Below are 57264 nucleotides of genomic sequence, written 5' to 3'. Positions count from 1 at the left end.
TCGGCCAGGATCGCCTCGAACAGGTCGGCGCGCTGGACCAGCCCGGCGCTGATCTCAGCCCATTCCTTCTCGTCGATCAGCAGCGGAACGTAGGCGAGCGGCCATTCCCGCTCATTCGCACCTGCCTTGTCGTAGACGCGGTAATAGACACCGGCATCGCGCAGATACTGGTCGGCGCGGGCAAAACGCTGCCCAAGCCGCTCCGCTCCCAAACCGTCGAGCGCGTCGATGAAGGAGCGCCAGGCCGGACGCGGGCTGCCCGACGCGTCGACCATCTCGTCGACGACGCCATCGATCGGCCGGTAGCGTTCCAGCAGGCTCTGCGCCCGCGGCCTGCCGCCCGCCCGTTTCTGATTCCCCTTGGCCATTGTCGATCAGAGTCTCGCCGGCCGCCTGAGGTCAAGGGTCATCGGGAACTCTTCAGAGGCTTCTTCGTCACGCAGCACATAGCCGCCGGGCGTATGGCCGCGCGGCTCGAAGCGGGCAAGGCGCCGCGCCTCGGCCTCGTTGCCGTTGACCGGGAAGGTGTCGTAGTTGCGGCCGCCCGGGTGCGCGACATGGTAGACGCAGCCGCCGACCGAGCGGCCCGACCAGCGGTCATAGATGTCGAAGACCAGCGGCGTGTTGACCGGCAGCGCCGGATGCAGGCCGGAGGCCGGCTGCCATGCCTTGAAGCGCACGCCGGCCACCGCGACCTCGCGGTTGTCGGTGACCTTCATCGGCACGATGCGGCCGTTGCAGACAATGGCGTGACGCTCGGGATTGAGCCCCTCGGTCCGCACCTGCAGCCGCTCGACGGAAGAATCGACGAAGCGGACCGTGCCGCCGATCGCGCCCTGCTCGCCCATCACATGCCAGGGCTCCAGCGCCTGCCTCAATTCCAGCTTGACGCCGGCATGCTGAACCTCGCCGCAGAAGGGGAAGCGGAATTCGAGCTGAGCCGCGAACCATTCGGGGCGGAAATCGAAGCCGTTGAGCTTCAAATCCTCCAGCACGTCGAGGAAATCCGCCCAGACATAATGCGGCAGCATGAAGCGGTCATGCAGCGACGTGCCCCAGCGCACGAAGCGTCCGTCGAGCGGGTTCTTCCAGGCCCGGGCGATGATTGCGCGGACCAGCAACTGCTGGGCGAGCGACATGCGCGCATTGGGCGGCATCTCGAAGCCGCGGAACTCGACCAGTCCCAGCCGGCCGGTCGGGCCGTCCGGGGAGAACAATTTGTCGATGCAGATTTCCGAACGGTGCGTGTTGCCGGTCACGTCGGTAAGGAGGTTGCGGAACAACCGGTCTACCAGCCATGGCAAGGGTGCATTGCCCTTTTCCGGATGAGGCACCTGCGCCAGGGCGATCTCCAGCTCGTAAAGTGAATCGTGCCGCGCCTCGTCGAAGCGCGGCGCCTGGCTGGTCGGACCGATGAACAGGCCGGAAAACAGGTAGGACAGCGACGTATGCCGCTGCCATTGCAGCACCAGGCTCTTCAACAGGTCGGGGCGGCGCAGGAACGGGCTGTCATTGGGCGTCGCGCCGCCGACCACGACATGGTTGCCGCCGCCGGTGCCGGTATGGCGGCCGTCGATCATGAACTTGTCGGTGCCGAGCCGCGACTGCCGTGCTTCCTCGTAGATCGCCGTGGTGGTGGCGACGCATTCCTGCCAGTTGGCGGCCGGGTGGATGTTCACCTCGATCACGCCAGGATCGGGCGCCACGCGGATGACGTTGAGGCGCGGATCGTGCGGCGGAGCATAACCCTCGATATGCACCGGCAGGCCGATGGCCTTTGCCGCGTTCTCGGCCGCGGCCACCAGTTCGAGATAGTCTTCCAGCGCCTCGACCGGCGGCATGAACACGCAGAGCCGCCCATCGCGCGGCTCGACGGTGAGCGCGGTGCGCACCGCGCCGCCGATCTCCGTGATCTCCTGCTCGACACGGTCTTGCTGGCCGGTCGCGGCCGTGAAAGACACGGCCTGCTGGCGGCGTGCCATTTCGTCCGCGCCTTCCAGTTCAGCTGGCGACGGTTGGGGCAAGATGGCCTCGCGCGTCGGCAGCGCGCCGCGCGGCACGGAGGGATCGACCGGCACGATATAGGGGAATTGCGCCGGCGGCACATAAGGCAGTGTGCCGAGCGGCAGACGATAGCCGACCGGGGAGTCGCCCGGCACCAGGAACAGGCGGCCCCGCCTTGTCTTCCATTTCTCCGAGCGCCAGCGCTGCCCGGCGGCCTGGCTGTTCCAGCGCTGCACCGGCAGCACATAGCCGGACGGCTTGGTCAAACCGCGCTCGAAGACACGCGCCATGCGGCTGCGCTCCTCCGGGTCTTCCAGCTTCGAATTCGACGGATCGACATTGTCCGGCAGCTTGCCTTCCTTGAGCAGCCATTCGGCCGGATCCTCATAGGCCTCGCTGACCATTGCTTTATCGATGCCGAGCTCGCCGGCGATTGCCGTGAGCAGGCTTTCGGCCTGTTCGGGTCCGACCGCGGCATTGCCCTTCTCCCGAGCGATCAATGACGGGTCGCGCCAGACCGGCTCGCCGTCGGTGCGCCAGTAGAGCGAGAAGGTCCAGCGCGGCAGGCTTTCGCCCGGATACCACTTGCCCTGGCCATAATGGAGAAAACCACCCGGCGCGAAGCGTTCGCGCAGCCGGCGGATGAGCTGGTCCGCCTTGTCGCGCTTGGTCGGACCGACGGCTGCGGTGTTCCATTCCGCGGATTCGAAATCGTCGATCGACACGAAGGTCGGCTCGCCGCCCATGGTGAGCCGCACGTCCTGCTCCCGCAAAACGGCATCGACCTTGTTGCCGAGAGCATCGAGCGCTTCCCAGCTCTCATCCGAGAACGGCTTGGTGATGCGCGGATGCTCGGCGATTCGGTCGACCCGCATATCGAAGCCGAAATCGACATTGGCGAAGCTCGCCATGCCGGAGATGGGCGCGGCATTGCGATAATGTGGCGTCGCCGCCAGCGGCACATGGCTTTCGCCGGTCAGCAGGCCGGAGGTCGGGTCGAAGCCGATCCAACCGGCGCCTGGAATATAGACCTCGCACCAGGCGTGCAGATCGGTGAAATCGACCGACGTTCCGGGCGGCCCGTCGAGTGCGACGAGGTCAGGTTTCAACTGGATCAAATAGCCGGATACAAAGCGCGCGGCGATGCCGAGATTGCGCAGGATCTGCACCAGCAGCCAGCTCGAATCCCGGCACGAGCCTTTTTTCGCGGCCAGCGTCTCCTCCGGCGAGAAGACGCCGGTCTCCATGCGCACGATATACGCGATCTCGCGCTGCAGCCTGGCATTGAGATCGACGAGGAAATTGACGGTGTTTGTCGGGCTGCGGTCGATGCTTTCCAGGAACTTCGACAGCAGCGGTCCGGCCGGCTCCGGCGTGCGGTAGATGGCGAGGTCTTCCCTGATCTCCTCGGGATAATCGAACGGGAAGGTTTCGGCGCTTTCCTCGACGAAGAAATCGAACGGATTGTAGACCGTCATATCGGCGACGAGGTCGACCTCGATCTTAAGTTCGGTCACCGGCTCGGGGAAGACGAAGCGGGCGAGGAAATTGCCGTAGGGGTCCTGCTGCAGATTGACGAAGTGGTTCTTCGGCTCGACCTTCAGCGAATGGCTGAGCACCTTGGTGCGCGAATGCGGCGCGGGCTGCAGCCTGATCACCTGGGGACCAAGCACCACCGGCCGGTCGTATTTGTAATGGGTCAGGTGATGGACGGCTGCCAGAATTGCCATGGTGCCCCGGAGTTCGGCGTTTCAATCCGCCGAACCCTGACATAGATGCTGGCCGTTTTCCAAGCAGAGATGTTGCGCTGCACCTAATTTAAGCAGCGTTGCCGGCTTAGAAAAACGCCTGGATGCCGGTTTGCGCCCTTCCGAGGATCAGCGCATGCACGTCATGCGTGCCCTCATAGGTGTTCACCGTCTCCAGGTTCTGCGCGTGGCGCATGACGTGGTAGCCGATCTGGATGCCGTTGCCGCCATGCATGTCGCGGGCCTGGCGGGCGATGTCGAGCGCCTTGCCGCAATTGTTGCGCTTGACGATGGAGATCATCTCCGGCGCCATCTTGCCTTCGTCCATCAGCCGGCCGACGCGCAATGAGCCCTGCAGGCCGAGCGCGATCTCCGTCTGCATGTCGGCGAGCTTCTTCTGGAAGAGCTGAGTGCCGGCAAGCGGCTTGCCGAATTGTTTGCGGTCGAGGCCATATTGCCGCGCCCGGTGCCAGCAATCTTCCGCCGCGCCCATGGCGCCCCAGGAGATGCCGTAGCGCGCGCGGTTGAGACAGCCGAACGGACCTTTCAGGCCCGAGACATTGGGCAACAGCGCTTCCTCGCCGACCTCGACGCCTTCCATCACCACCTCGCCTGTGATCGAGGCGCGCAGCGAGAGCTTGCCGCCGATCTTCGGCGCCGAAAGCCCTTTCATGCCCTTCTCCAGAATGAAACCGCGGATCTGGTTGTCATGCGCGGCCGACTTCGCCCATACGACGAAAACGTCGGCGATCGGCGCGTTGGAGATCCACATCTTGGAACCGGAGAGCTTGTAGCCGTTGACGGTCTTCTCGGCGCGCGTCTTCATGCCGCCCGGATCGGAGCCGGCATCCGGCTCGGTCAGGCCGAAGCAGCCGATCCATTCCCCCGACGCCAGCTTCGGCAGGTATTTCTTGCGCTGCGTTTCCGAGCCATAGGCATGGATAGGGTACATGACCAGCGACGACTGCACGCTCATCATCGACCTATAGCCGGAATCGATACGCTCGACTTCGCGCGCCACCAGCCCGTAGGTCACGTATCCAGCGCCAAGCCCGCCATATTCCTCCGGAATGGTGATGCCGAGCAGACCCGCCTCGCCCATCTCGCGGAAGATCGAGGGATCGGTCTTCTCCTCGGCGTAGGCTTCCTCGATGCGCGGCGCCAGCCTGTCGGCAGCGAAGGCGGCCGCGCCGTCACGCACCATGCGCTCGTCCTCGGAAAGCTGGTCCTCGATCAGGAAAGGGTCGTTCCAGACGAAAGCGTTCTTCTCGGCGGCCATGGCCTCGGGCTCCCAGTATTGTGATGTGCCCGGCTTATCCGCCTGCGCAGGTGAAAAATCAAACGAAATTGCATCACGGATCAATGAGCGATAGTAATGGATCATGAGTGTTCAGCGCCGCCTTTTGCCCAACACCGCCGCGCTTGCCGCCTTCGAGGCGGTGGCGCGGCTTGGTTCCTTCACCGCCGCCGCGCGTGAGCTCGACCTAACCCAAGGCGCCGTCAGCCGCCAGATCAACCTGTTGGAAGAACAGTTCGGCCGCCGGCTGTTCGAGCGTGACAGCCGCAATGTCCGGTTGTCGGCGGCCGGCGAGACCTACGCCGAAGCGGTGCGCTTGGCGCTTGGCCAGTTGCGCGATGCCGCGCTCGGATTGATGAGCAATCGGCATAGCGGCGCCTTGAACCTTGCCATCCTGCCGACCTTCGGCACGCGCTGGCTGATGCCGCTGATCCCGGATTTCGTCGCCCGCCATCCCGACATTACCATCAACTTCGCCACCCGCATCGGACGGTTCGACTTCGCCCGCGAGCGGCTGGACGCCGCCATCCATCACGGCATGCCCGACTGGCCGGAGGCCGAGAGCACGCTTTTGATGCGCGAAACCGTGATGCCGGTGGTTTCGCCGGAATTCCTGGCCAGCCGCGACATCGCCGAGCCGGCCGATATCAGCCGCCTGCCGCTGCTGCATATGGCGACCCGCCCCGGCGCTTGGAGCGAGTGGTTCGAAGCGCAAGGGCTCGAGGCGCCGACCGGTCCCGGCATGCAGTTCGAGCAGTTCGGCACGGTCGCCCAAGCCTGCATGGCTGGCCTCGGCGTGGCACTGCTGCCGGAAATCCTGATTGCCGGAGAATTGCAGCGCGGCCAGTTGGTGCCCGCCCCCGGCCAGCCGATGCAAAGCCGCAGCGCCTATTATCTGGTCGTGCCGCACGACAAGCGCGGCCACCCGCCGGTCGCCAGTTTTCGCGACTGGCTGTTGGGTCAGATCGGCAAGGAGCCGGCAGTGCTGGCCTGGTAGCTACTTGCGCTTCATCGCCTCGGCTTCTGACTGAAGGCGTAGCGTCATTGTGACTTGCATTTCGGCAACTTTCGCATCGAGCTTGTTTTTGATCCGGGCGAAGGCCTGGTTTCCATCGACCGAACTGCCACTCGCCATGCCCTCGTCCCAAAGACGCCCCAACTCGCGGACACCTACTTCCTCGAAACTTGCCATATCGCGCGTCTCTCCACACACGAATGGTAGATAACGCTCTATCGATTGCAAGGGACCATTCAAGGCTACTTGCGCTTCATCGCCTCGGCGAGCGCCGCGCCGAACGCGCCCTGCGATGGCCGTTCCGGCTGGCGCTGCGGCGCCGCCGAGCGCGGCGCCGGCTTGCCGCCGCCGTGATCGCGCTGGCCACCGCGAGGCGCACCATCGCCGCCGTCCTTGCGCATCGACAAGCCGATACGCTTGCGCTTGATGTCGACATCGACGACGCGCACCTTCACCACGTCGCCCGCCTTCACCACCTCATGCGCATCCTTGATGAAGCGGTCGGCAAGCTGCGAGACATGCACCAGCCCGTCCTGGTGCACGCCGATGTCGACGAAGGCGCCGAAGGCCGCGACATTGGTGACGGTGCCTTCGAGCAGCATGCCGGGTTTCAGATCCTTGATGTCGTCGACGCCCTCGGCAAAAGTCGCGGTCTTGAAACCGGGTCGCGGGTCGCGTCCGGGCTTTTCCAGCTCGGCGATGATGTCGCGCACCGTCGGCAGGCCGAAACGCTCGTCGACGAAGACGCGCGGGTCGAGCGCCTTGAGCGCGGCACTGTCGCCCATCAGCGCGCGCACGTCGCGGCCGCAAGCGGCAACGATCTTCTTCGCCACGCCATAGGCTTCCGGATGCACCGAGGACGCATCGAGCGGCTCCACGCCATTCGGAATGCGCAGAAAACCCGCGCTTTGCTCGAAAGCGCGCGGCCCGAGCCGCGCCACCTTGAGCAGGTCCTTGCGGCTGGCAAACGGCCCGGCCGCGTCGCGATGCGCGACAATCGCTTCGGCGAGCGACGGCCCCAGTCCAGAGACGCGCGCCAAAAGCGGCGCCGACGCCGTGTTGAGGTCGACGCCGACCGCGTTCACCGCGTCCTCCACCACCGCTTCCAGCGAACGGCCGAGCCGGTACTGGTCGACATCGTGCTGGTATTGGCCGACGCCGATCGATTTCGGCTCGATCTTGACCAGTTCGGCCAGCGGATCCTGCAGGCGCCGGGCGATCGACACCGCACCGCGCAGCGAGACATCGAGGCCCGGGAACTCCGCCGCTGCCGTGGCCGACGCGGAATAGACCGAAGCACCCGCTTCGCTGACGATCACCTTGAGCGGCTTCGGCCCGGCACCGGCCGGCAGGTCCGACAGCATGTCGGCAACCAGCTTTTCGGTCTCGCGGCTGCCGGTGCCGTTGCCGATCGAGATCAGCTCCACCTTATGCTGGCGGATAAGCGCTGCAAGCTCGGCCTGCGTGCCGCGCACATCGTTCTTCGGCGGGAACGGATAGACGGTCGTGGTCGCCACCAGCTTGCCGGTGCCGTCGACCACCGCCACCTTGACGCCGGTGCGGATGCCCGGGTCGAGCCCCATGGTCGGCCGCGAGCCGGCAGGGGCCGCCAGCAGTAGATCCTTCAGATTGCGGGCAAAGACATGGATCGCTTCTTCCTCCGCCCGCTCACGCAAATCGCGCATCAGGTCAAGCGTCAGATGCAGCGACAGTTTTATCCGCCAGGTCCAGCCGGCGACCTCCATCAGCCATTTGTCACCCGGCAGCGTCCCGCCGATGGCATAGGCATTGGCGATCATACGCTCGACTGGTTTCACCGGCGATTGATCGTCGGCATCAACCTCGATGTCGAGCGACAGCACCTCTTCGTTGCGGCCGCGCAGCATGGCCAGGGCGCGGTGGCTGGGCACGCCCGACCAGCGCTCGACATGATCGAAATAGTCGGAGAATTTCGCGCCGGCCTCCTGCTTGCCGTCGACGACTTTCGCACGCAGGAAGGCGCGTTCCTTCATATAGGCGCGAAGCTTGCCGACCAGGTCGGCATTCTCGGCAAACTGCTCCGACAGGATGTCGCGCGCGCCTTCCAGCGCCGCCTTGGTATCCGCCACCTCTTCCGTGACATAGGCGAGCGCCAGCTCGGCCGGAATTTTGGAGCGGTCGGCGAGGATCGCCTCGGCGAGCGGCCCGAGCCCGCGCTCCTTGGCGATCTCGGCCTTGGTGCGCCGCTTCGGCTTGTAGGGAAGATAGATATCCTCCAGTTCCGCTTTTGTGGCGGCCGCGGCGATCTTGGCTTCCAGTTCCTCGGTCAGCTTGCCCTGCTCGCGGATGGAGCTGACAATTGTCTCGCGCCGCGCATCAAGCTCGCGCAGATAGGCGAGCCGCTCGGAAAGGTCGCGCAACTGCGTATCGTCCAAACCGCCGGTGACTTCCTTGCGGTAGCGGGCCACGAAAGGCACCGTCGCCCCTTCGTCCAGCAGCCCGATCGCAGCTGCCGCCTGCTCCGGTCGCGCGCCGATTTCAGTCGCGATGATTGCTGCGATGCGCTTGATGTCCGATGCCATGCCGATCCCTGCCGAAAAGAGCGGCGACCATAGGCCGCGAGAGCCGCTACGCCAACCGCAACGGTTTCATCAGGGGCCGAAGGTCCACAGAAAACAGCCTTTGGAACCAGCTCTGGTCGACTCAAACCATCCGGCTCAACGCCTCGAAGAACGCCACAACGCTCCCATCCAGCTTGTCGTCTACCGGCTCCGGCTGCGACGACATCTTGGCGATGACCACTTCCGTCTTAGGATTGACGTAGAGCCACTGGCCGTGGATGCCGATGCCGCAGAAGGCGCCGCTGTCGTGGCCGGTCTGGTACCATTTGTTGCGGTAGCGTCCCTTCGGGAACAAAAACACCATCGTGCCGCGCTGCCAGGCTTCATGGCTGCCGCCGGCCGCGACCGTGTCGCGCACCCAGGCTTCCGGGACGATGCGGCGGTTGCTCGCCATGCCGCCCTGCCGCATCATCTCGCCGATACGGGCGAGATCGCGCGGCGTCATCGACATGCCGCCGGCCGTGCGCGCCGTGCCTTCCATGTCGACCGTCACCGACATGTCGCTTGCGGCACCCAGCGGCAGCCACAGCTTTTCGCCGAGCAATTGGCTGACGCGCCTGCCCGATGCCCGCTCCACCAGGATGCCAAGCATGTCCGAATTGGGCGATCGGTAGCGATAGGTCTGTCCGTGCGGCTCGGCGAGACGCTGCAGCGTCAGCAGGAATGCCGCGAGGCTTTCCGACCCGCCGCCCGGATTCCACAGGGTCGAACGGCGATAACGGGCAAACGCGCTTTCCGGATCGAGATAGGCTTCCTCGAAATCGAGGCTCACCGTCATGTCGAGCACATTGCGCACACTCGCATCGCCATAGGCCGAGCCCTTGGCCTCGGGGATGTAGTGCGTCACCGGCGCGTTGGGATCGAACAGCCCCTCGCCTTCCAATATGCCGGCAAGAATGGCGGTCACCGACTTGCTGATCGAAAAGATGATGTGGCGGGAGCCGAACGGCATATGCGGCGCCGACCAGTCGCCGACCAGCTTGCCGCCCTTCAGGATTGTCAGCCCGTCCGTATCGGAGCGCTTCAAGAAGCTCTGGACAGTTTCCCTGCCGCCGGCGAACGAGATGTTCTCCTCGAGCAGCGCCCCCAGGGATTTTGCCTGATCCTCGCCGCCAGGCGCCGCCGCGACATGCACGCTCGGCACCAGTTCGCCGACATTCTGGAACGACCATCGGTTGAACGGCGCCAGCCGCCAGGTCTCAAGCCTCACATCCTTGCGGGCAAAGCCATACTGGGTCTCGAACGCGGTCTTGCCGGTCATGATGCTCTCGCGGTTGCCATCTTGGAGGTGTTCAAGCCAACGCGGCGGCGATGGCGTGCACCGCCTTCTGCGTCGCCACCGAATAGGCGGCGTTGAGGAAATCCGGATAGGTCGAAAGCTTCACCACGACCATCCGGTGTTCCCAGCTCATATGGATCAATTGGCCGAACACGCCGCGGCACATCAGCGAGCGCGAGCGAGAATCCTCGATCCAGAACTGGTTGCGATAGCTGCCGTCCGGAAGGCTCGGGCTGAAATTCCGCCCATGCCTGCCGCTGCGCGTCGCCTCGATCCATTCGGCCGGGATGACGTCGCCGCCATTGTCGAGGATCAATTGTCCGAAGCGGCCATAATCGCGCAGCGTCGCGTTGAAGCCGCCCTCGGCCAGCGCATAGCCGGCGCTGTCGACGGTGAAGCAGGCGCTCTCGTCGGCGCCGAGCTTTTGCCACAGCTCCTCCGAGACGAGCTGCGCCAGGCGCTTGCCGGTCACCCGCTCCATGATGAAGGCGAGCACGTCGGTTTCGATCGAGCGGTATTCGAAAGCCTCGCCATGCGGCCTGACCTTGTCCTTCAGCCGCAGGATCAGTTCGAACATATGCGAAGGCCATTGGAAGTCGGGATCGCTGCCGGGCGGCACCGGTTTCCAGCCGCTGGCGACATCGACCTGGCCGATCTCGGAATAGCGATCGGTGTATTCCTCGGAAAAGCGGACGCCCGTCGTCATGTCGAGCACCTGTTGCACGGTGGCGCCGGCCCAGGCGGTCTGGTCAAGCTCCGGCAGATAATCGGTCACCAGCCTGGCCGGGTCGATCAGGCCGCGTCCGACCAGGATGCCGAACACCGATCCCGTCACCGACTTCGCCATCGACTGCGACAGATGTAGCGAGCGCTCGTCCATGCCGTTGAAGTAGCACTCATAGGCTATTCTGCCGTCCTTGAGCACCAGGAAGCCATCCGTGTAGGTCTCGTCGAGCAGACTTGCGAGCGTTGTCGGCGCACCCGTGCTGTCCACCACCGGCAGATCGTCGAGGTCGACCTCGGCACGCTCGAGACGGCGGCGATGACCGTGGCCGCGCCAGACCTCGACGGTCGGCAGCACCTCACGGATGTTTTGGAATGCCCAGCGGTTCCAGGGACCCCTGTCCCAATCGAGTTTCGGAGGGATCAGTTGCGGCGGCGAGCCCTGCATGATCGGTGGCCGCGGATCGGAATTGCGATAGGACGAGGTCATGGTCCCTCCCTGATGCAGGTCGCCCAAAGCGCGCCGCGGTTTGGGGGAATGACATGCACGGAAACAGTCACAAAAAAGGGAGGCCGGAGCCTCCCCTCCTTTCATGCGTTGCGCTGATTTATTTGCGCAGGTTGGTCCAGATCTTGTTGTAGATCTCCACCACGTCCGGCGGGCACGGCGGCACGAATTCGGGCGTGGGCGAGCCGGCCGGAGGGCTGATCTCGGGCGAGTTGGCGAACTCCGGCGACAGGAATTTGTGGCTGCCGGCGATGCCATTGTCGTAACCGGCGAAGTCCGAGATCAGCGCCGCGTTCTCAGGCGCCATGACGAAGTCCTGAAACAGCTTGGCGTTGTCGAGGTTCTTGGCGCCCTTCAGCACCGCGACATTGTCCATCCAGCCTTCGATGCCTTCCTTCGGGTAGGCATATTTGATCGCCGGGATCTTCTGGCGCGAGCGGTAGCTGGCGCCGTTCCACTGCTCCGAGACGATGACGTCGCCGGAGGTGATCTTGGTGATGGTGTCATAGCTGAAGGTCTTCCACGACGGCTTGGCGGCCATCAGTATATCGTTGACCTTCTTCAAATTGGCCTTGTCGGCGCCGCAGCGCGGCACGCCGGCATAGCGCTCGGCCGCGTGCATGACGGAGTTGACATCGTCGAGCACGTTGATCTGGCCCTTCAGCTCATCCGGCGGGTTGAACAGGATCGCCAGCGTGTTGATGTCGCCCTTGAACTTGTCCATGTTGACGGAGAATGCGGTCGTGCCGAACTGCCACGGCGCGGTGTAGTGCCGGCCCTTGTCCCAATAGACGTCGACGAAGCGCGGATCGATGTTCTTGCCGTTCGGCATCGCGTTGGGCTCGGTCTTTTCGAGCAGGCCCTCTTCGACCATGATCTTCACGGTGTAGTCGGACGGCACCACGATGTCGTAGCCGGAATTGCCGGCGCGCACCTTGGACAGCATGGTTTCGTTGGAGTCGTAGTCGTCCAGCGTCACCTTGATGTTGTACTGCTTCTCGAACTTCTCGATCAGCTTCGGATTGGTGTAGTCACCCCAATTGTAGATGTGCAGTTCGCCGTCGGCCAGCGCCGGCACTGCCCATAAAAGCACGGCCGCGGAAACGGCCGCCATCAGTTTTAAAGACATTTTATGTTCTCCTTGCCTTCCCATTGTTGTGTGTTGGAGCTCATTTGGCGCGTCGGCGCGCAATCAGGAACGAGACCGAGACGAACAGGATCGACACCATGAGCAGAATGGTGGAGATGGCGTTGATCTCGGGCGTCATCGGCCGCCGGATCTGGTTCCAGATATAGAGGGGCAGCGTCGTCTGGCCGGGACCGGCGACGAGCTGCGTGATGGTGAAATCGTCGAAGGAGACGATGAAGGCGAGTGCTGCGCCCGACATGATGCCGGGAACCAAGAGCGGCAGCGTGATGCGCCTGAAGGCGTTCCACGGCGTCGCGTAAAGATCGGCTGCGGCATATTCCAGCGTCAGGTCCATGTCCTCCAGCCGCGCCCGGATCGGCATATAGGCGAAGGGGATGCAGAAAACGGTGTGGGCGAGGATCAGATTGCCGATGCCGAAATTCAGTCCGAACACGCCGGCGATCAGCGCGAAGAAGGAGAGCGTCGCAACCGCCGTGATGATCTCGGGCACCATCAGCGGCAGGTTGATGACCATGAAGGCCGCAGCCAGCCCACGCCACGGCTTCACCCGGGTCATGCCGATCGCCGCCAGTGTCGCGCAAATCGTCGAGACGATCGTCGCGGTCACCGAGATGATCAGCGTGTTCCTCGCAGCCGCATGGAATTCCTCGTTGAGGAACGCGGTGCCGTACCAGCCGAGCGTGACGCCTTCCCAATGCGTGACCAGTGAGCCGCTGTTGAGCGAGAAGATCATCAGGATCAGCACCGGCACATAGAGCACCAGCAGGCAGATGATGGCGATCGTGCGGAAGCCCGGCTGATCCTTGATATCCATGACGCGAGGCTCAGCCATGCTGCACCTTGCCGGACGTGTTGCGGACATAGAAGTAAAGCGCAACCAGCACGGCGGCCATGAGGATCAGCGCCTGCGCGCAGCCGAGCGGCCAGTTGCGCCCCGAGCCGAATTGCTGCGCGATCAGGTCGCCGATCATCAGATGGATGCCGCCGCCCAGGATCAGCGGCGTCACATAGGCGCCGAGCGCCGGGATGAACACCAGCAGGCATCCGGCGATGATGCCGGGCTTCGACAGCGGAATGATCACCCTCCACAGCACCTGCCGGCGCGTCGCGTAGAGGTCGTAGGCCGCTTCGATCAGCCGGAAGTCGAGCTTCTCGAGGCTCGAATAGAGCGGCAGCACCATGAACGGAAGGAAGGCATAGAGCAGGCCGAGCTGGATGGCGAAGTTGGTGTAGAGCATGGTGATCGGCTTATCGATCACGCCGAGCCCGATCAGCGCGTTGTTGATCAGGCCCTCGTCACGGATGATGAACATGATCGCCAGTGTGCGGACCAGAAGGTTCGACCAGAACGGGATGGTGATCAGAAGCACCCACCAATTGCGCTGCGCCGGCGGCCGCGTCGCCATGAAATAGGCGGTCGGAAAACCGAGCAGCAGGCAGATGACAGTCGTCACCACGGCGAACAGGAACGAACGCAGGTAGATGATCAGGAAGTCCGGCGTGAATTGCAGCGTGTCGTCGAAAATGTCGCGCTGGAACAGGAAGTTCAGATAGGCGTCGGTCGAGAACTGCCACTGCACGCCGCCATAGGGTGCTGCGACGAGGAACGAGTAGACGCAGATGATGATCAGCGGCAGCACGCCGAAAATGCCGATGATGATCAGCGCCGGCAGCGACAGGAGCCGGTTGCGTCGTGCGCTGCTTTTCACCGCCTTGGCTTCGAACAACGCGGCCTTGGAGGGCGGGGCTGAGGAGAGAGCAGCTGTCGTCATCAGTCTTTCAGGACGCGGGCGGCGTCCTCCTCGAACTGGATGCCGACCTTGACGCCGGTCTCGTAGGTCACCGCGCTCGAACGGCTGTTCTGGTGACGCACGATGAAATTCTCGCCGCCGCCGTCGAGCTTGACGTGGTAATGCGTGTCGGTGCCGAAATAGACGATGTTGGAGAGCGTGCCGGCGATCGTGCCCTTGGCCGGATCGGGGACCAGATCGGCATGCTCGGGACGAACCACCAGCGTCACCTCGCCGGTCGGATCGAAGCCTTCCGGATAGCCGGCGCTGATCGTGGCGCTGCTGGCGAATTTGACCGTCGCCACGCCGGCCTGCTTCGACACCACCGTGCCCGGCAGGAAATTGGTCTCGCCGATGAAGTCGGCGACGAAACGTTCGGCCGGCCGGTCATAGATGTCGCGCGGCGTGCCGACTTGCAGGATCTTGCCGGCCGACATCACCGCGATGCGATCGGACATGGTCAGCGCTTCTTCCTGGTCGTGGGTGACGAAGATGAAGGTGATGCCGGTCTCGTGCTGCAGCCGCTTCAACTCGATCTGCATTTCCTTGCGCAGCTTGTAGTCGAGCGCCGACAACGGCTCGTCGAGCAGCAGCACCTTCGGCTGCGGCGCCAGCGCGCGGGCGAGCGCCACGCGCTGCTGCTGGCCGCCGGAGATTTGGCTGGTGCGGCGCGCCTTCAGCGCCTCCATCTTGACCAGCTTCAGCATCTGCGCGACGCGCGCCTCGATCTCGGCTTTCGGCTTGCCGAGCATTTCCAGGCCGAAGCCGATATTCTGCGCCACGGTCATATGCGGGAACAGTGCGTAGCTCTGGAATACGGTGTTGACCGGGCGTTTGAACGGCGGCAGCGGCGCGATGTCCTGGCCGTGCAGCAGGATTTCGCCGGCGGTCGGGAAATCGAAGCCGGCAATCAATCTCAGCAGCGTCGTCTTTCCGCATCCGGACGGGCCGAGCAGTGTGAAAAACTCATTTTCGCGGATCGACACCGATACCGTGTCGAGAGCGGCTACCTGGTTTTCGCCGGTTCCAAAGACCTTGCGAACACCGCGAACTTCGATCGCGTTCTTACCCGGTTGTTCCGGCACGATTACCCCATTGAGAGAGCCTGCTCTTGTCGGCAGGTGTGTTCCTGTTTTGATTGTCACCATAAGCCGGGCGGCTTGACAACTGCCAAGCAGTGACCGGATCCGGGCGTCGACTTCAATTAAGCAATTCCTATGCCATCGTTAGGCTTGGTAGGTGATCTTCCCTCCACAGATGGTGGTCACCGGGTGCACTGTGTGCAACGCCTCCGGCGCGGTCGCCTCGATATCAGCCGACAAAACGACGATATCGCCGAGGTAGCCGGTTTTCAGCCGACCCTTGCGATCTTCCATGAACTCCGCATAGGCGCCCTCGACCGTGTAGCCCTCTATTGCCTCCCGCAGGGAGAAGCTCTGGTCGGGCATGCCTTCTGCCCAAGGCTTGCGCATGACTGCCGCCTGGATGGACAGGATTGGATCGACCGGAGAAACCGGCCAGTCGGAGGCGAACACCACGCGCGCGCCGGCATTTTTCAGCGTGCGCCAGGCGTAACTCAACGGCCACTTGTCGCGACCGATGCGCGAGATCGTCGGCTCCATTGGGAAATTCATCGCCCCCGGCGGATGCGCCGGCTGCATCGAAGCCAGAACGCCAAGTTCGGCGAAGCGCGGCACGTCGGGGGCCGTGATCACCTCGATATGCTCGACGCGATGGCGGCTGTCGCGCCTGCCGTTCTTCTTCGCCGCCGCCTGATAGCCGTCGAGCACCGCGCGCACAGCGCCGTCGCCGATCGAATGCACGGCGATCTGCAGCCCGCGCCTGTCGGCCTCGACCGCCACTTCGGCGAAATGCTCAGGCGAAAACAGCGGCTCGCCGCGCCAGCCGGGACGGTCGGCATAGTCGTCGACCATCACCGCCGTCCAGGAATCCAGCACGCCGTCATAGAAGACCTTGACCATGCCCGACGACAGCCATTCGGACTTATAGGTCGCGGCCATGCGCGAGGCCTTTTCCAGCATATCCAGCTTCATGAAGTTCTTGAAGTGGAACGGAATTTTGGTACGGCAAAGCAACCTTCCCTCTTTCTCCAGACCGGCCAGAAGCTCAAGCTGGTAGAGGTTGCCGTCCATGTTCTGGATCGAGGTGATGCCGTGCTTGGCGCACCATGCAAGGCCGCGATGCATCAGGTCGCGATCGGCCGCCAGCTCCTCCGCGGAAGGATAGGGATCCGGTTCGGCGCCTTCGAGGCCAAGCCGTGTCCGGCTTGCTCCATAGTGATCGAGGACCGGCCCGAACGCCTCGCCCTCGCGCAGCTCGCCGGCGGCCAGCCCGTCGGAGCCCATGACGACCTCGTTGCCCTGCCCGACTTTCCTGCCATGCAGCAGGCCGGCCTCTTCCAGTGCCTTGGTGTTCGCCCACATCGTGTGGTGGTCGGATGCCGACATGGCGAAGGGCCGGTCGGGAATGATGCGGTCGAGATCGTGGCGCGTCACCGGCTCGGGCAGGATCGCGTAGTCGACGCCGGCGCCGATCAGCAGCCTGGCGTCCGGACGTTTGGCGGCGAAATCCTGGATCGCGTCGCGCAGCGCGTCGAAGCCATGCACGCCCGCCAGATGCAGGTTGTCGAGTTCGGCCGCGCCGCCGAAGAGGTGCATATGCGCCTCGATGAAACCCGGCAGCACCGAGCCGCCCTGGGCGTCGACAACCTTTGTCGCCGGTCCTTTGAGTTCTTCGATGGAAGCGCGGTTGCCGATGGCGACGATGACGCCGTCCTTGACGGCAACAGCCTCGGCGACGGGATTGTCATCGTCCATGGTCAGCACTCGGCCGTTGACGACCACCAGATCCGCACCGCCATCCACTACCGACATCGCGACTCCACATTTTGCTGAGGGATCGACAAGGCCACGCCCGACAAGCGGCCGCTCCACCGGGGCGACGCCATGGACGAAAGTCGATGCCGATGCGCCGTCTTCGAAATTCCCCTTGTTATCGTTGAAGACAGCGTGGATAAAGAATGCGACTGTTTATTCGCGTTTGTCAACAGCCGGAATTTGGCATGTATAGTGGATTGCACCGCGCGCCGATGGTGGGGCCGAGCGGGGAACGGGGGCAACGGGCAGTGAAGCGCAGTCTCGACCGCAAGACCAAAATAGCGCTCGAACCGCGCAAGCAGCCGCGGCAGCAACGGTCAAGCAAGGTGGTTGACAGGATTCTCGACGCAGCGCTGATCCTGACCCGCGAGCAAGGAACCAAGACCCCGACGACGCTCGCTATCGCGCAGCGCGCGGGCCTGTCAGTCGGTTCGGTCTACCAATATTTCCCCAACAAGGAAGCCATCCTTCTCGAACTCGGCAGGCGCTGGCTGTCGTCCTTTCCCGAGGTGATCGCCAAGCGTATCAAAGTCGCCCCACCCACCAACCGCGAAGAGTTTCGCCGCGAAGTGCGCAAGCTCTTTATCGACACGTCGCGGATCTATCTCGACAACGCGACCCTGATGCCGGTGATCGAGGCCATTTCCGGCAACGCCGACCTCAGGCCGATCCAGGACGAATACGACAAGGATATCATCGCCCTCTATGCGGCCTGGCTGCAGCATGTGAACCCGGCGCTCGAGGAAAAGACCGCCAAGCGGCTGGGCCTGGTGATGATGGAGGTCGGGCACGCCTGCAGGCTTGTCGGACTGAAGCGGGATCGCAAGACGTTCGACCTCATCGAGGACGATGTGGAAGCCATGTGGCTGGCTCTCGTGACCCCCCATCTCAACCTCGACTGACTTCGCATTTCCAACTCATTTCGCACTCCAGGGGATTCCTATGAAGACTGTGTTTTCGCCTCTCCACGCCGGCCATTCCGGCCAGATGGAACTGGTCACATCGGCCATCGTGCCCGGCTTCGAGAAACCTTCGCGGGCCGAATTCATCAAGGCGCGGGTGGAGAGCGAGAAGCTCGGGCCGATCATCGGACCGGTCGAGCACGACCTCGCGGCCGCCAAGCGCGTGCATGACGCCCGCTACATCGATTTCCTGCCGACGGTCTGGCCTGAATGGATCGCCGCCGGCTTCACCGGCTCGGCCATGGGCTTCACCTGGCCGACACGCGGCCTGCGCGGCGACGTGCCGCCGAAGCGCATCGATGCCTTGCTCGGCTATTACTCTTTCGATGCAGGCGCTACCTTCGTCGAAGGCACCTGGGCGGCAATCAAATCATCCTACGACGTCGCGCTGACGGCGGCGGCCCTGGTCAAGGGCGGCGAGCGGACCGCCTTCGCGCTTTGCCGCCCGCCAGGCCACCATGCGGGTGCTGCCTTCATGGGCGGCTATTGCTTCATCAACAACGCTGCCGTCGTCGCGCAATGGTTCCGCGACCAGGGCGCCAGGCGCGTGTCGATCCTCGATGTCGACTACCATCACGGCAACGGCACACAGGAGATCTTCTATCGCCGCGGCGACATCCAGGTCCTCAATCTGCATGGCGATCCGATGGTCGAGTATCCCTTCTTCCTCGGCCACGCCGACGAGCGCGGCGAGGGCGAAGGCGAAGGGTTCAACGTCAACTATCCGATGCCCTTCGGCACAAACTGGGACGGCTGGAGCGCATCGCTGGAAGACGCCTGTGCCAGGCTCGCGGCCTACGCGCCCGACATCGTCATCGTGTCGCTCGGCGTCGACACCTTCGAGAAGGACCCGATCAGCCAGTTCAAGCTGAAGAGCGAGGATTATCCCAAGATCGGCCGTCGCATCGCCAAGCTGGGTCTGCCGACGCTCTTCGTCATGGAAGGCGGCTATGCGGTCGAAGAAATCGGCATCAACGCCGTCGGTGTGTTGACCGGATTCGAGGATCGCTAGAGCGCAATTCGACCGAAAGGCAGACGCCCCCGAATGCAACCGGGGGCGTCTTTTTTTGCGACCTGACCGGGAAATCATCGGCTCAATTCGACTTTGAGATCATCGCCAGGCAACGCGAAGATCGGCCGCTGAGTCGCAACGCGAGTCCATCGGATTCGAATTTGTCAAATCGCGTTTGATGTCGGATTCATCTGCGGGTAGATTAGACCCGAATCAGCCGGTCCACGGGGGGCGCGGCGACCACCCAAAGTCTCAAGTTCCGGCGCCAGGCCGGCACCAGACGCGGACGGTTTCGCGTTCCCTGGAGGGATTCGGCGCGGTTGGGCGCCGTTCGCGTCCGTGAGTGTGTCTTCGTAAACGTGACGTGTTTCGGGTCCGGCCGCCGGCTTCGCCAGCACCGGGCACAAGGATCGATTCCGGCAAGAATCCAAGAATTGAAATGAGCAGTCCCGCCGCGCTTCTCCAACCCGATGCTTCAGGCCCCCGCCTGACGTCGCGCGGCGATCTCACCGGTTTCTTCATGCAGCTTGCGGCCGACATCGGCGCCGACAGCTATATGCTGGTCGCCATCGTGCATGACCAGGACCGCAACGATGCGCGCATCGTCTCCTCGAACTGGATCTTCGATGCCATAGAGCTGATCGGCAAAAGGCTGATCGCCAATCTGGCGCTTGGCCCTCTGACCGTTGCGCCCGGGGTGCGCCCGAAGCCGTTGGTGGCGGCGCACGCGCCCGACGCCGGCGCATTGCTGACCGGCGAGGAGGCCCGCCTGCTCGACGTGCTCGGCCATGCCGAAATCTATTCATTGCGGCTCAATGTCGGCCGGCAGCGCCTGTTCGTGCTGTTCTCGGCCGCCGAGGCAGGCAAGATCGACCTGACCGCCCTGATGAAGGCGCAGCTCAAATGCTGCTATGCGCTTTCCAGTATTCCACAGCTGATCGCGGCGGCATCCATGCAGGACCCGCTGTCGGACCGCGAGCGTGAATGCCTGTTCTGGGTCTCGGAAGGCAAGACCACCGATGAGGTGGCCCTCATCCTCGGCGTCTCGTCCAACACCGTCAACAGCTACATCACGCACGCCATCCAGAAGTTCGCGGCCTCGAACCGCGCGATGGCGATCGCGACGGCGATCAGGAGCGGCATCATTTGAAGCACGCACAGGTCAAAGAGGCGGCCGCCGCCCTTTTCAACGATCAGCGCAATCCCTTCGGCGCCTTCTCGCTGGGCTCGGAAACGCATCATGCGGCCACCATTCCGGATGCCGTGCGCCGTTGCCGCTGGATCGCCGTCGACATCAATGCCTCGGCCTTCGGGCTCTATTTCGTCAGCCCGTCGGCGGAACGCGCTCGCCTCGTCGCGTGCTTCGATTCCGACTACCCGAGCACCGCGGTCGCGACCAAATTCATCTCCGGCGCCAATGGCGAGGATGTGGTGCGCCACAGCCGCATCTCGACCGCGCCACGCTGGTGGGCCGACGACGGCGTCGCCGGATCGAGTCAGGTCTTCCAGTCGCTCGCCTGGGCGGAGCCGACCGCGCCGCTGGCGCCCGGCACAAACGGCATCGCCCTTCCCGTGCATGCAGACCGCGGCCAATGCGGACTGGTCGTCTTTCTGGGCTCAGAGATCGCATTGTCCGACGACACGTTGTGCGAAATCCACGCGCGCTCCTTCGCGCTCTTCGCGGCGGTCGCCCGCATCCGCCCCGGCGACACCGGCAGGACGCGCTCGATCTCCAAGCGCGAGCTCGAATGCCTTAAGCTGACCGCCAACGGCAACACCAGCGAAGAGATCGCCAAGCTTCTCAAGCTCTCGGTGCACACCGCCAACCAGTACCTCACCCAGTCGACGCAGAAGCTCAACGCGGTCAACCGCAACCAGGCGGTCGCCAAGGCGTTGCGGCTCGGCCTGATCGAGTGATGTCACGCATGCGGCGCTAGTGCGTCTCACCGTTTCACCGAAACGGCGAAACGCCCTATCTCTTTGTTTTGACGCAACTTCGGGCGGAAGGCTACGGTGAAGACGCCGAGCCTAACCGCTCACACTTTTCCTGGAATTGCTCTCGACGTGCCGCAGGGAGATTGGCTCGGCTGCAATCAGCTCGTTACGGAAATGCCAGCGGCTCGGTCCTGCGGATGCGGGCCTCCTCTACAGCGTCCTCGAGCAAGGCAGTGTTGTGCTCAGGCGTCTCGCCGGGCTTCTCGAACGACACGTAGTTGACCACCACGGAAGGCCCGCGCTCGGTCAGCGTCAATTGGAAATAGACCGTCACGCCGCGCGGCCGCAGCTCGAGATCGAGCACGATACGCGGACTGCCGCTCCAGTCGACATGCGCCTCGCCGCCATGGCCGAGCCGCAATGTGCCCGGCCGGAAGTAAAGCTCGGCGGCCGAATCCACCAGGTCCGACAGGCAGGCGAAATGCTCGAGCCGGATGAAGGCGATATAGTCGGCAACGTCGATCAGCCTCAACTCGCCCACCACGGGCTCGATGGCGCTGGCGACGATCAGCTCGCGGGAATTGGCGTGTGGTTGCCGGTCCATGGATTAGCGGCGTCCGTTCATTGGGTTGCCTTGCGGGCGGACTTCTTCGAGTAGACGATCCGCACCAACTCGGCGACCGCCTGGTAGAATTGCGACGGGATCACGCTATCAACCGAAACTTGCTTGTACATGGAGCGCGCGAGCGCCACGTCCTCGAAGATCGGGATGTTGTTCTCCCTGGCGATCTCGCGGATCTTAAGCGCCACCAGATCCTGCCCCTTGGCGAGCACCATGGGAGCGGAATCCTCCCCGCGCACATATTTCAGCGCGATCGAAAAGTGCGTCGGATTGGCAATCACCAGCGTCGCGCGCGGCACCGCCGTCATCATGCGTTTGCGCGCCCGGTCGCGCGCCAGAGAACGCAGTCGTGACTTGACGATCGGATCGCCTTCCGACTGCTTCAGCTCGTCCTTCACTTCCTGCTTGGTCATGCGCAGGTCGCGCCGCCAGTGGAAACGCGACCAGACGATGTCGACCACCGCGATCAGGCCCATGACGAAAACGATCGCCACCAATATGTCGACGAAGATGCCGCGGATAACCATGCCGAAGGACATCGGGTTGGTGATCATGCCGGCGAGCAGCTTGCGATGATCTTGCGAGAGCGTGAAGCTCAGCACCGCGATCGCGAAGCCAAGCTTGGCCAGCGACTTCAGGAACTCGACCCAGCCCTGCACGCCGAACATCCGGCTCCAGCCCTTGGCGATCGAGATACGCGACAGCTGCGGCCTGATCCGTTCACCGACGATCTGCGGCATGTTCTGGAACACCGAAGCGCCGATGCCGGCGACCGTCAGCAGCGCCAGCAGGCTGACGACGGCGCGGCCGATCTCGGTCATCACCTGCCGGTAGAGCGAGATGACGTCGGTCTCGGTGTTCATCGGCCAGGCCTCCGGCTTTTCCAGGAACGTCGACAGGAACATGCCGAGGTCGACGATCGCGTCCTTGGCGTAGAAGACGGCGAAAACCAGGATCGCGAGGAAGGATGCAAAGATCGCGGTCTCGCGCGAATGGGGCAGCTTGCCCTGTTCGATCGTGTCGCGGATCTTCTTTTCTGTGGCTTCCTCGGTTTTGGAATCCTTGTCGACCGCTTCCGCCATGACGCTCTGACCGTGTGGCTGTCGTCAGGCGGCTTCGGCGGTGGCTGCCTGCATCGAAGGCAGCTCGAAGGCCCCTTCGCGCGACAGCCTTATGGCGGCGCTCGATATGCTCTTGCGGGCCGCCATGATGTCGGCAAGCGCAATGCCTTCCGATCCCTGTCCAAGCTCGGATTCGATCATGCGGCGAGAGCGCGCGCCGATCGCCGACAGTGCCGATTCGGCCAGTTCCGGCGACGCGCCGCGAAGCGCCAGCGTGACGAGTTCGGTCGACAGCCCGTCGAACAGCAGAACCCGGGCTTTCTGCGGCAGCAGCGGCAGATCGTCGAAGGCGAACAGCCGCGACCTGACGCCGGCGAGATCGGGCGTGCCGGCTTCCTCCAGGTCCTGCATCAGGTCGTCCAGTTCCGGCTTCGCCATCTCGTTGAGCATGCTGGCGACGCGTTCCTGCCCGGCCGTGGTATCCCTGCTGGCCTTCTGCGACAGTACGCTCGCGCGCAGCTGGTTCTCGACGATCCGGGAAGCCGCATCCGGGATGTTGGCCATCGTCACCATGCGCTTGATGATCTGGCTGCGCATCGGCTTTTCCATGGTGAGCAGAACATTGGCGGCAGTCTGCGGCGCCAGCTTCGAAAGCACCATCGCGGACGTCTGCGGATGCTCGCCGGAAAGGAAGGCGCCCAGCCGTGCCGGTTCGAGCTTTTCGAGATCCGGCCAGATCGGCGCGGGCCCTTCCGCGACCGGCTCGAACTTCTTCTCGCCCATGATGGCGCTCATCTCTTCGGGCGACAGCGATTCGTTGAGGATCGTATCCATCCGGTCGGCAGAATCGAGCAGGCCCGCGCCCTCCGTGAACTCGGCCTCGAACTCGGCGACGATGCGCTCCAGATCGGCCTGCGGGATGGTGCGCAAGAGACGCGCGCCCTCGATCAGCGCCTTCAATTCATCCTGTTTGAAGAATTTGAGCAGCCGGCTGGCCGCGGGCTTGCCCATGGCCACCAGTATGGCCGCCGCCTTTTGCGGACGTGTGAGCGCCAATGCCGTCGTCATGCGTGTTGTCCTCGCTGCCGATTGGTCCGCCCGCCGACCATGCTCAGGCCCTCTTCGTCGCGGCGATGATCTCGGTGAGCCTGATGCCGAAGCGCGTCGGATCGCTCTCCAGCACGGTGATCTCCCCACGCGCGATGTTGCGGCCGTTGACGACCACGTCGACCGGCTCGCCGATACGGCGGTTGAGCGCGACCGTGGAGCCCTTCTGCAGCGACATCAGTTCCGAGACCGGCATCTCCGTGCTACCGAGAATGATCTGCACGTCGACCGGAATGGTCATGATGATCGACGAATTGGCGCCCGACTGAAAGGCGTCATCCGGGCGCTTTTCCTCCTCGCGCAGCACGCCGCGCAGTTCCTCGATGGCGCGGTCGAGCTGTTCGTCGGGCTGGTCGGATTCGGCTTCCACCTTGGTTTGTGCCATCTGTCGTCTCCATAAATCCCGGGTCTGGCGTCAGCCCGGCATCAGTCCGTCGATGAAATCCTGCCCGGCATCATGCGGATGGCTGATGCGGACGGTGTAGTTCTGTCCGAGCTTGCCGAACTCGCAGACGAACAATGTCTTGTCGCGGGCGCTGAGCCTGGCGTTGAGCTGCGCTTTTTCCTCGAACTCGATCACCTGGCCGGGCGCAAACGCGGCAAGGTCGCCGAGCGTCAGCCTGGCGAGCGGCATGGTCGCCTCGAGCCGGACGGTCGAGCGCATCACCTCTTCGGAGAAGCGGGCCCGCCAGTCGAACTCCGTGGCCTCGCCATCCTTGACCGCGGCGGCTTCGCCGTTGCGCGAGGTAAGCAGCAGGCGCTGCGGAATCATCACCGTGAGCATGCCGCTGTCGGACGGCGTCGACAGGCCATAGACGATGCGCACGGCAGCGCCGTCGCGCAGCACGCGCCGCCTCGCCTCGTTGCCGGCCATGGCCTTCGGCACCGGCAGGCGCAGGTCGAGAGAGCGTTTGCCGGATCCGTTGAGCGCCGTCGCGACCTCCTGGAACACGGTCGTCGCGACATCGGCTTCGATCTGCGACAGGTCGCGCTCGATCGGCGCGACCGGCTGGTCGGGATCGCCGCCGAACAGGGCGCTCACCATGACGGCGACCGCCTGCGCATCCATCACAAGTGTCATGGCATCAGCCGAGGAGGGCGAGGAAACGATGGTCAGCGCGAAGGCATCGCCGGCGCGCGAACGCGCTTCGGGAACGCGGCCGACCTCTACCGCCTGCAGGTCGACGGTCACAGGCGCGCCGAGCTCGCCGGTAAGCGCCTTTTGCAGCACCGGCAGCGCTCGCTCGGCCATGCTTCGGCCGGCGCCGATCACCTGCGCCGCCTCGCCGCTGTCGCCGACAAGCCGCTCGATGATCAAGGCCCGCGTTTCTGACGGACTGGCCGGACTGGTCATGGCGGCAGGCGGCCCTGTCTCGGATGCTGCATGCTCAGGCCGCCTTCTTCTCGGCGGAGCCGGCGTTCATGGTGCTCTGCTCGACGGCATCGATGGTCGGACGCTCATAGGAGGAGATGGTCTTGCGGCCGAATTCGATCGCCACCTGCGGCAGGGCGCCGTTCATATACGCAAGCAGCGTCTGCTTGACGATGATGTAGAGGCGGTTCTTCTTTTCGCGCACCGTCTTGATCTTGGTGGCGACCGGACCGACCACCGCATAGGACAGGAAGATGCCGAGGAAGGTTCCGACGAGCGCGGCACCGATCAGGCCACCGAGGATCTCCGGCGATTGGTCCAGCGCGCCCATCGCCTTCACCACGCCGAGCACGGCGGCCACGATGCCCAGCGCCGGCAGGCCGTCGCCGACCGCCACCATCGCGTGGTAAGCCTTCAGCTTGTCGCTGCGGATCGTCTGGATCTCTTCGTCCATCAGCGCCTCGATCTCATGCGAGCGGGCGTTGCCGATGATGATGATGCGGCAATAGTCGCAGATGAAATTCGTCAGGTCGTGGTTCTTGAGCACGGTCGGGAAGGCCTGGAAGATCGCCGACTCTTCCGGATTGTCGATATGCGCCTCGACCTCGCTGCGCGACTTCGAGCGCAGTTCGCGCATCAGGCTGTGCAGGACGCCGAGCGTCTCGAGGTAGTCGCGCTCCTTCGGCACCGCCTGCTTGAAGGCTTCGAGAATGCCCTTGCCGGTGTCCTTGACCGTCTTCATCGGATTGGCGACCAGGAAAGTGCCGAGCGCCGCGCCGCAGATGACCACCGCTTCCCAGGGCTGCAGCAGCACGTGCAGATGGCCGCCCATGGCCATGAAGCCGCCGAGAACGCAGCCGAGCGTCACCACAAGTCCGATCAGAATGCCCACGACAGGTCCTTCCGCATGTCACGTCGTGGATCAGGGATAGTCCCCGTGCCTTGTGTGAGGCTTGAATCGAGGGCAGCGGACGCGATTCAGCTTCGCGCAAGGAAGTGACGTTATTGTGCCGGGATAGCTTCGGCCGGAGGCGTGTCCTTGCTCAATACCTACACCAGCTATCAGTTGATTGCCAAAGACATCAGCAAGTCGATCGACCGGATTGAGAAACAGCCGACGGTCGATCGCGATACCCAATACTATCTGGCCAACATCACCAAGGTGAAATCGATCGACGATTTCGTCAACAATGACCGCCTGTTCAAATATGCCATGAAGGCCTACGGGCTGGAGAACATGGACTATGCCAAGGCCTTCATGGTCAAGGCGCTGAAGGAAGGCGTTTCCGATCCCGACAGCTTCGCCAACAAGCTGACCGACAAGCGCTACGCCCAGTTCGTCAGGGCCTTCAATTTTGCGGCGGATGGCGCCGATGCGACCGTCTACAACCCGGCGCAGCAGCTGGTGACGAAAAACTACGCCATCCAGGCCCAGATCGCCGGCCTCGACCCGAATTCGGACTATGTGAAGGGCGAGACGACCTACTATCTCGCCAACATCACCAAAGTGAAATCGGTCGACGATCTGATGTCGAACAACCGGCTCTACACCTACGCGCTTGCCGCGTACGGCCTGGATTCGGCGACAGAGGACAAGGACCTGATCAAGTCGGTCCTGCAAGGCGGGGTGCGCGATCCCGAAAGCGTCGCCAACAAGCAGGCCAACAAGGCCTATGCCGGGCTGGCCTCGGCCTTCAACTTCGAGCAGTACGGCGAAAACGCCACCACCTATGTCCAGGCGCAGCAGCCGACTGTCGACATGTACATGCGCCAGACGCTCGAGGAAGATGCCGGCAAGACGAATGAGGGCGTGCGGCTGGCGCTCTATTTCCAGCGTAAGGCGCCCGACATCACCAACTGGTACGACGTGCTGGCCGACACCGCTTTGGCCAGCGTGGTGCGCACCGCGCTCGGTCTGCCCGATTCCTTTGCCACCGCCGACATCGACAAGCAGGCGCAGCTGTTCGGGCAGAAGCTCGACATCAAGGACTTCACCGACCCCGACAAGCTCAGCAAGTTCCTGACCCGGTTCACCAGCATGTACGAGATCGCCCACCCGACCTCGACGGCCGTGACGTCGGTCAGCGTGCTTTTCGCGCAGCCGACCACTGTCGGCATCTCAACCGATTTGATGATGGCCATGCAGCAATTGAAGTTCTGAGACGATCATGCAGGACAGTCTTTACGTCGCCCTTTCCTCTCAGATCGCGCTCGAGCGCCGTCTCGACACCATTGCCGACAATGTCGCCAATGCCTCGACCATCGGCTTTCGCGCCACCGGCGTGAAGTTCGAGGACGTCGTCTCCGGCACGGGGCCGAGGTCGGTTTCCTTCGCCTCCTCCGGCAACACCTATCTTTCTGGCGCGCATGGCGCGCTGACCGAAACCGGCAACCCGTTCGATTTCGCCGTCCAGGGCGATGCCTGGTTCGCCATCGACACGCCCGCCGGCACCGTGATGACGCGCGACGGCCGTTTCTCCATGAACGAGAACGGCGAATTGATGTCGATCGAAGGCTATCCGGTACTGGACAGCGGCGGCGCTCCGATCCAGCTCGATCCGCGCAACGGCCCGCCCAAGGCAGGCGCGGACGGCTCGCTCAGGCAGAACGACCAGCTGGTGGGCGCCATCGGCCTCTACAATTTCGATCCAGGCGAGAATTTCGTCCGCTACGGCAATTCAGGCATCGTTCCGGCACGCACGCCCGAACCTGTCACCGATCGCTCCGACGTCGGCATCGCGCAGGGATTTCTGGAAGAGTCGAACGTCAACCCGGTGCTGGAGATGACCCGGCTGATCCAGGTGCAGCGCGCTTTCGAGAACACGGCGGCGCTGATGCGGCAGACCGATTCCTCGACCGAGGACGCGATCAAGACGCTCGGCTCGAAGTGACGGCATGACGACCGGTCCGTCCCTGTTGCGCGCTTCCGAGAGCCTGGCCGATTCCGGAAGGACGGACCGGCTGGCCGCGCTCGAACGCGTCTGGCGCCGGTTCGACGATCCGCAGGCGCTGCTGTCGCGCGGCGGCCGCGTCGCCGAGATATCGCCCACGCATTACAAAGTCCGCGGCCTCTCCGGAATCGCCAGGCTCGGCGATATCGTGGAGCAGCGCGGCAAGGCCGGCGCGCGACGCGGCGAGATCGTCAAGATCGGCAGCGACGAGGTCGTGATCGCGCCTTTCGAGCGCAGCGCCGATGCCGGAATCGGCGACGCCGTCTTTCGCCGCGGCCCGCTCGCGGTAGCGCCGCACGTCTCCTGGCGCGGGCGGGCCGTCGATGCCTTGACCCGCCCCATTGACGGCGGTCCTCCGCTGATCCGGTCGAATGCCGCCGATGTCACGCATGGCGCGACGCCGGGCGCCTTGTCGCGCCAGCGCGTCGGCACCGGCTTCCTCACCGGCGTCAGGGTGATCGACATCTTCACCCCGCTCTGCTTCGGCCAGCGGCTCGGCATCTTCGCCGGTTCCGGCGTCGGCAAGTCGACTTTGCTTGCCATGCTCGCCGGCGCCGAGGCCTTCGATACGGTGGTCGTGGCGCTGATCGGCGAGCGCAGCCGCGAGGTACGTGAGTTCCTCGAGGATACGATCGGCGCCGAGAGCATGGCCAAGACCGTCGCCGTCGTCGCCACCAGCGACGAAAGCGCCATGATGCGGCGCCGCGCGCCTGACACGGCCATGTGCGTGGCCGAGCATTTTCGCGACCAGGGCCATCGCGTGCTCCTGGTGCTGGATTCCATCACCCGCTTCGCGCATGCGCTGCGTGAAGTTGCGACGGGAACCGGCGAGCCGCCGGTGGCGCGCGGCTATCCGGCCTCGGTCTTCACCGACCTGCCGAAGCTGCTCGAACGCGCCGGCCCGGGCGCCGAGGGAAAAGGCTCGATCACCGCCATCATTTCCGTGCTCGTCGATGGCGACGACCACAACGACCCGGTCGCCGATTCGGTGCGCGGCATCCTGGACGGCCATGTCGTGCTCGACCGCGCCCTTGCCGAGCAGGGCCGCTATCCACCGGTCAATCCGCTGTCGTCCATCTCGCGCCTTGCCGACAAGGCCTGGAGCCCGGAACAGCGCGTGCTGGTGACAAGGCTGAAATCGATGATCGCGCGCTTCGAGGACACGCGCGACATCCGTCTTTTGGGCGCTTACCAAAGCGGCGCCGATGCCGAGCTCGACAACGCGGTGCGCCAGGTGCCGCTGATCTACGAGGCGCTCACGCAATCGCCGAGGGACCGCGCGTCGGCCGATCCGTTCGCCGACCTCGCCCGCCATCTCAAGGGGAAGCTGAATGGCGATCAAGGAGACTGAGCTCCAATATACCGAGCGTATGCTGCGCGACATGCTCGCCGAGGCCGAGGCGGCGGAGCGGGCCGAGGCCGACAAGGCGAGGATTGCCAAGGACCAAGCCGCACGCGCCAGGACGCAGAAGGCGGCGGCACTTCTGACCAGAGCCGAAAGGCCGCATCCCCCGAGGGCACCCACCGCCGATAGGGCCGATGCGGCACAGGCCAGCCGCGATTCATTGATCGACGGGCTTTTCCCGCGCACCGAATGGCCGGAGCCGCCGAAAGCCCAGTTCCCGCGCCTTGCCGATAGGAGCGCCGACCGGCGCAGCGATTTCGTCATCGCCGCGCTGGGCATCACGCTCGGCCTGATCTGCGCGCTGTTTCCCTGGTACATCTTCTTCAATCAGGAGCAGTTCGGCGTCCAGGCCATCAAATTCGGCGGCAGCGGCAGCAATTCCGGACGCGAGGGCGGCGGCGTTGTGGCTCAACGCAGTGGGCCGCTGACGGCCAAGGACGTTCCCAATCCCGATATCGACCTCTTTGCCACCGGAACGGTTGAGGATGACCCCGCCCCGCCGCCCGCCGACCAGCCCTTCCCGGCCGCCGCGTCCGAATTCAAGATGGTGCATGTCGCCAACGGCCGCGCCATGATCGAGGACGATACGGGTCTGTGGATCGTTCAGCGCGGCTCCGTCCTGCCGGATTCGAGCCGCGTCGCCTCCATCGAGCAGCGCGGCGGCAAGTGGGTGATCGTCACCAGCACGGACAAGGTGATCCAGCTTTCGAAGTAACGGAGCCGGGCCGTACAGCCCCGCCCCCGCGCAAGGTCCGCGCAAGACTGGCCGCCTAGTCTTGTGCGTACTTGTCCGGGAGATTCCCATGGAACCCGTAAATCTTTTCGATCTTGCCGCGCGGCAGTCGCAATGGCTGGCCGTGCGCCAGTCGGCGATTGCCTCCAACATCGCCAACGCCAGCACGCCGGGCTACACGGCCAATGATGTCGAGCCGTTCGAAAAGGTCCTCGACCGCGCCGCGGTGACACTGGCTGCCACGCAGACGGGCCATCTTGGCGCCGAAACCACCAATGCCGGCTTCAACGTCAAGCCGGAGGATCCTGACGGCGCGATCATGCCGTCGAAGAACACCGTCGTTCTCGAGCAGGAACTGATGAAGGCGGGCGACGTCCGCCGCTCCTTCGAGCTCAACACGGCGATCGTCAAGGCCTTCCATTCGATGATGACGATGGTGGTGAAGAGCTGACCATGGACGCCCTCACCGCAGCCCTCAAAGTCGCGGCATCCGGTCTCGGCGCCCAGTCGGAGCGCCTGCGCGTGGTCTCGGAAAACCTCGCCAACGCGCAGTCGACCGGCAGCACGCCCGGCGCCGATCCCTATCGCCGCAAGACGATCACCTTCCAGTCCGAGGTCGACCGCGCAACCGGCGGCTCGCTGGTGGAAGTCAGCGCCATCAATCGCGATCCTTCGGATTTTCCGATCGAATTCCAGCCCGGCAACGAAGCCGCCGACGCCAAAGGGTACGTCAAGATGCCCAACGTCAACACATTGGTCGAAATGGCCGACATGAGCGAGGCGAACCGCTCCTATGAAGCCAACCTGCAGGTCATCAAGCAGGCTCGCGATCTGATTTCCATGACCATCGACCTGATGAGGAACCAGTAATGATCGGCGGTATCGGGGCACTACAGTTCAAACCAGCAATCGACGGCGCCGACTCGGCCGCGCCGGGCCTGCTTCAAGGCGGTGTCGGGACGCAGGCCAGCGAAAGCGTCGGCAGCAGCTTCGCCGACGTCCTCAGCCATGCCGCGACGAAAACCGTCAACACGCTGCAGGGTGCCGAGCAGATGTCGATACAGGCGCTCAAGGGCGACGCCGACACCCGTCAGGTTGTCGATGCGGTGCTGAGCGCCCAGCAGGCGCTGCAGACGACCATCGCCATCCGCGACAAGGTCGTCTCGGCTTACCTCGAAATCAGTCGCATGAGTATCTAGGAACCGCGTCATGAAAGCACTCGCCATCGCCGCGACCGGCATGAACGCCCAGCAGACCAACCTGGAAGTCATCGCCAACAACATCGCCAACATCAACACCACCGGCTACAAGCGGGCGCGGGCCGAGTTCTCCGACCTGCTCTACCAGGTCGACCGCACGCAAGGCGTGCCCAACCGCTCCAACACCTCGCTGGTGCCGGAAGGCGTCTCGATCGGTCTTGGCGTCAAGACGACGGCGGTGCGCAACGTCCACACCCAGGGCGAGCTGGCCAGCACCGGCAACAGCTTCGACCTGGCGTTGACCGGCAGGGGCTGGTTCCAGATCCAGGGCGCCGACGGCGGCACGCTCTACTCGCGCGCCGGCGCCTTCAACACCAATGCCACCGGGCAGTTGGTGACCGTCGACGGTGCCGAGGTCATTCCGGCCATTACCGTGCCGACCGACGCCGTCGAGGTGATCGTCAACAAGACCGGCCAGGTCTTTGCCCGTCTCCAGGGCCAGACCAATCTACAGCTGCTCGGCCAGCTTCAGATCGCCAACTTCGCCAACGAGGCGGGTCTGGCGCCGCTGGGCGACAACCTCTTCCAGGAAACCGCTGCCTCGGGTCCGGCCAATGTCGGCGTTCCCGGCGATCCCGGCTTCGCCACGATCCAGCAGGGTTATCTGGAATCCTCCAATGTCGACCCGGTCAAGGAAATCACCGAGCTGATCTCGGCGCAGCGCGCCTACGAAATGAACTCCAAGGTCATCCAGGCCGCCGACGACATGGCCTCGGTTGTCTCCAAGAACATCAGGTAACGGACGATGGCCGGGCCGATCTCCTTCGCACTCCGACGCGCCGTGCTGGCCACCGCCCTGGTGGCCGCAGGCACGCCGGCTATCGCGCAGGACACCACCGGCCAGTCGGCGAACCAGATCGCCGCCGGCCAGGCGATCGGCGAGGCCGTGCTGATCCCCAACCGGGTCATCTATCCCGGCGAGACAATCGAATCCGCCTCGCTCAAGCAGGTGACGCTGATACCCGGCAAGCACAAGCCGGACGGCATGGCGACGCGCTCCGAGGAGCTTCAGGGCAAGGTCGCCAAGCGCACGCTTCTGCCCGGCCGCTACATCCCGGTCACCGCTATCCGCGACGCCTGGCTGGTCGAACAGGGCGCTTCCGTGCAGGTCTATTTCACCGCCGGCGCGCTCACCATTTCGGCAGCCTGCGTCACGCTGCAGCCAGGCGCTGCCGGCGACCAGATCAAGATCCGCAACATCGACAGCGGCAAGATCATCTCCGGCACGGTGATGGCCGACGGCACCATCAAGGTCGGCGCTTCGTGATGCGCGCGCTTGTGTTTCTGCTCGCGGCGGCCATCGGTATTCAGCCGGCTTTGGCGGATGGCCTGACGCCCAAGGCCAAGCGCGAGCTGGTCCAGAAAAATGGCGGCGTCTACGACGACCCGGAATATGATCCAACCACGACCCAGCGCATGTTCCGCGTTTCCACCGGGCCAAGCACGCTGCCGCCCGGCCAGGTGGCCGCACGCATCAAGGACATCGCCCAGCTGCAAAGCGCGCGCGACAACCAGCTCGTCGGCTACGGCCTGGTCATCGGCCTTGCTGGCACCGGCGACAGCCTGCGGAATTCGCCCTTCACCGAGCAGTCGATCCGCGCCATGCTGGAGAACCTCGGCATCGCCACCGAAGGCGGCAGCGCGCGCGCCAAGAACGTGGCCGCCGTCATCGTCACCGCCAACATGCCGCCCTTCGTCCAGTCGGGCGCCCGCATCGACATCGACGTCTCCTCGATGGGCGACGCCACCTCGCTTGCCGGCGGCACGCTGGTGATGACGCCGCTGAAGGCAGCCGATGGCGAAATCTACGCGGTGGGCCAGGGTTCCGTGATCGTCGGCGGCTTCACCGCCAAGGGTCAGGCCGAGGAGCTCACGCAGGGTGTGCCGACCGCGGGCCGCGTGCCCAACGGCGCCATCGTCGAGCGCGCCGTGCCGGCCGAGTTCGACGACCAGGGTGTATTGACGCTGCAATTGCGCAATCCCGATTTCTCGACCGCGATCCGCATCGCCGACGCCGTCAACGACTACACCTCGCAGCGCTTCGGCATGCGGGTCGCCGCCGAGCGCGATGCCCGCACCGTGCAGATCAGGCGACCGAAGAACATCTCCGCAGCACGATTCTATGCCGAGATCGAGAACCTCGTCGTCGAGTCGGATGCCCCTGCCCGCGTCGTCATCGACGAGCGCACCGGAACCATCGTCATCGGCAACAACGTCAGGATCTCTCGCGTGGCGATCAGCCACGGCACGCTTACCGTACGCATCACCGAAGCGCCGCGCGTCGTCCAGCCTGAACCCTTCTCCAGGGGTGAGACCGCGGTGGAACCGTCCACGGCCATCGATGCGAGCCGGCCCAACGCGCGCGTCGCCATGCTCGACGGCCCCGATCTCGAAACGCTTGTCTCCGGCCTCAACCGCCTCGGCGTGAAGCCCGACGGCATCATCGCTATCCTGCAAGGCATCAAGTCGGCCGGCGCCCTGCAGGCCGACCTGGTTCTCCAATAGGCACACCGATGATCGCGCTCCTCTCCTCGACACTGCATCGTCGCCCAAGGCTTCACCCCGTGACCGGCCTCCTCGCCATTGGCGCGATCGTCGCGCTGGCGGGCGGCGCGGTCCGCGCGGATGAAGTACGCCAGGTACTGCCTGGCGGTCAGGCGCCGGCTCAGCCGGCCCAGCTCACGCGCGAGACGGCATCGGCCCAGCCGGTTGGACTTGCGGGCGGCAAGGCGCCTGACGAAAGCGAGATCCAGCGCTTCTGCTCCAACATCGCGGATGCCGCGCGCGACCGCCGCTACGCCCTGCAGGCGGAGGAGCTGAAGCAGCTGCAGGCCGGCATCGACGAGCGCATGAAGGCGCTGGAGGCCAAGAAGACCGAATATGAAGAGTGGCTGAAGCGCCGCGAAGTTTTCCTGGCGCGCGCCGAGGACGGCGTCGTCAAGATCTATGCCGGCATGAAGCCGGACGCCGCCGCCGAACGGCTGGCGATGGTCAATGCCGAGCTCGCGGCGGCCATCCTGATGAAGCTCGATTCGCGCAAGGCCGGCGTCATCCTGAATGAAATGGACCAGAAGGCGGCGGCGACGCTCACCGGCATCATGGCCAGCGCGGCGCGAAGGGTTGATCCGTCATGAAGTTGAAGTTCTTTGTCCTCGTCGCGGTTGCGGGGTTGTCCGGCTGCGGCACCAATTTCAAGGAGATCGGCCGGGAGCCTGCCATGTCACCCGTAGGTTCCGGTATCGGTGCCTCCGGTCCTTACAGCTATCCCGAGCCGCCGGCGTCGCGGCCAAGGAAATTTTCGCTGTGGGACGATCGCCAGAGCCGGCTCTTCACCGATCCGCGCGCGCTGCGCGCCGGTGACATCCTGACCGTCAACATCAAGCTGAACGACAGGGCCAATTTCAAGAACCAGAACGACCGCAGCCGCACCGCCGCGCGCAAGCTCGGCTATGACGTCACGCTCGGATGGGACGGCAGGAGCACCAGCGGCAAGGGCGACGCCGGCCTGAGTTCCAGCACCGAAACCAACGCCGATGGCGAGATCAAGCGTTCGGAAGACATCGAGCTCAACGTCGCCGCCGTCGTCACCGAGGTGCTGCCCAACGGCAACCTGATGATCAGGGGTTCGCAGGAGGTCCGCGTCAACTACGAGCTTCGGGTCCTGACCATCGCCGGCATGGTTCGTCCGTCCGACATCGGCGCGGAAAACACCATTCCCTACGAGCGCATCGCCGAGGCGCGCATCTCCTATGGCGGCCGCGGCCGCGTGAGCGAGGTCCAGCAGCCGGCCTATGGCCAGCAGGTGCTCGACCAGGTCCTTCCTTTCTAGGGCCGGGAGAGCGCTGTCGTGGCCAATGTCGAGCAGGTCCAGCCCAAGAAAGGACCTTCCCTGGTGATCCAGCTCGCCATGCTGCTGGTCATGACAGGCGCGGCCATCGGCATGGGCTGGATTTCCGGCGGCTATCTCAAGCAGGGTGAAACGCCGGCGCCGGTGCCCGCGGCGCCGGAGAATGCCGGCAAGGCCGAGAAGCCTGGCGAGGCCGGCAAGGTGGCCGCCGGGCCAACCCTTGCTCAGTTGGCGCCGATCACCACCAATCTCGCCTCGCCGTCGGACGTCTGGATCCGGCTGGAAGTATCGGTACTTTATGATGCCCCGCAGCCGCCGGAAGTGACCGAGCAAATCCACCAGGATCTGCTCGCCTTCGTGCGCACGATCAAGCTGCATCAGATCGAAGGCGCCAGCGGCTACCAGCATCTCAAGGCCGATCTCGATGAGCGCGCGGCGCTGCGCAGCGGCGGCCACGTCAAACAGGTTCTCGTCAGGACGATGCTGCTCGAATGAGAAAGTTCCTCATAGCCACGGCGCTCATCGTCGTCGCCACTTCCGTCGCCGCGGCCCAGCAGCTCGATCTCGGCGGCATCGGCAAGGCCGACGGCACGACCGTCGGCTACCTGATCCAGATGTTCGGCCTGCTGACCGTGCTTTCGGTGGCGCCGGGCCTGCTCATCATGGTGACGAGCTTCACCCGCTTCGTCATCGCCTTCTCGATCCTGCGCGCCGGCATCGGCCTGCAGTCGACGCCGGCAAACCTGATCCTGATCTCGCTGTCGCTGTTCATGACCTTCTATGTCATGGCGCCGACCTTCGACCAGGCCTGGAACACCGGCGTGAAGCCGCTGATGGACAACCAGATCACCCAGGCCGAGGCGTTCGAGAAGATTTCCGGTCCGTTCCGCGATTTCATGCTGCACAATGTGCGCGACAAGGATTTCGACCTTTTCGCCGACCTCGCCCGCGAGCGCGGCCAGACCGTCTCGCGCGAGACCGTCGATCTGCGTATCCTGGTGCCGGCCTTCATGATCTCGGAAATCCGGCGCGGCTTCGAGATCGGCTTTCTCATTGTTCTGCCGTTCCTCGTCATCGATCTGATCGTCGCCACCGTGACCATGGCGATGGGCATGATGATGCTGCCGCCGACGGTGGTGTCGCTGCCGTTCAAGATTCTGTTCTTCGTGCTGATCGACGGCTGGAACCTTCTCGTCGGCAGCCTGGTGCGATCCTTCACCTGAGACCGCAGAGGCCAGCGCCGGAGACGCGCACGAATTTTAGGCAATATATTTTCGATTAACCCTGCGATTTAGCGCTTTGGTAGGGACTGGCCCGCATATTGCTCGCAGATGGCGGGTGATCGGGTTTCACAGATCATTGGCATGATGCCGCACCGTCATACCGGACATGCCGGTATGTCAAAAAAATCCGTGTAAAAATAGGGTACGAGTACCATGGCCAGTATCATGACCAACGCCTCGGCGTTGACCGCTCTGCAGAGCTTGAACGCCACCCAGAAAGCCCTCGACACCACCCAGTCCCGCATCTCGACGGGCTACCGCGTCTCGCAGGCTTCCGACAACGCCGCTTACTGGTCGATCGCCACCACGATGCGTTCCGACAACCAGGCCATGTCCACCGTTTCGGACGCTCTCGGCCTCGGCGCCTCGAAGGTCGACACCGCCTACACCGGCATGGACAGCGCGATCAAGACCATCAACCAGATCCAGCAGAAGCTCACCGCCTCCTACGGCCAGACCGACGCTTCCAAGGAAAAGACCCAGGTCGAAATCAAGGCGCTTCAGGACCAGCTAAAGGCCTATGCCGACGGCGCCACCTTCTCCGGCACCAACATGCTGTCCGTCAACAGCGGCGCCACCGCCACGAGCGCGGCCGACGTCAAGATCGTTTCGGCCTTCAACCGCGACGCTTCGGGCGCGGTTTCGATCTCGACGATCGACGTCAACGTGGACAGCATCAAGCTGTATGAAGCCGGCACCGCGGCAGGCGTGTCTAAGGGTATCCTCGACGCCAACCGCCTCGGCACCGACGGCAGCGTCGTTGCCAGTGCTTCGGCTCCGACCCTGGGCAACGCTGCTGCGGCCACCGACACCTACACGGTCTCCAGCCTGGCGATCTTCTCCGGCACCACCGCGGCCAGCGACACCCAGATCCAGCAGATGATGAACGTCGTCGACGCCGCGCTGAAGTCCATGACGACTGCCGCGACCAAGCTCGGCGCCGCCAAGAGCTCGATCGACCTGCAGAAGACCTTCACCTCGAGCCTGATGGACTCCATCGATCGCGGCGTCGGCCAGCTCGTCGATGCCGACATGAACAAGGAATCGACCCGCCTCCAGGCCCTGCAGGTTCAGCAGCAGCTCGGCGTCCAGGCGCTGTCGATCGCCAACGGCTCGTCGCAGTCGATCCTGTCGCTCTTCCGCGGCTGATCGCTCTATACTGACCAAGCTAAAGCATCGGGCCGCGCCAAAAGCGCGGCCCGATTTGCGTTTGCTCAAGGCTCGCGCAACCCTCGTTTCTTAACTTCTTCAAAGTCTACTTTTAACAGGCCATTAACCATATCGCGCTAGGTATGGTTAACCAATTGATACAGGTTGTCGACCGGCCCGACCGGCACGGCCGCAACCGATGGGCAGGTCGACACGGCCTGTGGCATGCCGGCTTTTGAGAAGGAGCGAGTTTCTTGGCGAGCATCATGACGAACGCTGCGGCGTTGACTGCACTTCAAAGCCTCAACGCCACCAACAAATCGCTCGAGCAGACACAGGCCCGGATCTCGACCGGCTACAGGGTCTCCGAGGCCTCCGACAACGCCGCCTACTGGTCGATCGCCACCACGATGCGTTCCGACAACTCGGCGCTGTCGACCGTGCAGGACGCGCTCGGCCTCGGCGCCTCGAAGGTCGACACCGCCTATACCGGCATGAACAACGTCCTTTCGACGATCGGCCAGATCAAGACCAAGCTCCTGTCGGCCGTCGGCCAGTCGGGAGCCAACAAGGCAAAGACCCAAACCGAAATCACCGCGCTTCAGGCGCAGATGAAATCCTTCGCCGACGCCGCCACCTTCTCCGGCTCGAATTATCTTTCGGTGACGTCCACGCAAGTGGCTGCCCCCAATGATGGCGTCCAGCAGGACGCCAAGATCGTCTCGTCCTTCAACCGCTCTTCGTCCGGCGCCATCTCGCTCGGCACCATCGACATCAATGTCGAGAGCACCAAGCTGTTCGATTCCGGCCTCGCCACCGCTGTCAAGAACCAGGGCATTCTCGACCGTCAGACCTCGGTATATTCCACCGCCGCGGACCAGTCGGCATATGACACGGCCTACGCGGCCGCGATCGCTGGCGGCGCCACCGACATCGCCGCCAACAACGCCGGCCAGGCCGCGGTGTCGGGCACGCCCGTCAAGATCGACAACGTCTCCGCCTTCAATCTCGACATCACGGCGGCCGGCGTGACCGACGACATCATCACGCAGATGGTGACCAAGATCGACAACGTCATGAGTCAGCTTACCGACGCCGCCACCGTGCTCGGCGCCGCCAAGAGCTCGATCGACCTGCAGAAGACCTTCACGCAAAGCCTGATGGACTCCATCGACCGCGGCGTCGGCCAGCTCGTCGATGCCGACATGAACAAGGAATCGACCCGCCTCCAGGCCCTGCAGGTTCAGCAGCAGCTCGGCATCCAGTCCCTGTCGATCGCCAACAGCTCCTCGCAGTCGATCCTGCAGCTGTTCAAGAACGGCTAAGCCAACCGACCCCGACCAACGAAAAAGGCCGCGCTTCGGGCGCGGCCTTTTTCGTTGATCGGAAAAACCCAGCGGTTGGGTACTTCTCTGGTTCCTCGGCAGCGCGCCCTATCATCCTCGCACAAGCTTCACGGTCTAGTCTTCCGGCGGACAGTCGTGCTGGGAGCCGTTGAATCGTGCCGGAACAGATCCAGAGCATCATCGCGAATTTCAAGAGCTTCGGCGTGAAGCGTCTGGCGCTGATGGGCGGCATCGCGGCCCTGGTCATGGCCGTCATCGGCGTCGCCTCCGTTTATCTCAATCGCCCGGCCTATGAGACGCTCTATGTCGGCCTCGAGCGTTCCGACGTGAACCAGATCGGCCTGGTGCTGGCCGATGCCGGCATCGGCTTCGATGTCGGCTCCGATGGAACCTCGGTGCTGGTGCCTGCCGGCACCACCGCGCAGGCGCGCATGCTGCTTGCCGAGAAAGGCCTGCCGACCAGCGCCAATGCCGGCTACGAGCTGTTCGACAATGTCGGCTCGCTCGGCCTCACCTCCTTCATGCAGCAGATCACCCGTGTGCGCGCGCTGGAAGGCGAGATCGCGCGCACCATCCAGTCCATTTCCGGCGTCAAGGCCGCGCGCGTCCATATCGTCATGTCCGAGCGCGCCAATTTCCGACGCGACGAGCAGCAGCCTTCCGCTTCGGTGGTCATCCGCTACGCCGGCAACGATGCCGAGAAGAGCGCCATGTCGATCCGTCACCTGGTTGCGGCGGCGGTTCCCGGCCTCTCGGCCGACAAGGTCACCGTGCTCGATTCCAACGGCAATCTGCTCGCAGCCGGCGACGATCCTTCCAACACGAGCGCCGCGCGCACGCTGGGCGTCGAGCAAACGGTCGAGGCGCAGATCGGCGACAACATCCGCCGCGCGCTCACCCCTTATCTCGGCCCCGACAATTTCCGCGCCAGCGTCAAGGCCGACGTCAACACCGACAGCCGCCAGACCGAGGAGACGATCTTCGATCCGAACTCGCGCGTCGAGCGTTCGGTGCAGTCGGTGAAGACCAACGAGGCCAGCAACCAGAAGCAGGCCTCGACTCCGACCAGCGTCGAGCAGAACCTGCCCGAGACGCAGACCACCAGCACGGAGGGACCGCAATCCTCCTCGCAGAACGATCGCAAGGAAGAGATCACCAACTACGAGATCAACTCGAAGAAGATCGCCACCGTCTCCAACGGCTACACGGTCAACAAGATGTCGATCGCGGTCGTCGTCAACCAGGATCGGCTGAAGACCATCCTCGGCAAGGACGCCACGCCGGAGCAGATCGCCAAGCGTGTCGCCGATATCCAGAAGATGGTGGCCTCGGCGACCGGCTTCGACGACAAGCGCGGCGACGTCATCGATGTGTCGGCGGTCGAGTTCATCAACGGCCTCGACGGTGAGCCGATCGATCAGCCGGGCATCCTCGCCTCGATCGGCACCTACACCGGCACGCTCATCAATGCCGGCGCCTTCATCGTCGTCGTTTTCCTGGTTGCCTTCTTCGGCCTGAAGCCGATGGCCACCGCGCTGACGGCATCGGCAAAGCCCGCGGCCATTGCCGGCCCAAGCTTTGAGGACGTACAACGCTCGCTGCCGACGCCCGACGCCCCGGTTGCCGCGATCACCGCCGAGACTCCGGCCGGCCCCCTGCCCGGCGCGCGCGCCGGCGCGACCCCGCTCGATGACCTGCGCCAGAAGATCCGGCCGGCGCCGCAGGAGCGGCTTGCCCGCATGGTCGACCTCAATGAGGAGCGCACCGCGCAGATCCTGCGCAAATGGGCAGCCGCCCCGGAAGCCGTGGGTTAGGCCATGGTCTCGGCAGCCCTCTTCGATCTCCTGCCCGATTTCGGCTCGCGGGCCCCGCATGCCAACCAGGCGGCGACCCCGCGCGAAGCCGGACATATGCCGGCCGCGCCGGCCGCACAGGCCCCGCAGGCCCCGCGAGCCGACATCGGCGCGCTGATCGCCGAGGCGGTGGCCGACGCGGAGGCCACGCTCGAAGCGCGCCTCGCGCTCGCCCATCAGGCCGCGCTCGACGCCGAGCGCCAGGCCAGCGACGATGCTGCGAGAGCCTTTCTTGAAAGCTTCGGCGGCGACCTCGGCGCCGCTGTCGCCACGCGCATCGAGGCCATGGAGCGGCGCATAGCCGAGCTTACCGGCGCGACCGTTGCCCGCATCATCGGCGGCCTTCTCAGTGACGAACTGCAGGAACGTTCGCTGCAGGCCCTTTCACGCACCATCGGGGCCGCGGTCGCCGACAACGAAGCCGTCCGCATCGGTGTTCGGGGCCCGCTCTCGCTGTTCGAGCCCCTGAAGGCGGCGCTTGGATCCCGCGCCGCCAATCTCGACTTCGCCGAAGCGCCGGGCTTCGACCTGACCGTCAGCATCGACGAAACGGTGTTCGAGACGCGTATCGCCGAGTGGTCCGCGTCCTTGTCGGAGGTTCTGTCATGAGCGCCATCGACCATGCCGAACCCCGGCACGAGATCATCATCGTCAAGCGCAATCACGACGGCCATGACGATGACCACCATGGTGGCGTGTGGAAGATCGCCTTCGCCGATTTCATGACGGCGATGATGTGCTTCTTCCTCGTGATGTGGCTGATCAACGCCGCCAACGAGCAGACCAAGGCGGCCGTCGCCAGCTACTTCAATCCGGTCGAGCTGATCGACCGCAATTCCAGCCGCAAGGGCCTCGAAGACCTCGGCGACGGCCCGAGCAAGGTCGGATTGACCGCGGACAATCCGCAGCAGGGTGCGACCAAGGCGGGCGAGGACGGCAAGGGCGGCGCCGGCTCGTCCGAACGCCGGCAGACCAAGAACGGCGCGCAGGATGCCCAGCTGTCCGATGAAAAGCTGTTTGCCGATCCCTATGCGGTGCTGGCGGAGATCGCCGCCGATACGGGGGTGCTGCAGAACGTCAGCGCCAAGGGCGAAGGCGGCGCCCAGACGGCCGGCCCGGCGACCGGCGCTTCCGGCGGTGAATCCTATCGCGACCCCTTCGCGCCCGATTTCTGGTCGCAGCAGGTGGCGGCCCCAGGTGCTGAGGCCACAGCCGAGCGCGCCAAGATCGAGGGCGACCCGGCCAAGCCCGGCGAGAAGGTCGCAACGGCCGCGGTGCCGAAGGTGAAGGCCGTCCCGGCGGCTCCCCCCCTGACGGCCGCGCCGCTGGAGCCGCTGGCAACCCCGGAGAAGACCGAGACCAGGAGCGGGCAAAAAGCCGCGCAGGCCGAGGCCGAGAAGGCGTTGGGTGAAGGCAATAAGACCGAGAAAGTACAAGGCGGGAAAGCCGGGGCTGACAAGCGCGAGGCCGCGTCCGGCGACGCCAAGGCCGAAGCGCCGACGGCCGAAAAGACTGAACCCGATCAGACCGCCGACAAGGGCGACAAGGCGCCAAGCAAGGCCGCCCTCCAGCAAGCCGCGGACATCAAGAAGGAACTCGCCAAGGCATTCCTGCCGGGCGAAAAGCTCGCCGACGGCGTCTCGGTCGAGGCCACCGACAAGGGGGTCGTCATTTCGATCACCGATCAGCTCGATTTCGGCATGTTCGAGATCGGCTCGGCCATGCCGCGCCGCGAGCTGGTGCTGGCGATGGAAAAGATCGGCCACATCATCAACGAGAAGAAGGGCACCATCACCATCAGCGGCCATACCGACGCGCGGCCGTTCCGCAGCGACGCCTACGACAACTGGCGGCTGTCCACCGCGCGCGCCCATGCGGCCTACTACATGCTGGTGCGCGGCGGCGTCGACGAAAGCCGCATCACCGAGGTCGCGGGCTTCGCCGACCGGCAGCCCAAGATCGCCGCCGATCCGATGGCGGCCGCGAACCGCCGCATTGAAATCCTGATGACGGCCGGCGGATGAAGAGCCGGAGCGTCATCGGCGGCGCGATCGCGCTGCTATTGCTTGCGGCGGGGTCGCCACCGGCGGCCTTCGCGCAGGACGCGCTGCAGCCTTATCAGCTGGTGCGTTCGCTGCAGCTGATCCAGGACCGCATTGCCGGCGGCGATCATGCCGCGCTGCCGATGCAGGCGAAGCTCCTCGAAATGATCGACGCCCGGATGCGCGATGCCAATGCCGAGGACTTCAAGGAGCCGAAGAATTTCCGCGCCTTGCTGGTCTACGGCATGAGCGGCGGCAATCCTGTGACGGTCGCGGCGGCGGCTTCGCGCGCGATGGCGGACCCGCAAAGCCTCGCCATCGCCAAAGGTATCGTCGCTTACCTGAACGGCCGGCCGGCCAATGCGATCGAAATGCTGAAGCCTATCGATCCGATGAGCGTGCCTCCGGACATCGGCGCCTTTCTGGCGCTGGTCAAGGGTTCACTGCTTGCGGCCGATGACCCCGCCCAGGCGCTCGCCTTGCTGGACGAGGCGCGCCTGCTCAGCCCCGGCACGCTGGTCGAGGAGGCGGCGCTTCGCCGCTCCGTGGGCATCGCCGCCGCGCAAGGCGACGCCGCCCGTTTTGCGCTGGCGTCGACACAGTATGTCGCGTCCTATCTCTACTCGCCCTACGCCAGCCAGTTCGCCGACGCCTTTGTTTCCGGCGTCATCACGCTACATATGGCGATCAGCCAGGACAAGATCGCCGACATCACCTCGATGATGGATCCCGAGCGCGAGAAGGTGGTCTATCTGCGCATCGCGCGCCGCGCCGCGATCGACGGGATGACGGAGCTCTCGGCTTTTGCCGCGGCCAAGGCGGCACTGGGCCGCAACGGCGGCGGCAGCCAGGACGACCCGCGCAGCCAACTCTATTCGAGCCTTTCCACCATGACATCGGCCAGCGTGGATGAAGTGCGCGCCAAGCTCGGCAAGATCGATCGCAGCAAACTTTCGCAAAGCGACCGCGACCTGCTTGACGCCGCGCAAGCTGTGGCGGGCGAAGTGGTGGCGCCGGTAAAGACGCCCGGCAAGGCGGAAGCCGCGCCGGCCGCGGCGAAGGGAAACGAGGCGAACTCGGCAGCCGAGGCCTCGGCCGATCCGGCCAATGCGGACCTGCCTCCGGTGGAAGGAGCGATGCCCGACCAGCCAGCGGTCGCGTCGAGCGATCCGCCGGTCGCGTCGGGCGATCAGCAGGTCGCCTCGGGCGATCCGGCGAAGGACACTCCATCCGCGGCTTCGCCGCCTTCTGCCCGGCCACTGGCGCGAACAACGAATGAAACGCCGGCCGCTGCTCCGATGCAGGCTGACGCCGCGCCGGTGGTTCAGGCCTCCGCTCCGACGGCCCCGAATGCGCAAGACCCCATCGACACCGCGGTGGCCAACACGCGCCGCCAACTCGACCAGATCGACCAACTCCTCGGAGCAGCCCCCAAATGACCAGCGTCAACCAGACCCTGCCGGGCTTTGCTTCTACCCAGCCCCGGCAGCACGCCGCCGGCGGCAAGGACAAGGATCAGGGTTTCGGCGAGATGGTGCACGGGACGGAAAAGCCCGATCGGTCAAGGGACAAGCACGCGACTGTATTGCCGGATCCGCATCTGGCAAAGGGCTCGGCGGCCGACAATGGCAAGCAGGAGCCGGACCAGGATCCGCAGGGGAAGACCGGCTCGCAGAAAGCTGCGGGAAAGTCCACGAGGACCACCGCCGTCCGGGCCGATGAGGCGAAGCCGACGACCGACAAAGATGCCACGGCGCAAGCCAACGATTCCACACCGCTGCAGGACCGCTTGCCGTTGCTGATGGCGTTGAGCGACATGAAGCACTTCACGCAATCGTCGGGCGCGGGCGGGAAGGATTCCGCTGCCGATGGAGAAGGCGCCGGCGAGCACGAAGCACTGGAGCTGCGACTGCGCATGGGCAAGCGCGCGACGGTCGGCAATTCCGCCGAGCCGCAGTCGCGATCCGCCCGTTCGACGGCAACTGAAGCTTCCGGGCCCGACTCCGGGCAGAAGCCGGTGAAGGCGGACATGGCTCTCGACATGCCCGGCCGCGGCGAAATCAAAATCTTGCCGACGCAACGGAATGAACCGCAGGCCGACAGCCCTGTGCCGACGCAGGGCTGGCGCCCGGCTTCGACCTCCAAGGCCTCGCAACAATCGCAGCCAACCGCGCAACAGACACCGGCCAAGCCATCTTCTTCCGCCACACGCATGGAAGTCGTCAGCCAGCAGAGCTTCCCGGCGCCGGCGCAAAACCCGATCGGCCAGACGGCATCAGCGCTGGTTGAGGCGCTAGCCTCCGACAACGGCGTTCAGCAGGCTTTCGCAAGCGCCTCGGCAGGCTCCCAGACGACCAATTCTGTTGCCGTTCCGACACATGTGCTCAAGATCGAGCTCCACCCTGCGGAGCTCGGAGCGGTCACTGCCAGCCTGCGGCTATCGGGGGAGCAACTTTCGATTGAGATGAAGCCCGAGACCCACGAGGCATATCGCCGCCTCACCACCGACAGCGATGCCATCGTGAAGTCGATGCGCAGCCTCGGCTTCGATGTCGACAAGGTCACCATTCTGCAACCTTCGATAGCACCACATGCGGCCAGCCGCCCTGACGCAAACGGCGCCATGCCGATGTCGACAGGTCGCGACCAGCCTTCGTTCCAGCCCGGGAACTCGGGCGGCAACGGCGCGGGCGGCGGCCGGCAACCGGGAAGGAACGACGGCAATGGCGCACAGGAATTCGCTCGCCCGGCTTCGCCTCTTCGCGAGCGCGCTGGCGACGATATGTATATCTAGCTTCGCGGCAGGCGCTGCCAACGCCGCCGCCACAAACCCGTGCGAGCCGGAGATACTGCGCGCCGCGGATCGCTACGGCGTGCCGGCCGGCATTCTTTATGCGGTCGGCCTGACAGAGACCGGAAAGAAAGGCAGCCTTCAGCCTAATGCATTGAATATAGAGGGAAAAGCTGTGTTCCCACGCAGCCGTGGCGAGGCGCTGGCGACCTTCGAGAATGCCCGCCGCGAAGGCAAGGTGCTGATCGACCTCGGCTGCATGCAGATCAACCAGCACTATCATGGCGACCATTTCCGCAGCGTCGAGGACATGCTCGACCCGCATCAGAATGTCGACTATGCCGCACGCTTCCTGGCCGCCCTGCACGCCCGGCACATGACCTGGTCGATGGCCGTCGCCCGCTACCATGCCGGCCCTGACAACGACCCGGCGCAGAAGGTCTATGTCTGCCGCGTCATCGCCAACATGGTCGCCACCGGCTTCGGCAGGTGGACGCCGAATGCCAGCGCATTCTGCAATCAATAGTTGCTCATTCCTGAATGCCGATCGGCCCGCGCCGGCCTGTCCGACGGCGTCAATATTCATTCGCCGACAGCTGGCACGAATACACTTGCACAACCGCTTTTATTACGGCCCCCAAAAAAACTCCCAAGAAAATAGCTACAAGAAATGATGGTTTTTCAGGATTCGTCGACCCGGCTACCCCTTTCCCCACGGGGCAAATGAATTGATTCGGAGGGCGGGCCGATGATCGTGATCGTTGACGAGCGAGAGCTCGTGACAGAGGGCTACTCCTCACTTTTCGATCGCGAGGGCGTGGCCACGGCCGGCTTCGCGCCGGGCGAATTCGGCGAGTGGGTGAGTTCCGCCGCCGACACTGATCTCAGATCCGTCAGGGCCTTTCTCATCGGCGACTGCCGCGAGGGCGCGGTATCGCCGCGCCAGATCCGCGACCGGACCGGCGCGCCGGTGATCGCGCTCAGCGAGCATCACTCGCTCGAACATACGTTGCGGCTGTTCGAGAGCGGCGTCGACGACGTCGTCCGCAAGCCAGTCCATATCCGCGAGATCCTTGCCCGCATCACCGCCATTCGCCGCCGCGGCTCCGAAGAGGCCGCCTACACCGAGGTCGGCTCGATGCGCATCTTCATGGATGGCCGCGATCCGGAGATCGACGGCGAGCCGCTGCCGCTGCCGCGGCGCGAGCGTCGCATCCTGGAATATCTGGCCAGCAACCGCGGCCGGCGCGTGACCAAGACGCAGGTCTTCAACGCCATCTACGGCATCTTCGACGAGGAGGTCGAGGAGAACGTGGTGGAGAGTCACATCTCGAAGCTGCGCAAGAAGCTGCGCGAGAAGCTCGGCCACGACCCGATCGATTCCAAGCGGTTTCTCGGCTATCGGCTGGTGTTTTGATGGCCGCCCGAGGCACATCCCGCGCCAGCCTCGCGCAAGACACGAGGCATAGTTTTATGGCCTCCTACCCAGGCACTGCGGAGATCCATCGATGAGCCTCTACGGAATGATGCGGACCGGCGTTTCCGGTATGAACGCGCAGGCCAACCGCTTGTCCACGGTGGCCGACAACATCGCCAACTCCGACACCACCGGCTACAAGCGCTCTTCGGCAGAGTTCTCGTCACTGATCATGCCCGGCACCGGCGGCGCCTATAATTCCGGCGGCGTGACGACGACGATCCGCTCGGCCATCAGCACGCAGGGCGTCATGACCTACACCACTTCGGTGTCGGATCTCGCCGTAAACGGCGACGGCTTCTTCGTCGTGCAGGATGCCAGCGGCACGCCCTATCTGACCCGCGCCGGCTCCTTCGTCCCGGATGCGCAAGGCCGGCTGGTCAATGCCGCGGGCTACCAGCTCATGGCCTACGACTACGCCAATGGCGATCCGGCCGCGACCGCCAACGGCTTCGAAGGCCTCGTGCCGGTGCAGATCTCCGACCAGGAAATGACAGCGACCCCGAGCACGGAAGGCATCTTCAGCGGCAACCTGCCGGCGGGCGCCACTCCGGTCGCGGCCGGCAGTCTGCCCTCCACCAACAGTGCGACCGCCCAATACACGTCGAAAACCTCGCTGGTCGCCTACGACAATCTCGGCAACAAGAAACTGCTCGACGTCTACTTCACCAACACCGGCGCCGGCACTTGGGAGGTCGCGGTCTTCGACCAGTCGAAGGCGACGCCGGGCACCTCCTTCCCCTATACGGGCGGCGCGCTGGGTACGGCCAACCTCACCTTCGACACCACCACCGGCAAGCTCACCGGCGCAACCACGGGCGTTTCCTTCACCGTTCCGGGCGGCCAGACCCTCAACCTCGATCTCGCCAAGCTGACACAGCTCGGCGCCGGCTTCACCGTCGCCGACGCCAAGGTCAACGGCAACGCGCCGAGCTCCATCCAGAAGGTCCAGATCGGCCAGGACGGCGTCATCTACGCGCAGTTCGCCGACGGCTCGACCAAGGCGCTTTACAAGATCCCGCTGGCCGACGTTCAGAGCCCCGACAACCTCACCGCCATGCCCGGCAACATCTATGTGGAGAGCACCGATTCCGGCGCGGTCCATATCGGCTTTGCCAATGAGGGCAAGCTCGGCTCCATCGTCTCCGGAGCGCTTGAAAATTCCAACGTCGATATCGCCGAGGAACTGACCAACATGATTGCGGCGCAGCGCAGCTACACCGCCAATTCCAAGGTCTTCCAGACCGGCTCGGACCTGATGGACGTCCTCGTCAACCTGAAGAGATAAACGACGGGCGCCGCCCCGTGAAAGATCAGCATGTCGCTTTCCTCCGCACTAAGCATTGCCCAGTCGGCGCTTCTGGCCACGTCCAAGCAAACCAGCGTCGTATCGCGCAATGTGGCCGATGCGTCGAACCCGGACTACACCCGGCGCATCGCCGTGGTGACCAGCACGGCGCCCGGCGCCAGGGCGGTGGAAATCCAGCGTACCGCGAATGACCTTCTGTTCCGCCAGAACCTTTCGGCGCTGTCGGCATGGAGCGGCCAGAGCGCGCTTTACGACGGCATGGATCAGCTCGATCTGTCGGTCAACGGGGTCGACAATGCGTCATCGCCCTCGACGGCAATCGCCAACCTGCAGAAAGCCCTGCAGCTCTATGCCACAACGCCGTCGAACCAGAACCTTGGCACCAGCGTCGTCGACGCCGCCAAGCAGGTGGTGAATTCGCTGAACAGCGGCACCAAGGCGATCCAGGATTTCCGCACCCAGGCGGACAGCCAGATCGCCACGGCCGTCAACGATCTCAACTCGCTGCTCAGCCAGTTCCAGGACGCCAACAAGGCCGTTATCTCGGGCACCCGCTCGGGCACGGACGTATCCGACGCGCTCGACCAGCGCGACGCCCTTTTGAAGAAGATATCGGAATATGTCCCGATCTCGACCTTCACGCGCGGCGACAACGACATGGTCATCACCACCAGGGACGGCACGACGCTGTTCGAGACCGTGCCGCGTTCGGTGACCTTCACGCCATCGTCCGGCTATTCGGCCGGCACGCCCGGCAACACGATCTACATCGACAACGTGCCGGTTTCCGCGGGCATCGGCGACAACACCACCGCCGACGGCAAGCTTGCGGGCCTGTTGAAGCTGCGCGACGGCGTCGCCTCGACCATGCAAAGCCAGCTCGACGAAATCGCGCGCGGCCTGATCACGGCATTTGCCGAAACCGCGCCGTCGCAGCCCGATGCGACCGGCTTGTTCACATGGTCGGGGGCCCCGGCGATTCCGGCCGCCGGCACCCTGGTCGACGGCCTCGCCGGGTCGATCAGCGTCAACGCCGCCTTCGATCCGAGCGCCGGCGGCAACCCCGCGCTGTTGCGCGACGGCGGCGCCAACGGCGCGGCCTATGTCGCCAACACCAGCGGCGGCGCCTCCTATGCGGACCTGCTGATCGGTTATGGCAGCAAGCTGGATCAGCCGATGGCCTTCGACACTTCCACCGGCATCGCCGTCAGCTCGGGCGTCTCCGACTATGCAGCCAATGCCATCGGCTGGTTCGAGGGCGTGCGCCAGCAGGCCTCGACCAATGCCGACAGCAAACAGGCGCTGGCGGCACGCACGGCCGAGGCGCTGTCCAACGACACCGGGGTCAATGTCGATCAGGAGATGTCCCTGCTTCTCGACCTCGAGCACACCTATCAGGCATCGGCGCATATGATGAAAACGGTGGGCGACATGCTGGACTCCCTGTTGGCCGCGGTGGGATAGTTCATGAAAGCGACAGGCGTTTCCTCAGCCGCCATTTCCAACGCGCTGCGCTACCAGCAGGCGAGGATGCAGGCCGACCTCGTCAAGGCGACGAAGGAATCACAGACCGGCACGGTCGCAGATATCGGCCTGGCGCTCGGCAGCCGCACGACCCAGGCCGTCACCTTCCAGCGCGATCTCGACCGGCTGAACGGCATTGTCGATTCCAACGCGCTCGTGACGGCGCGCCTGAAATCGACCCAGGATTCCCTCGGCCAGATCGCCAACAGCGCACAGAGCTTCCTGTCGGCGCTGACCAGCGGCGTCTCCGGCGACTCTTCGACCAGCATCCTGCAGACCGCCGGCGCCTCGGCGCTGCAGCAGATGACCGGCATCCTGAACACCAGCGTCAACGGCGAATATCTGTTTGCCGGCACCAACACCGACGTCAAGCCGATCGACGATTTCAACGCCGCCGGCTCGCCGGCCAAGGCGGCGTTCGACGCCGCTTTCACCAGCTATTTCGGCTTCACTCAGACCGACCCGGCTGCGGCCAACATCACCGCCGCGCAGATGGACAACTTCATCACCACGCAGGTCGAGCCGCAATTCCTCGGCTCCGGCTGGCAGGCCAACTGGTCGAGCGCCACCGACGAGCAGATCACCAGCCGCATTTCGCTCAACGAGACCACCCAGACCTCGGTCAGCGCCAACGACCAAGGCATCCGCAAGCTCGCCATGGCGGCCGCCATGGTCAGCAGCCTGATGACCGGCAGCATCAGCGAGGCTGCGCAGAACGCTGTCGTCAGCCGCGCGCAGGCGCTGGTCGGCGAAGCCATCGGCGGCATCACCCAGATACGGGCCGAGACGGGCATAGCCCAGCAGCGCGTGTCCGATGCCAGCGACCGCATGAAGACCCAGGTCGACCTCTTCGAGAAGCACATCGTTGATCTCGAAGGCGTCGACCCCGCGGAAGCGGCGACCCGCGTGGCCGACCTGACACAGCATATCGAGACATCCTTTGCCTTGACCGCGCGTCTGCAGCAGCTCAGCCTGCTCAACTATCTGACTTGAACACGTAAACCGGAACGCCAGAGCGCCGACGATGTATCAATTCTCCTACGCCGACATCCAGACCGACTCCGTCGCCGATGCCAAGGACCGGGAGCGGCAGTTGCTCACGCGCTCGATCGACATGCTGGCGGCGGCCGCCGCGGTCGGCACCGACTCCATGGAGGCGGTCGAGGCGCTGCACTTCACCAACCGCATCTGGACCACTTTCGTCGAGGATCTCGGCTCCAGCGACAACGCGCTCCCCAAGGAGCTGCGCGCCAACCTGATCTCCATCGGCCTGTGGCTGCTGCGCGAGACGGAAGATATCCGCCAGGGCCGCACCAACAATTTCGAAGGATTGATCGAGGTCTCCCAGATCATCCGAGACGGCATCCAATGACCAACACGCTGAAGATCTCGCTGAAGCCCAACGAGAAGATCTATATCAACGGCGCGGTCATCCGCGTCGACCGCAAGGTCACCATCGAGCTGATGAACGATGTGCAGTTCCTGCTCGAAAGCCATGTGATTCAGGCCGACCAGGCCTCGACGCCGCTCAGGCAGCTCTATTTCATCGTGCAGATCATGCTGATCAACCCGGCGGGCGCCGCGGAGGCTCGTGAAATGTTCCGCCGCTCGCTGCCGATGCTGATCGCAAGCTTCGACAACCAGGACATCTGCAACAGCCTGAAGCAGATCGACCGCATGGTCGGCGAGGACGAGATCTACGAGGCGCTGAAGGCGATCCGCGCGCTCTATCCGCTCGAGCGCAAGGCGCTCGAAGCCGACGACGACATTCCCGAAGCGCCGCGCGCACTGGCTGTAGGAGCATAAGATGGCCGTCGACATGACGACAACGATCCCGGTTGGCGCCAACCAGGCCAGCCAGAAGACCTCGAAGACGGCGGTGGATTATCAGTCGTTCCTGAAGCTGTTGATCGCCGAGATGAAGAACCAGGATCCGACCAAGCCGATGGATTCGACGCAATATGTCGCGCAGCTCGCCACCTTCTCCCAGGTCGAGCAGTCGGTGCAGACCAACACCAAGCTTGACCAGATCATGCAATCCTCGGCGCTCTCGCAGGCCGACGCGCTGATCGGCCGTACGATCACCTCGGCCGACGGCAAGACCACCGGGACGGTAGCCTCGGTAACGCTCTCCAGCAACGGCCTGATCGCCGTGCTGCAGGACGGCACCAAGGTCCCGGTCGGCGCGGGCGTGTCGATCAAGCCGGCCAGCTGAAGCATGTCTCCCGAAAGTGGGAACCGGTTTCGGGATAAAGACATGCGTAAAACCAAAGACCTAAAGCGCATGGAGCGAATCCGAAGGATCGCGACGCGCTTTAGCCTGACCGCCGGGGTGTGCCCGCATGAATGAGGCCGATGCCCTCGATATCGTCCAGTACGCCGTTTGGACGGTTCTCACCGCCTCCGCCCCCGTGGTGCTTGTGGCGATGGCGGTCGGTATCGGCATCGCGCTCATCCAGGCGCTGACCCAGATCCAGGAAATCACGCTGACCTTCGTGCCGAAGATCGTCGCCATCATGCTCGTGGTGGCGCTGACCGGCCCGTTCATCGGCAGCCAGATCTCGGCCTTCACCAACGTCATCTTCGAACGCATCGAGCACGGTTTCTGACGACTGGCCACCATGCGCTCGGGCTTCGCGGGAGCAGCGAGACGACAGGCCCGGCCGAGGTCGAAGGCGCGCAATAGCGAAAAGTTGGTCCAGACCGGCGAGATGCTTGGCTTAAAGCTTCGCCGACGCATTTTCGCCTTTGCCATCCTGTTGTTGGGTCGCACTCTTTGACGAGTCGCCATCCCTCTTCGGGTGCGGCGAGCCTGTATTGCGGACGAAGGCCCAACCATGATCGACGACGAGCCGGAAAGCGAACGCGTCTCCGCTCTGGCGCCGTTCCGGCACGGCATCTTTCGCGCTGTCTGGGCGGCCAGCCTGGTGTCGAATTTCGGCGGCCTGATCCAGGGCGTCGGCGCCGCCTGGATGATGACCACGATCGCCACCTCGTCCTATCAGGTGGCGCTGGTCCAGGCCTCGACGACCTTGCCGATCATGCTGTTCGCGCTCGTCGCCGGCGCCATCGCCGACAGCTTCAACCGCCGCAAGGTGATGCTGGTGGCGCAGACCTTCATGCTGGTCGTCTCGGCGCTGCTGACCTTGTTCACCTGGCAAGGCTGGATGACGCCGTGGACGCTGCTGGCCTTCACCTTCCTGATCGACAGCGGCACGGCGCTGAACAGCCCGTCATGGCAGGCGTCGGTCGGCGACATGGTGCCCCGCGCCAAGGTGCCGGCGGCGGTCGCGCTCAATTCGCTGGGCTTCAACATTACCCGCAGCGTCGGTCCGGCCATCGGCGGCGTCATCGTCGCCGCCGCGGGCGCCGCGGCGGCCTTCGCCGCCAACGCCATCAGCTATATCGGCCTGATCGTCGTGCTCGCCCGCTGGAAGCCGGCTCTGCCCGAGCAGACGCTGCCGCGCGAGTCGCTGGGCGCCGCGATGGGCGCCGGCCTGCGCTATGTCGCCATGTCGCCCAACATCGCCAAGGTGCTGGTGCGCGGCTCGGCCTTCGGCTTCAGCGCCGGCGCGGTGCTGGCGCTGCTGCCGCTGGTGGCGCGCGATGTGGTCAAGGGCGACGCGCTGACCTACGGCATTATGCTCGGCGCCTTCGGCATCGGCGCGGTCGGCGGCGCGCTGATCAGCGTGCGGCTCAGGCAGTTGCTGTCCAGCGAGGCGATGGTGCGCATGGCCTTTTGCGGCTTCGCGCTCTGCGCCTTCAACGCCGCCGTCAGCCACAATGCCTGGCAGACATCGGCGGGCCTGCTCATCGGCGGCGCCTGCTGGGTGATCGCGCTCTCGCACTTCAACGTCACCGTGCAGATGTCCACGCCGCGCTGGGTGGTCGGCCGCGTGCTGTCGATCTACCAGACGGCGACCTTCGGCGGTATCGCGCTGGGAAGCTGGATCTGGGGCGTCGTTGCCGATGCGCATGGCGCCGAGATTGCGCTGATCGCGGCGGCGGTCGCCATGCTTGCCGGCGCGGCGATCGGTTTCTTCCTGCCATTGCCGAAGCAGACGGTCCTCAACCTCGATCCGCTCAATCGCTTCAAGGAGCCGATGCTTTCGCTCGACCTCAAGCCGCGCAGCGGCCCGATCGCCATCATGATCGAGTACATCATCCGCGAGCAGGACGTGCCGGAGTTCCTGGCAACCATGGCCGAGCGCGGCCGCATCCGCCGCCGTGACGGCGCGCGCAACTGGACGCTCGCGCGCGATCTCGAAAATCCATCCGTGTGGATCGAGCACTACCACACGCCGACCTGGGTCGAGTACATCCGCCACAACCGCCGCGCCACCCATGCCGATGCCGTGGTCGGCGAACGCATCCGCGCGCTGCACAGCGGCGAGAATCCGCCGCGCGTGCGCCGCATGATCGAGCGCCCGACCACCGCGGGCACGACGCTTGTCTCGCCCAAGGGCCCGATCGATCACTGATCTCCTGGCCGATCAGTGGCCCGTGATGCTGTCGGCAAGGGCGGCCAACCTTGAAGTGTGGCCGAGCCCAGCCGCCTCGCGCTGGTCGGCGATCCGGTAGAGCTGATACATCGAATGGACGCCCAGCCAGCGGAACGGCTCCGGCTCCCAGGGCCGCACCTTGCGGTTGACCCAGGGCAGCCGCGTCAGTTCGGTCTCCTGGCCGAGCACGAGATCGGCCAGCGTGCGTCCCGACAGGTTGGAGCTCGACACGCCGAGCCCGACATAGCCGCCGGCCCAGCCTATGCGCGTCGCCGGATCGAGACCCACCGTCGTGCACCAGTCGCGCGGCACGCCGAGCACGCCGCACCAGGCGTGATCGATGCGGGATCCCGCGGTCTGCGGCAACAGCGTCGTCAGGATCGCGTGCAGCTGGTCGATCGTCGCCTGCTGCGTCTGGCCGTTGACGTCGGTGCGCGAGCCGTAGCGGTAGGGCACGCCGCGCCCGCCCATGGTGATGCGCCCCTCGCGGGTGCGCTGGGCATAGCAATAGGCATGCGCGGCATTGCCGAGCAGCTCATGCCCGTCCCAGCCGATCTTGCGCCAAAGTTCTTCCGGCAGCGGTTCGGTGACGATCTGCGCGCTGTTCAGCGCCAGCCAGGTTCGTTCTTCCCCAGGGATGCCGGCTGTAAACCCTTCGGTCGCGCGGATGATGGTTTCAGCCCGCACCGTACCTCGATCGGTGGTGGCCTTGCCCTTGGCGATCGTCGTCGCCGTCGTCTTCTCGTAGATGGAAACGCCGAGACGCTCGACTGCCGCCGCCAGCCCCTGCACCAGCTTGGCCGGCTGCACCCGCGCCTGGCCGTGGATGACGAGGCCGCCCATGACATTTTTGATCTTGATGCGCGCCCGCGTCGTCTCGGCGTCAAGCAGCTCGATGCGTTCGGGATCGGCGTCCCAGGAGCGGGTCGTCTCGCATTCCTCGCGCACGCGTTCCAGCTGCGCCGGATTGGTGGCGACCGTCAGATTGTCGACGCGGCGGATGTCGGCGTCGATGCCCTCTTCCGTCGCCACCCGGATCACCTCGTCGACGCAGCCGGCCATGGCTTGCTGCATGGCGGTGACGCCTTGCCGGGTCGAGGTCTTCAGATATTTCTCGCGCGACCAGCCGAAGCCGCCCGACAGCCAGCCGCCATTGCGCCCCGACGCGCCGAAGCCGGCGAACTCGCGTTCGATGAGCACGATGCGCAGCGAGGGCTTGGCCTTCTTCAGATAGTAGGCCGTCCAAAGCCCCGTATAGCCGGCGCCGACGATCGCGACATCCACCTCGATGTCGCCCGGCAAAGGCGGGCGCGGCGCGGGGATGCCGCCCAGATCCGCATACCAGAACGAGATGTCGCCGTTGCGCTTGACTTGCATGGGATGGCTTCCGGAAGTGACGTCTTAGAGACCGTTTCGAAATCCACTCCGGCGAGTCATATGATGGTGCTTTCGAGAACCGGAGCGGAGCGGACATTCAGGTCCGTGAGCACCGGAAGCGCAGAAAACGCCACCAGATGGCCGCCGGTGTGGATTTTCCAAACGGTCTCTTATTGGCTGGGCTGTCGATAGTGGTCAACCTTCGCCCGACAGATCGCGGCGCGCCTTGTCGAGCTCTTCGGCATAGCGGCGCATCAGATGGCTTTCGGTGAGCAGGCCGAGCACGATGCGCTCGTCGAAGTCCTCGACCACCGCCAGCTCTTCGGCCCCGGTCCGCTGGAAGGTCTCGGCCGCGGTCTGGACGTTCATCGAAGGCACCAGCACCGCATCCTTAAACTGGGCCAGCGCGCTCACCGGCGTCTCGTCGTCGGAGCGATCGCTGTGCAGTTCCGGCACCAGCAGCATGCCGACATATTGGTCGGCCTGCTCGACGGCGATGACGCGCTGCGCCGAGCCGAGCGGGACCTCCTTGCGGAATTCGGCAAGCGTGATCGAGGCGGGAATGGTGCGGACGTCCTTGCGCATCATCGAGCCGACGGTAAGGCTGCGCATCCAGCCGACGTCATGCGCGCTGCGGATCGTCTCGCCACGCAGATGGAAGCGCCAGGTCGAGAAGGAGTAGCCGAAGGTTTCGCGCACCAGGATCGCCGACATGATCGAGGCCGCCAGCACCACGCCGGTGAGCGTCAGGTCGCGTGTCGATTCCAGCGCCAGGAACGTCATGGTCAGCGGACCGCCGACGACGCCGACGGCGAGCGAGGTCATGCCGACGACGGCGGCGACCGCCGGGTCGATGCCGGCCGACGGCGCGGTCATCGCCATGACGCCGGCAAAGACCTTGCCGAGCAAAGCCCCCAGGAACAATGAAGCGAAGAACAGGCCGCCGCGGAAGCCGGAGCCGAGCGAGATGGCGGAAGCCGCCAGCTTCAGCACGAAGACGCTGGCCACCACCGGCAGCGCGTAGTTCATGGCGAACTCGCGGTGCAGCGCGCCGTGCCCGCTGGAGAGCACTTGCGGCGTGACCAGCCCGAGCAGGCCGACGAAGATGCCGCCGATGAAGGGCCTGACCGAGGCGTCGATCGACAGCCGCACGAAGAGCGACTCGACGATGCTCACCAGATGCATGATCGCGATCGAGGCGCCGCCGCCGAGCAGGCCGAGCAGGAGGAACGGCACATACTCGCTGGCGGTCAAATTCGGCAGGCCCGACAATTCCAGCGGAAACGGCACGCCGCCGAACATTTCCGCCGTCAGCGAGGCGCAGATTGCCGCCG

General features: G+C 64.6%; 56 protein-coding genes (2 of these 56 running past the window's edge). 36 read left to right on the top strand and 20 right to left on the bottom strand.

Annotation, left to right across the window (positions count from 1 at the left end):
• The 3 genes from DPM35_RS07240 to DPM35_RS07230 form a co-directional block, all read right to left on the bottom strand.
• A protein-coding gene (locus tag DPM35_RS07240; protein WP_112126617.1) for a circularly permuted type 2 ATP-grasp protein crosses the window boundary here: on the bottom strand, positions 1–368 show its 5' end (the start). 2044 nt of this gene lie to the left of the window's left edge; the window shows 368 of its 2412 coding nt (coding positions 1–368); it begins with the start codon at positions 366–368; the stop codon falls past the left edge of the window.
• A gap of 6 nt (positions 369–374) precedes the next feature.
• Entirely contained in the window at positions 375–3734 is a 3360-nt protein-coding gene (locus DPM35_RS07235; protein ID WP_112126616.1) for a transglutaminase family protein, read from the bottom strand.
• A gap of 106 nt (positions 3735–3840) precedes the next feature.
• A complete protein-coding gene (locus DPM35_RS07230; RefSeq protein ID WP_112126615.1) occupies positions 3841–5031 on the bottom strand; it encodes an acyl-CoA dehydrogenase in 1191 nt (396 codons plus the stop codon).
• Between the two features lie 103 nt (positions 5032–5134).
• On the opposite strand from DPM35_RS07230, the gene DPM35_RS07225 reads away from it, so the two are divergent.
• Positions 5135–6046, top strand: a complete 912-nt coding sequence (locus DPM35_RS07225) for a LysR family transcriptional regulator (RefSeq protein ID WP_112126614.1) — start codon at positions 5135–5137, stop codon at positions 6044–6046.
• Here the strand turns inward: DPM35_RS07225 and DPM35_RS07220 are convergent, their stop codons facing one another.
• The 9 genes from DPM35_RS07220 to DPM35_RS07180 form a co-directional block, all read right to left on the bottom strand.
• Entirely contained in the window at positions 6047–6241 is a 195-nt protein-coding gene (locus DPM35_RS07220) for a hypothetical protein (RefSeq protein ID WP_112126613.1), read from the bottom strand.
• Between the two features lie 65 nt (positions 6242–6306).
• Positions 6307–8625: a Tex family protein gene (locus DPM35_RS07215; RefSeq protein ID WP_112126612.1), complete on the bottom strand. Its 2319-nt coding sequence runs from the start codon at positions 8623–8625 to the stop codon at positions 6307–6309.
• Positions 8626–8746: 121 nt separating this feature from the next.
• Positions 8747–9925 carry a serine hydrolase domain-containing protein gene (locus DPM35_RS07210; protein WP_112126611.1) on the bottom strand — a complete coding sequence of 393 codons (1179 nt, stop codon included), beginning with the start codon at positions 9923–9925 and terminating at the stop codon, positions 8747–8749.
• Positions 9926–9956: 31 nt separating this feature from the next.
• Positions 9957–11156: a serine hydrolase domain-containing protein gene (locus DPM35_RS07205; RefSeq protein WP_112126610.1), complete on the bottom strand. Its 1200-nt coding sequence runs from the start codon at positions 11154–11156 to the stop codon at positions 9957–9959.
• Between the two features lie 118 nt (positions 11157–11274).
• Positions 11275–12303: an extracellular solute-binding protein gene (locus DPM35_RS07200; RefSeq protein ID WP_181591945.1), complete on the bottom strand. Its 1029-nt coding sequence runs from the start codon at positions 12301–12303 to the stop codon at positions 11275–11277.
• A gap of 40 nt (positions 12304–12343) precedes the next feature.
• Positions 12344–13156 (bottom strand): ABC transporter permease, encoded by an 813-nt coding sequence (locus tag DPM35_RS07195; RefSeq protein WP_112126608.1) that lies wholly within the window; start codon positions 13154–13156, stop codon positions 12344–12346.
• A complete protein-coding gene (locus DPM35_RS07190; protein WP_112126607.1) occupies positions 13149–14096 on the bottom strand; it encodes an ABC transporter permease in 948 nt (315 codons plus the stop codon). The genes DPM35_RS07195 and DPM35_RS07190 overlap by 8 nt, the downstream gene beginning before the upstream one ends.
• Positions 14096–15199: an ABC transporter ATP-binding protein gene (locus tag DPM35_RS07185; protein WP_112126606.1), complete on the bottom strand. Its 1104-nt coding sequence runs from the start codon at positions 15197–15199 to the stop codon at positions 14096–14098. Before DPM35_RS07185 ends, DPM35_RS07190 begins: the two co-directional genes overlap by 1 nt.
• 141 nt (positions 15200–15340) lie before the next feature.
• Positions 15341–17008, bottom strand: a complete 1668-nt coding sequence (locus DPM35_RS07180) for an amidohydrolase (RefSeq protein WP_112126605.1) — start codon at positions 17006–17008, stop codon at positions 15341–15343.
• A 200-nt stretch (positions 17009–17208) separates the two neighbouring features.
• Here DPM35_RS07180 and DPM35_RS07175 point away from each other — a divergent pair, with 200 nt between their 5' ends.
• From DPM35_RS07175 to DPM35_RS07160, 4 genes are all read left to right on the top strand, one after another.
• A complete protein-coding gene (locus DPM35_RS07175; RefSeq protein WP_245431461.1) occupies positions 17209–17913 on the top strand; it encodes a TetR/AcrR family transcriptional regulator in 705 nt (234 codons plus the stop codon).
• 40 nt (positions 17914–17953) lie between these two features.
• Positions 17954–18985: a histone deacetylase family protein gene (locus tag DPM35_RS07170; protein WP_112126603.1), complete on the top strand. Its 1032-nt coding sequence runs from the start codon at positions 17954–17956 to the stop codon at positions 18983–18985.
• Between the two features lie 439 nt (positions 18986–19424).
• Positions 19425–20135: a helix-turn-helix transcriptional regulator gene (locus tag DPM35_RS07165; RefSeq protein WP_112126602.1), complete on the top strand. Its 711-nt coding sequence runs from the start codon at positions 19425–19427 to the stop codon at positions 20133–20135.
• Positions 20132–20902, top strand: a complete 771-nt coding sequence (locus tag DPM35_RS07160) for a helix-turn-helix transcriptional regulator (RefSeq protein WP_112126601.1) — start codon at positions 20132–20134, stop codon at positions 20900–20902. The genes DPM35_RS07165 and DPM35_RS07160 overlap by 4 nt, the downstream gene beginning before the upstream one ends.
• Positions 20903–21086: 184 nt before the next feature.
• Here the strand turns inward: DPM35_RS07160 and DPM35_RS07155 are convergent, their stop codons facing one another.
• From DPM35_RS07155 to motA, 6 genes are read right to left on the bottom strand one after another with little or no spacing between them, the layout of a single operon-like run.
• Positions 21087–21524 carry a hypothetical protein gene (locus DPM35_RS07155; protein ID WP_042640450.1) on the bottom strand — a complete coding sequence of 146 codons (438 nt, stop codon included), beginning with the start codon at positions 21522–21524 and terminating at the stop codon, positions 21087–21089.
• A 17-nt stretch (positions 21525–21541) separates the two neighbouring features.
• Entirely contained in the window at positions 21542–22624 is a 1083-nt protein-coding gene (flhB, locus tag DPM35_RS07150; protein WP_112126600.1) for a flagellar biosynthesis protein FlhB, read from the bottom strand.
• A 24-nt stretch (positions 22625–22648) separates the two neighbouring features.
• Complete coding sequence (locus DPM35_RS07145; protein ID WP_112126599.1) at positions 22649–23671, bottom strand: flagellar motor switch protein FliG; 1023 nt, start codon at positions 23669–23671, stop codon at positions 22649–22651.
• Between the two features lie 43 nt (positions 23672–23714).
• Positions 23715–24095 (bottom strand): flagellar motor switch protein FliN, encoded by a 381-nt coding sequence (gene fliN / locus DPM35_RS07140; protein ID WP_112126598.1) that lies wholly within the window; start codon positions 24093–24095, stop codon positions 23715–23717.
• 30 nt (positions 24096–24125) lie between these two features.
• Positions 24126–25064, bottom strand: coding sequence for a FliM/FliN family flagellar motor switch protein (locus DPM35_RS07135; protein ID WP_112126597.1), 939 nt, complete (start codon positions 25062–25064; stop codon positions 24126–24128).
• Between the two features lie 34 nt (positions 25065–25098).
• The gene (gene motA, locus DPM35_RS07130; protein WP_042640459.1) at positions 25099–25974 is read right to left on the bottom strand and encodes a flagellar motor stator protein MotA; all 876 of its coding nucleotides are present in this window, start codon (positions 25972–25974) and stop codon (positions 25099–25101) included.
• A gap of 147 nt (positions 25975–26121) precedes the next feature.
• Between motA and DPM35_RS07125 the strand changes: the two genes are divergently transcribed.
• The 31 genes from DPM35_RS07125 (at position 26122) to DPM35_RS06975 (ending at position 54532) form a co-directional block, all read left to right on the top strand.
• Complete coding sequence (locus DPM35_RS07125) at positions 26122–27243, top strand: DUF1217 domain-containing protein (RefSeq protein WP_112126596.1); 1122 nt, start codon at positions 26122–26124, stop codon at positions 27241–27243.
• Positions 27244–27250: 7 nt separating this feature from the next.
• The gene (gene flgF, locus DPM35_RS07120) at positions 27251–27973 is read left to right on the top strand and encodes a flagellar basal-body rod protein FlgF (protein WP_095817163.1); all 723 of its coding nucleotides are present in this window, start codon (positions 27251–27253) and stop codon (positions 27971–27973) included.
• A gap of 4 nt (positions 27974–27977) precedes the next feature.
• Complete coding sequence (fliI, locus tag DPM35_RS07115) at positions 27978–29384, top strand: flagellar protein export ATPase FliI (protein WP_112126595.1); 1407 nt, start codon at positions 27978–27980, stop codon at positions 29382–29384.
• A complete protein-coding gene (locus tag DPM35_RS07110) occupies positions 29365–30153 on the top strand; it encodes a hypothetical protein (RefSeq protein ID WP_112126594.1) in 789 nt (262 codons plus the stop codon). Before fliI ends, DPM35_RS07110 begins: the two co-directional genes overlap by 20 nt.
• Positions 30154–30241: 88 nt before the next feature.
• On the top strand, positions 30242–30622 hold the full coding sequence (gene flgB / locus DPM35_RS07105) for a flagellar basal body rod protein FlgB (protein ID WP_112126593.1): 381 nt from the start codon (positions 30242–30244) through the stop codon (positions 30620–30622).
• Positions 30623–30624: 2 nt separating this feature from the next.
• On the top strand, positions 30625–31041 hold the full coding sequence (gene flgC, locus DPM35_RS07100; RefSeq protein WP_095817159.1) for a flagellar basal body rod protein FlgC: 417 nt from the start codon (positions 30625–30627) through the stop codon (positions 31039–31041).
• Positions 31041–31370: a flagellar hook-basal body complex protein FliE gene (gene fliE, locus DPM35_RS07095; protein WP_112126592.1), complete on the top strand. Its 330-nt coding sequence runs from the start codon at positions 31041–31043 to the stop codon at positions 31368–31370. Before flgC ends, fliE begins: the two co-directional genes overlap by 1 nt.
• Before the next feature lie 10 nt (positions 31371–31380).
• Positions 31381–32169 (top strand): flagellar basal-body rod protein FlgG, encoded by a 789-nt coding sequence (gene flgG, locus DPM35_RS07090; protein WP_112126591.1) that lies wholly within the window; start codon positions 31381–31383, stop codon positions 32167–32169.
• Between the two features lie 6 nt (positions 32170–32175).
• The gene (gene flgA / locus DPM35_RS07085) at positions 32176–32697 is read left to right on the top strand and encodes a flagellar basal body P-ring formation chaperone FlgA (RefSeq protein WP_112126590.1); all 522 of its coding nucleotides are present in this window, start codon (positions 32176–32178) and stop codon (positions 32695–32697) included.
• Complete coding sequence (locus DPM35_RS07080) at positions 32697–33935, top strand: flagellar basal body P-ring protein FlgI (RefSeq protein ID WP_181591944.1); 1239 nt, start codon at positions 32697–32699, stop codon at positions 33933–33935. The genes flgA and DPM35_RS07080 overlap by 1 nt, the downstream gene beginning before the upstream one ends.
• An 8-nt stretch (positions 33936–33943) precedes the next feature.
• The gene (locus tag DPM35_RS07075) at positions 33944–34564 is read left to right on the top strand and encodes a MotE family protein (protein WP_112126588.1); all 621 of its coding nucleotides are present in this window, start codon (positions 33944–33946) and stop codon (positions 34562–34564) included.
• Positions 34561–35259, top strand: coding sequence for a flagellar basal body L-ring protein FlgH (flgH, locus tag DPM35_RS07070; protein WP_112126587.1), 699 nt, complete (start codon positions 34561–34563; stop codon positions 35257–35259). The genes DPM35_RS07075 and flgH overlap by 4 nt, the downstream gene beginning before the upstream one ends.
• 18 nt (positions 35260–35277) lie before the next feature.
• Positions 35278–35772: a flagellar basal body-associated FliL family protein gene (locus tag DPM35_RS07065; protein ID WP_112126586.1), complete on the top strand. Its 495-nt coding sequence runs from the start codon at positions 35278–35280 to the stop codon at positions 35770–35772.
• Positions 35769–36500 (top strand): flagellar type III secretion system pore protein FliP, encoded by a 732-nt coding sequence (gene fliP / locus DPM35_RS07060; RefSeq protein ID WP_112126585.1) that lies wholly within the window; start codon positions 35769–35771, stop codon positions 36498–36500. The genes DPM35_RS07065 and fliP overlap by 4 nt, the downstream gene beginning before the upstream one ends.
• A gap of 213 nt (positions 36501–36713) precedes the next feature.
• The gene (locus tag DPM35_RS07055; protein WP_112126584.1) at positions 36714–37709 is read left to right on the top strand and encodes a flagellin N-terminal helical domain-containing protein; all 996 of its coding nucleotides are present in this window, start codon (positions 36714–36716) and stop codon (positions 37707–37709) included.
• A gap of 254 nt (positions 37710–37963) precedes the next feature.
• On the top strand, positions 37964–39034 hold the full coding sequence (locus DPM35_RS07050) for a flagellin N-terminal helical domain-containing protein (RefSeq protein ID WP_112126583.1): 1071 nt from the start codon (positions 37964–37966) through the stop codon (positions 39032–39034).
• A 176-nt stretch (positions 39035–39210) separates the two neighbouring features.
• Positions 39211–40869: a flagellar basal-body MS-ring/collar protein FliF gene (gene fliF / locus DPM35_RS07045; RefSeq protein WP_112126582.1), complete on the top strand. Its 1659-nt coding sequence runs from the start codon at positions 39211–39213 to the stop codon at positions 40867–40869.
• Between the two features lie 3 nt (positions 40870–40872).
• Entirely contained in the window at positions 40873–41517 is a 645-nt protein-coding gene (locus DPM35_RS07040) for a hypothetical protein (RefSeq protein ID WP_112126581.1), read from the top strand.
• On the top strand, positions 41514–42932 hold the full coding sequence (locus DPM35_RS07035; RefSeq protein ID WP_112126580.1) for a MotB family protein: 1419 nt from the start codon (positions 41514–41516) through the stop codon (positions 42930–42932). The genes DPM35_RS07040 and DPM35_RS07035 overlap by 4 nt, the downstream gene beginning before the upstream one ends.
• Positions 42929–44389, top strand: coding sequence for a chemotaxis protein MotC (locus DPM35_RS07030; RefSeq protein ID WP_112126579.1), 1461 nt, complete (start codon positions 42929–42931; stop codon positions 44387–44389). Before DPM35_RS07035 ends, DPM35_RS07030 begins: the two co-directional genes overlap by 4 nt.
• Positions 44386–45744, top strand: a complete 1359-nt coding sequence (fliK, locus tag DPM35_RS07025; RefSeq protein ID WP_112126578.1) for a flagellar hook-length control protein FliK — start codon at positions 44386–44388, stop codon at positions 45742–45744. The genes DPM35_RS07030 and fliK overlap by 4 nt, the downstream gene beginning before the upstream one ends.
• Positions 45674–46267, top strand: coding sequence for a transglycosylase SLT domain-containing protein (locus DPM35_RS07020; protein WP_245431458.1), 594 nt, complete (start codon positions 45674–45676; stop codon positions 46265–46267). The genes fliK and DPM35_RS07020 overlap by 71 nt, the downstream gene beginning before the upstream one ends.
• 222 nt (positions 46268–46489) lie before the next feature.
• The gene (locus tag DPM35_RS07015; RefSeq protein WP_042640505.1) at positions 46490–47158 is read left to right on the top strand and encodes a response regulator transcription factor; all 669 of its coding nucleotides are present in this window, start codon (positions 46490–46492) and stop codon (positions 47156–47158) included.
• A 91-nt stretch (positions 47159–47249) separates the two neighbouring features.
• Positions 47250–48506, top strand: a complete 1257-nt coding sequence (locus DPM35_RS07010) for a flagellar hook protein FlgE (RefSeq protein ID WP_112126577.1) — start codon at positions 47250–47252, stop codon at positions 48504–48506.
• A 30-nt stretch (positions 48507–48536) separates the two neighbouring features.
• Positions 48537–49991, top strand: a complete 1455-nt coding sequence (gene flgK, locus DPM35_RS07005) for a flagellar hook-associated protein FlgK (RefSeq protein WP_112126576.1) — start codon at positions 48537–48539, stop codon at positions 49989–49991.
• Positions 49992–49994: 3 nt separating this feature from the next.
• Positions 49995–51044: a flagellar hook-associated family protein gene (locus DPM35_RS07000; protein WP_112126575.1), complete on the top strand. Its 1050-nt coding sequence runs from the start codon at positions 49995–49997 to the stop codon at positions 51042–51044.
• Positions 51045–51075: 31 nt separating this feature from the next.
• Positions 51076–51423, top strand: a complete 348-nt coding sequence (gene flaF / locus DPM35_RS06995; protein WP_042640513.1) for a flagellar biosynthesis regulator FlaF — start codon at positions 51076–51078, stop codon at positions 51421–51423.
• A complete protein-coding gene (gene flbT / locus DPM35_RS06990) occupies positions 51420–51857 on the top strand; it encodes a flagellar biosynthesis repressor FlbT (RefSeq protein WP_112126574.1) in 438 nt (145 codons plus the stop codon). The genes flaF and flbT overlap by 4 nt, the downstream gene beginning before the upstream one ends.
• Position 51858: 1 nt before the next feature.
• Positions 51859–52266 carry a flagellar hook assembly protein FlgD gene (gene flgD / locus DPM35_RS06985; RefSeq protein WP_112126573.1) on the top strand — a complete coding sequence of 136 codons (408 nt, stop codon included), beginning with the start codon at positions 51859–51861 and terminating at the stop codon, positions 52264–52266.
• Between the two features lie 127 nt (positions 52267–52393).
• On the top strand, positions 52394–52660 hold the full coding sequence (fliQ, locus tag DPM35_RS06980) for a flagellar biosynthesis protein FliQ (protein WP_027165133.1): 267 nt from the start codon (positions 52394–52396) through the stop codon (positions 52658–52660).
• A 228-nt stretch (positions 52661–52888) separates the two neighbouring features.
• Positions 52889–54532, top strand: coding sequence for an MFS transporter (locus DPM35_RS06975; RefSeq protein ID WP_112126572.1), 1644 nt, complete (start codon positions 52889–52891; stop codon positions 54530–54532).
• A gap of 12 nt (positions 54533–54544) precedes the next feature.
• Here DPM35_RS06975 and DPM35_RS06970 read toward each other — a convergent pair whose 3' ends face one another.
• Positions 54545–55930 (bottom strand): NAD(P)/FAD-dependent oxidoreductase, encoded by a 1386-nt coding sequence (locus DPM35_RS06970; RefSeq protein ID WP_112126571.1) that lies wholly within the window; start codon positions 55928–55930, stop codon positions 54545–54547.
• 195 nt (positions 55931–56125) lie between these two features.
• Positions 56126–57264: the 3' portion of a chloride channel protein gene (locus DPM35_RS06965; RefSeq protein WP_112126570.1), read on the bottom strand. The gene runs 643 nt beyond the window's last position; 1139 of the gene's 1782 nt are visible here — the last part of the coding sequence; the start codon falls outside the window, past its right edge; it ends in the stop codon at positions 56126–56128.

Source organism: Mesorhizobium atlanticum (assembly GCF_003289965.1).
In the GTDB taxonomy this organism is placed as follows: Bacteria; Pseudomonadota; Alphaproteobacteria; order Rhizobiales; family Rhizobiaceae; genus Mesorhizobium; species Mesorhizobium atlanticum.
The sequence above is the reverse complement of the archived record's forward strand: the minus strand, read 5'-3'. Positions and strand labels throughout refer to the sequence as shown.

Coding starts and splice junctions, on each gene's coding strand:
- DPM35_RS06970 (WP_112126571.1), bottom strand. CDS start 55,930: ATGCAAGTCAAGCGCAACGGCGACATCTCGTTCTGGTATGCGGATCTG.
- DPM35_RS07205 (WP_112126610.1), bottom strand. CDS start 11,156: ATGACCTCGTCCTATCGCAATTCCGATCCGCGGCCACCGATCATGCAG.
- DPM35_RS07135 (WP_112126597.1), bottom strand. CDS start 25,064: ATGACCAGTCCGGCCAGTCCGTCAGAAACGCGGGCCTTGATCATCGAG.
- DPM35_RS07225 (WP_112126614.1), top strand. CDS start 5,135: ATGAGTGTTCAGCGCCGCCTTTTGCCCAACACCGCCGCGCTTGCCGCC.
- DPM35_RS07195 (WP_112126608.1), bottom strand. CDS start 13,156: ATGGCTGAGCCTCGCGTCATGGATATCAAGGATCAGCCGGGCTTCCGC.
- DPM35_RS07220 (WP_112126613.1), bottom strand. CDS start 6,241: ATGGCAAGTTTCGAGGAAGTAGGTGTCCGCGAGTTGGGGCGTCTTTGG.
- flgD (WP_112126573.1), top strand. CDS start 51,859: ATGGCCGTCGACATGACGACAACGATCCCGGTTGGCGCCAACCAGGCC.
- fliE (WP_112126592.1), top strand. CDS start 31,041: ATGATCGGCGGTATCGGGGCACTACAGTTCAAACCAGCAATCGACGGC.
- DPM35_RS07080 (WP_181591944.1), top strand. CDS start 32,697: ATGCGCGCGCTTGTGTTTCTGCTCGCGGCGGCCATCGGTATTCAGCCG.
- DPM35_RS07230 (WP_112126615.1), bottom strand. CDS start 5,031: ATGGCCGCCGAGAAGAACGCTTTCGTCTGGAACGACCCTTTCCTGATC.
- DPM35_RS07030 (WP_112126579.1), top strand. CDS start 42,929: ATGAAGAGCCGGAGCGTCATCGGCGGCGCGATCGCGCTGCTATTGCTT.
- DPM35_RS07235 (WP_112126616.1), bottom strand. CDS start 3,734: ATGGCAATTCTGGCAGCCGTCCATCACCTGACCCATTACAAATACGAC.
- DPM35_RS07145 (WP_112126599.1), bottom strand. CDS start 23,671: ATGACGACGGCATTGGCGCTCACACGTCCGCAAAAGGCGGCGGCCATA.
- DPM35_RS07020 (WP_245431458.1), top strand. CDS start 45,674: ATGGCGCACAGGAATTCGCTCGCCCGGCTTCGCCTCTTCGCGAGCGCG.
- fliQ (WP_027165133.1), top strand. CDS start 52,394: ATGAATGAGGCCGATGCCCTCGATATCGTCCAGTACGCCGTTTGGACG.
- DPM35_RS07075 (WP_112126588.1), top strand. CDS start 33,944: ATGATCGCGCTCCTCTCCTCGACACTGCATCGTCGCCCAAGGCTTCAC.
- fliP (WP_112126585.1), top strand. CDS start 35,769: ATGAGAAAGTTCCTCATAGCCACGGCGCTCATCGTCGTCGCCACTTCC.
- DPM35_RS07215 (WP_112126612.1), bottom strand. CDS start 8,625: ATGGCATCGGACATCAAGCGCATCGCAGCAATCATCGCGACTGAAATC.
- DPM35_RS07040 (WP_112126581.1), top strand. CDS start 40,873: ATGGTCTCGGCAGCCCTCTTCGATCTCCTGCCCGATTTCGGCTCGCGG.
- DPM35_RS07165 (WP_112126602.1), top strand. CDS start 19,425: ATGAGCAGTCCCGCCGCGCTTCTCCAACCCGATGCTTCAGGCCCCCGC.
- flgC (WP_095817159.1), top strand. CDS start 30,625: ATGGACGCCCTCACCGCAGCCCTCAAAGTCGCGGCATCCGGTCTCGGC.
- flgF (WP_095817163.1), top strand. CDS start 27,251: ATGCAGGACAGTCTTTACGTCGCCCTTTCCTCTCAGATCGCGCTCGAG.
- DPM35_RS07190 (WP_112126607.1), bottom strand. CDS start 14,096: ATGACGACAGCTGCTCTCTCCTCAGCCCCGCCCTCCAAGGCCGCGTTG.
- flgH (WP_112126587.1), top strand. CDS start 34,561: ATGAAGTTGAAGTTCTTTGTCCTCGTCGCGGTTGCGGGGTTGTCCGGC.
- flgA (WP_112126590.1), top strand. CDS start 32,176: ATGGCCGGGCCGATCTCCTTCGCACTCCGACGCGCCGTGCTGGCCACC.
- flgG (WP_112126591.1), top strand. CDS start 31,381: ATGAAAGCACTCGCCATCGCCGCGACCGGCATGAACGCCCAGCAGACC.
- flgB (WP_112126593.1), top strand. CDS start 30,242: ATGGAACCCGTAAATCTTTTCGATCTTGCCGCGCGGCAGTCGCAATGG.
- DPM35_RS07110 (WP_112126594.1), top strand. CDS start 29,365: ATGGCGATCAAGGAGACTGAGCTCCAATATACCGAGCGTATGCTGCGC.
- DPM35_RS07200 (WP_181591945.1), bottom strand. CDS start 12,303: ATGTCTTTAAAACTGATGGCGGCCGTTTCCGCGGCCGTGCTTTTATGG.
- DPM35_RS07010 (WP_112126577.1), top strand. CDS start 47,250: ATGAGCCTCTACGGAATGATGCGGACCGGCGTTTCCGGTATGAACGCG.
- flbT (WP_112126574.1), top strand. CDS start 51,420: ATGACCAACACGCTGAAGATCTCGCTGAAGCCCAACGAGAAGATCTAT.
- flaF (WP_042640513.1), top strand. CDS start 51,076: ATGTATCAATTCTCCTACGCCGACATCCAGACCGACTCCGTCGCCGAT.
- flgK (WP_112126576.1), top strand. CDS start 48,537: ATGTCGCTTTCCTCCGCACTAAGCATTGCCCAGTCGGCGCTTCTGGCC.
- DPM35_RS07210 (WP_112126611.1), bottom strand. CDS start 9,925: ATGACCGGCAAGACCGCGTTCGAGACCCAGTATGGCTTTGCCCGCAAG.
- DPM35_RS07170 (WP_112126603.1), top strand. CDS start 17,954: ATGAAGACTGTGTTTTCGCCTCTCCACGCCGGCCATTCCGGCCAGATG.
- DPM35_RS07155 (WP_042640450.1), bottom strand. CDS start 21,524: ATGGACCGGCAACCACACGCCAATTCCCGCGAGCTGATCGTCGCCAGC.
- DPM35_RS06975 (WP_112126572.1), top strand. CDS start 52,889: ATGATCGACGACGAGCCGGAAAGCGAACGCGTCTCCGCTCTGGCGCCG.
- DPM35_RS07015 (WP_042640505.1), top strand. CDS start 46,490: ATGATCGTGATCGTTGACGAGCGAGAGCTCGTGACAGAGGGCTACTCC.
- DPM35_RS07035 (WP_112126580.1), top strand. CDS start 41,514: ATGAGCGCCATCGACCATGCCGAACCCCGGCACGAGATCATCATCGTC.
- fliI (WP_112126595.1), top strand. CDS start 27,978: ATGACGACCGGTCCGTCCCTGTTGCGCGCTTCCGAGAGCCTGGCCGAT.
- fliK (WP_112126578.1), top strand. CDS start 44,386: ATGACCAGCGTCAACCAGACCCTGCCGGGCTTTGCTTCTACCCAGCCC.
- DPM35_RS07000 (WP_112126575.1), top strand. CDS start 49,995: ATGAAAGCGACAGGCGTTTCCTCAGCCGCCATTTCCAACGCGCTGCGC.
- DPM35_RS07055 (WP_112126584.1), top strand. CDS start 36,714: ATGGCCAGTATCATGACCAACGCCTCGGCGTTGACCGCTCTGCAGAGC.
- fliN (WP_112126598.1), bottom strand. CDS start 24,095: ATGGCACAAACCAAGGTGGAAGCCGAATCCGACCAGCCCGACGAACAG.
- flhB (WP_112126600.1), bottom strand. CDS start 22,624: ATGGCGGAAGCGGTCGACAAGGATTCCAAAACCGAGGAAGCCACAGAA.
- DPM35_RS07180 (WP_112126605.1), bottom strand. CDS start 17,008: ATGTCGGTAGTGGATGGCGGTGCGGATCTGGTGGTCGTCAACGGCCGA.